The 57,061-nt window shown below is 51.9% G+C and carries 55 protein-coding genes, 1 tRNA gene and 1 riboswitch (2 of these 57 running past the window's edge); of the genes, 34 read left to right on the plus strand and 22 right to left on the minus strand.

Translation table 11 applies throughout. The annotated features are described in order from the left end of the window. On the minus strand, position 1 holds a 1-nt sliver of the coding sequence (locus DCC85_RS02325) for a PspC domain-containing protein (protein ID WP_108464129.1). The gene continues 224 nt to the left of window position 1, outside the view; only 1 of the gene's 225 nt is visible here; the start codon is cut by the window's left edge — 1 of its three bases falls inside, at position 1; its stop codon lies off the left edge, out of view. 269 nt (positions 2-270) lie between these two features. Between DCC85_RS02325 and DCC85_RS02335 the strand changes: the two genes are divergently transcribed. Continuing rightward, positions 271-816 (plus strand): flavodoxin family protein, encoded by a 546-nt coding sequence (locus tag DCC85_RS02335; RefSeq protein ID WP_108464131.1) that lies wholly within the window; start codon positions 271-273, stop codon positions 814-816. Between the two features lie 146 nt (positions 817-962). Beyond that, on the plus strand, positions 963-1,700 hold the full coding sequence (locus tag DCC85_RS02340; protein WP_108464132.1) for a glycerophosphodiester phosphodiesterase: 738 nt from the start codon (positions 963-965) through the stop codon (positions 1,698-1,700). Between the two features lie 81 nt (positions 1,701-1,781). Here the strand turns inward: DCC85_RS02340 and DCC85_RS02345 are convergent, their stop codons facing one another. Together DCC85_RS02345 and DCC85_RS02350 are read right to left on the minus strand one after the other, a co-directional pair. After that, positions 1,782-2,483, minus strand: coding sequence for a YcnI family copper-binding membrane protein (locus tag DCC85_RS02345; RefSeq protein WP_108464133.1), 702 nt, complete (start codon positions 2,481-2,483; stop codon positions 1,782-1,784). Between the two features lie 48 nt (positions 2,484-2,531). Continuing rightward, positions 2,532-4,199, minus strand: coding sequence for a copper resistance CopC/CopD family protein (locus DCC85_RS02350; RefSeq protein ID WP_108464134.1), 1,668 nt, complete (start codon positions 4,197-4,199; stop codon positions 2,532-2,534). Between the two features lie 236 nt (positions 4,200-4,435). On the opposite strand from DCC85_RS02350, the gene DCC85_RS02355 reads away from it, so the two are divergent. From DCC85_RS02355 to DCC85_RS02395, 9 genes are all read left to right on the plus strand, one after another. Next, positions 4,436-4,777: a metal-sensitive transcriptional regulator gene (locus DCC85_RS02355; protein WP_108464135.1), complete on the plus strand. Its 342-nt coding sequence runs from the start codon at positions 4,436-4,438 to the stop codon at positions 4,775-4,777. Between the two features lie 40 nt (positions 4,778-4,817). Next, positions 4,818-5,018, plus strand: coding sequence for a copper ion binding protein (locus DCC85_RS02360; RefSeq protein WP_108464136.1), 201 nt, complete (start codon positions 4,818-4,820; stop codon positions 5,016-5,018). An 87-nt stretch (positions 5,019-5,105) separates the two neighbouring features. Then, the gene (locus DCC85_RS02365; protein ID WP_108464137.1) at positions 5,106-7,337 is read left to right on the plus strand and encodes a heavy metal translocating P-type ATPase; all 2,232 of its coding nucleotides are present in this window, start codon (positions 5,106-5,108) and stop codon (positions 7,335-7,337) included. A gap of 705 nt (positions 7,338-8,042) precedes the next feature. Continuing rightward, positions 8,043-8,939: a DUF2268 domain-containing putative Zn-dependent protease gene (locus DCC85_RS02370; RefSeq protein ID WP_108464138.1), complete on the plus strand. Its 897-nt coding sequence runs from the start codon at positions 8,043-8,045 to the stop codon at positions 8,937-8,939. Between the two features lie 131 nt (positions 8,940-9,070). Beyond that, entirely contained in the window at positions 9,071-9,685 is a 615-nt protein-coding gene (locus tag DCC85_RS02375; protein ID WP_108464139.1) for a LysE/ArgO family amino acid transporter, read from the plus strand. A gap of 191 nt (positions 9,686-9,876) precedes the next feature. Beyond that, positions 9,877-11,043: a YhgE/Pip domain-containing protein gene (locus DCC85_RS02380; protein ID WP_108464140.1), complete on the plus strand. Its 1,167-nt coding sequence runs from the start codon at positions 9,877-9,879 to the stop codon at positions 11,041-11,043. Between the two features lie 185 nt (positions 11,044-11,228). Continuing rightward, on the plus strand, positions 11,229-11,831 hold the full coding sequence (locus DCC85_RS02385) for a TetR family transcriptional regulator (RefSeq protein WP_234414307.1): 603 nt from the start codon (positions 11,229-11,231) through the stop codon (positions 11,829-11,831). Beyond that, positions 11,824-12,567, plus strand: a complete 744-nt coding sequence (gene nfsA / locus DCC85_RS02390; protein WP_108464141.1) for an oxygen-insensitive NADPH nitroreductase — start codon at positions 11,824-11,826, stop codon at positions 12,565-12,567. Before DCC85_RS02385 ends, nfsA begins: the two co-directional genes overlap by 8 nt. A gap of 188 nt (positions 12,568-12,755) precedes the next feature. Beyond that, positions 12,756-13,292, plus strand: coding sequence for a DUF2062 domain-containing protein (locus DCC85_RS02395; RefSeq protein ID WP_234414308.1), 537 nt, complete (start codon positions 12,756-12,758; stop codon positions 13,290-13,292). Positions 13,293-13,354: 62 nt separating this feature from the next. Here the strand turns inward: DCC85_RS02395 and DCC85_RS02400 are convergent, their stop codons facing one another. The 9 genes from DCC85_RS02400 to DCC85_RS02440 all read right to left on the minus strand — a co-directional run bounded on the left by DCC85_RS02400 (position 13,355) and on the right by DCC85_RS02440 (position 23,983). After that, positions 13,355-14,920, minus strand: coding sequence for a response regulator (locus tag DCC85_RS02400; protein WP_108464142.1), 1,566 nt, complete (start codon positions 14,918-14,920; stop codon positions 13,355-13,357). Then, positions 14,913-16,814, minus strand: a complete 1,902-nt coding sequence (locus DCC85_RS02405; RefSeq protein ID WP_108464143.1) for a sensor histidine kinase — start codon at positions 16,812-16,814, stop codon at positions 14,913-14,915. Before DCC85_RS02405 ends, DCC85_RS02400 begins: the two co-directional genes overlap by 8 nt. A gap of 123 nt (positions 16,815-16,937) precedes the next feature. After that, positions 16,938-18,608, minus strand: coding sequence for an extracellular solute-binding protein (locus tag DCC85_RS02410; protein ID WP_234414309.1), 1,671 nt, complete (start codon positions 18,606-18,608; stop codon positions 16,938-16,940). Between the two features lie 96 nt (positions 18,609-18,704). Continuing rightward, positions 18,705-19,592 (minus strand): carbohydrate ABC transporter permease, encoded by an 888-nt coding sequence (locus DCC85_RS02415; protein ID WP_108464144.1) that lies wholly within the window; start codon positions 19,590-19,592, stop codon positions 18,705-18,707. 19 nt (positions 19,593-19,611) lie between these two features. Next, complete coding sequence (locus DCC85_RS02420) at positions 19,612-20,601, minus strand: ABC transporter permease (protein WP_442789512.1); 990 nt, start codon at positions 20,599-20,601, stop codon at positions 19,612-19,614. Positions 20,602-20,868: 267 nt separating this feature from the next. After that, the gene (locus tag DCC85_RS02425; RefSeq protein ID WP_442789531.1) at positions 20,869-21,738 is read right to left on the minus strand and encodes an ABC transporter ATP-binding protein; all 870 of its coding nucleotides are present in this window, start codon (positions 21,736-21,738) and stop codon (positions 20,869-20,871) included. 21 nt (positions 21,739-21,759) lie between these two features. After that, positions 21,760-22,524, minus strand: a complete 765-nt coding sequence (locus tag DCC85_RS02430) for an ABC transporter permease (RefSeq protein ID WP_442789513.1) — start codon at positions 22,522-22,524, stop codon at positions 21,760-21,762. Further along, on the minus strand, positions 22,521-22,814 hold the full coding sequence (locus DCC85_RS02435) for a thiamine-binding protein (protein WP_108464147.1): 294 nt from the start codon (positions 22,812-22,814) through the stop codon (positions 22,521-22,523). The genes DCC85_RS02430 and DCC85_RS02435 overlap by 4 nt, the downstream gene beginning before the upstream one ends. A gap of 122 nt (positions 22,815-22,936) precedes the next feature. After that, the gene (locus DCC85_RS02440) at positions 22,937-23,983 is read right to left on the minus strand and encodes an ABC transporter substrate-binding protein (protein ID WP_108464148.1); all 1,047 of its coding nucleotides are present in this window, start codon (positions 23,981-23,983) and stop codon (positions 22,937-22,939) included. Positions 23,984-24,091: 108 nt separating this feature from the next. After that, a riboswitch (TPP riboswitch) is annotated at positions 24,092-24,202 on the minus strand. Between the two features lie 151 nt (positions 24,203-24,353). On the opposite strand from DCC85_RS02440, the gene DCC85_RS02445 reads away from it, so the two are divergent. The 3 genes from DCC85_RS02445 to DCC85_RS02455 all read left to right on the plus strand — a co-directional run bounded on the left by DCC85_RS02445 (position 24,354) and on the right by DCC85_RS02455 (position 25,667). Beyond that, positions 24,354-24,767: a pyridoxamine 5'-phosphate oxidase family protein gene (locus tag DCC85_RS02445; protein ID WP_108464149.1), complete on the plus strand. Its 414-nt coding sequence runs from the start codon at positions 24,354-24,356 to the stop codon at positions 24,765-24,767. 389 nt (positions 24,768-25,156) lie between these two features. Further along, complete coding sequence (locus tag DCC85_RS02450) at positions 25,157-25,357, plus strand: cold-shock protein (protein WP_108464150.1); 201 nt, start codon at positions 25,157-25,159, stop codon at positions 25,355-25,357. Positions 25,358-25,433: 76 nt separating this feature from the next. Beyond that, complete coding sequence (locus DCC85_RS02455) at positions 25,434-25,667, plus strand: cold-shock protein (RefSeq protein ID WP_108464151.1); 234 nt, start codon at positions 25,434-25,436, stop codon at positions 25,665-25,667. Between the two features lie 102 nt (positions 25,668-25,769). Here the strand turns inward: DCC85_RS02455 and DCC85_RS02460 are convergent, their stop codons facing one another. Beyond that, entirely contained in the window at positions 25,770-26,462 is a 693-nt protein-coding gene (locus tag DCC85_RS02460; RefSeq protein ID WP_234414311.1) for a response regulator, read from the minus strand. Between the two features lie 15 nt (positions 26,463-26,477). Further along, the gene (locus DCC85_RS02465; protein WP_108464152.1) at positions 26,478-27,629 is read right to left on the minus strand and encodes a sensor histidine kinase; all 1,152 of its coding nucleotides are present in this window, start codon (positions 27,627-27,629) and stop codon (positions 26,478-26,480) included. A gap of 209 nt (positions 27,630-27,838) precedes the next feature. Here DCC85_RS02465 and DCC85_RS02470 point away from each other — a divergent pair, with 209 nt between their 5' ends. Genes DCC85_RS02470 through DCC85_RS02480 form a run of 3 tightly spaced genes read left to right on the plus strand, consistent with a single transcriptional unit; the run spans position 27,839 to position 31,105 of the window. After that, entirely contained in the window at positions 27,839-28,780 is a 942-nt protein-coding gene (locus DCC85_RS02470; RefSeq protein WP_108464153.1) for an ABC transporter ATP-binding protein, read from the plus strand. Continuing rightward, positions 28,780-29,961: an ABC transporter permease gene (locus DCC85_RS02475; protein WP_108464154.1), complete on the plus strand. Its 1,182-nt coding sequence runs from the start codon at positions 28,780-28,782 to the stop codon at positions 29,959-29,961. Before DCC85_RS02470 ends, DCC85_RS02475 begins: the two co-directional genes overlap by 1 nt. Continuing rightward, positions 29,954-31,105 carry an ABC transporter permease gene (locus DCC85_RS02480; protein WP_108464155.1) on the plus strand — a complete coding sequence of 384 codons (1,152 nt, stop codon included), beginning with the start codon at positions 29,954-29,956 and terminating at the stop codon, positions 31,103-31,105. Before DCC85_RS02475 ends, DCC85_RS02480 begins: the two co-directional genes overlap by 8 nt. A gap of 392 nt (positions 31,106-31,497) precedes the next feature. Here DCC85_RS02480 and DCC85_RS02485 read toward each other — a convergent pair whose 3' ends face one another. After that, entirely contained in the window at positions 31,498-31,998 is a 501-nt protein-coding gene (locus tag DCC85_RS02485) for a CcdC family protein (RefSeq protein ID WP_108464156.1), read from the minus strand. Positions 31,999-32,185: 187 nt separating this feature from the next. Here DCC85_RS02485 and DCC85_RS02490 point away from each other — a divergent pair, with 187 nt between their 5' ends. From DCC85_RS02490 to DCC85_RS02535, 9 genes are all read left to right on the plus strand, one after another. Continuing rightward, the gene (locus DCC85_RS02490; RefSeq protein WP_108464157.1) at positions 32,186-33,235 is read left to right on the plus strand and encodes a lactonase family protein; all 1,050 of its coding nucleotides are present in this window, start codon (positions 32,186-32,188) and stop codon (positions 33,233-33,235) included. Positions 33,236-33,563: 328 nt separating this feature from the next. After that, complete coding sequence (locus tag DCC85_RS02500; protein WP_108467675.1) at positions 33,564-34,556, plus strand: sulfate ABC transporter substrate-binding protein; 993 nt, start codon at positions 33,564-33,566, stop codon at positions 34,554-34,556. An 83-nt stretch (positions 34,557-34,639) separates the two neighbouring features. After that, entirely contained in the window at positions 34,640-35,371 is a 732-nt protein-coding gene (locus DCC85_RS22835) for a hypothetical protein (protein ID WP_159081756.1), read from the plus strand. A gap of 384 nt (positions 35,372-35,755) precedes the next feature. Beyond that, positions 35,756-36,469: a DUF421 domain-containing protein gene (locus tag DCC85_RS02510; protein WP_108464160.1), complete on the plus strand. Its 714-nt coding sequence runs from the start codon at positions 35,756-35,758 to the stop codon at positions 36,467-36,469. A gap of 248 nt (positions 36,470-36,717) precedes the next feature. After that, complete coding sequence (locus tag DCC85_RS02515; protein ID WP_108464161.1) at positions 36,718-37,560, plus strand: sulfite exporter TauE/SafE family protein; 843 nt, start codon at positions 36,718-36,720, stop codon at positions 37,558-37,560. A gap of 3 nt (positions 37,561-37,563) precedes the next feature. Beyond that, positions 37,564-37,941, plus strand: a complete 378-nt coding sequence (locus DCC85_RS02520) for a DUF1634 domain-containing protein (RefSeq protein ID WP_108464162.1) — start codon at positions 37,564-37,566, stop codon at positions 37,939-37,941. A 330-nt stretch (positions 37,942-38,271) separates the two neighbouring features. Continuing rightward, positions 38,272-38,910 carry an NAD(P)-dependent oxidoreductase gene (locus DCC85_RS02525; protein WP_108464163.1) on the plus strand — a complete coding sequence of 213 codons (639 nt, stop codon included), beginning with the start codon at positions 38,272-38,274 and terminating at the stop codon, positions 38,908-38,910. Between the two features lie 56 nt (positions 38,911-38,966). Then, the gene (locus DCC85_RS02530; RefSeq protein WP_108464164.1) at positions 38,967-40,634 is read left to right on the plus strand and encodes an NAD(P)H-hydrate dehydratase; all 1,668 of its coding nucleotides are present in this window, start codon (positions 38,967-38,969) and stop codon (positions 40,632-40,634) included. A gap of 376 nt (positions 40,635-41,010) precedes the next feature. After that, complete coding sequence (locus DCC85_RS02535; protein WP_108464165.1) at positions 41,011-42,723, plus strand: proline--tRNA ligase; 1,713 nt, start codon at positions 41,011-41,013, stop codon at positions 42,721-42,723. A gap of 147 nt (positions 42,724-42,870) precedes the next feature. Here the strand turns inward: DCC85_RS02535 and DCC85_RS02540 are convergent, their stop codons facing one another. Together DCC85_RS02540 and adhP are read right to left on the minus strand one after the other, a co-directional pair. Continuing rightward, on the minus strand, positions 42,871-43,770 hold the full coding sequence (locus DCC85_RS02540; RefSeq protein ID WP_108464166.1) for a glucose 1-dehydrogenase: 900 nt from the start codon (positions 43,768-43,770) through the stop codon (positions 42,871-42,873). Between the two features lie 184 nt (positions 43,771-43,954). Beyond that, positions 43,955-44,974 carry an alcohol dehydrogenase AdhP gene (adhP, locus tag DCC85_RS02545; RefSeq protein ID WP_108467676.1) on the minus strand — a complete coding sequence of 340 codons (1,020 nt, stop codon included), beginning with the start codon at positions 44,972-44,974 and terminating at the stop codon, positions 43,955-43,957. A gap of 351 nt (positions 44,975-45,325) precedes the next feature. Here adhP and DCC85_RS02550 point away from each other — a divergent pair, with 351 nt between their 5' ends. From DCC85_RS02550 to DCC85_RS02570, 5 genes are all read left to right on the plus strand, one after another. Beyond that, positions 45,326-46,165 (plus strand): stalk domain-containing protein, encoded by an 840-nt coding sequence (locus DCC85_RS02550; RefSeq protein ID WP_108464167.1) that lies wholly within the window; start codon positions 45,326-45,328, stop codon positions 46,163-46,165. A 334-nt stretch (positions 46,166-46,499) separates the two neighbouring features. Further along, positions 46,500-47,066 carry an NADPH-dependent FMN reductase gene (gene ssuE, locus DCC85_RS02555; RefSeq protein ID WP_108464168.1) on the plus strand — a complete coding sequence of 189 codons (567 nt, stop codon included), beginning with the start codon at positions 46,500-46,502 and terminating at the stop codon, positions 47,064-47,066. A 62-nt stretch (positions 47,067-47,128) separates the two neighbouring features. Then, positions 47,129-47,734, plus strand: a complete 606-nt coding sequence (locus DCC85_RS02560) for a P-loop nucleotide/nucleoside kinase family protein (RefSeq protein WP_108467677.1) — start codon at positions 47,129-47,131, stop codon at positions 47,732-47,734. Between the two features lie 184 nt (positions 47,735-47,918). Further along, complete coding sequence (locus DCC85_RS02565; protein ID WP_108464169.1) at positions 47,919-49,706, plus strand: S9 family peptidase; 1,788 nt, start codon at positions 47,919-47,921, stop codon at positions 49,704-49,706. Beyond that, complete coding sequence (locus DCC85_RS02570; protein WP_234414312.1) at positions 49,703-50,173, plus strand: NAD(P)-dependent oxidoreductase; 471 nt, start codon at positions 49,703-49,705, stop codon at positions 50,171-50,173. Before DCC85_RS02565 ends, DCC85_RS02570 begins: the two co-directional genes overlap by 4 nt. Positions 50,174-51,124: 951 nt before the next feature. Here the strand turns inward: DCC85_RS02570 and nrdG are convergent. Continuing rightward, positions 51,125-51,649 (minus strand): anaerobic ribonucleoside-triphosphate reductase activating protein, encoded by a 525-nt coding sequence (nrdG, locus tag DCC85_RS02580; protein WP_108464171.1) that lies wholly within the window; start codon positions 51,647-51,649, stop codon positions 51,125-51,127. After that, positions 51,646-53,619 carry an anaerobic ribonucleoside triphosphate reductase gene (locus DCC85_RS02585; protein WP_108464172.1) on the minus strand — a complete coding sequence of 658 codons (1,974 nt, stop codon included), beginning with the start codon at positions 53,617-53,619 and terminating at the stop codon, positions 51,646-51,648. The genes nrdG and DCC85_RS02585 overlap by 4 nt, the downstream gene beginning before the upstream one ends. A 449-nt stretch (positions 53,620-54,068) precedes the next feature. Between DCC85_RS02585 and DCC85_RS02590 the strand changes: the two genes are divergently transcribed. Together DCC85_RS02590 and DCC85_RS02595 are read left to right on the plus strand one after the other, a co-directional pair. Then, the gene (locus DCC85_RS02590; RefSeq protein ID WP_108467678.1) at positions 54,069-54,368 is read left to right on the plus strand and encodes an MTH1187 family thiamine-binding protein; all 300 of its coding nucleotides are present in this window, start codon (positions 54,069-54,071) and stop codon (positions 54,366-54,368) included. Positions 54,369-54,471: 103 nt separating this feature from the next. Then, positions 54,472-54,543 (plus strand) — tRNA-Thr (locus DCC85_RS02595). An 85-nt stretch (positions 54,544-54,628) separates the two neighbouring features. On the opposite strand, the gene DCC85_RS02600 is transcribed toward DCC85_RS02595, so the two are convergent. From DCC85_RS02600 to DCC85_RS02610, 3 genes are all read right to left on the minus strand, one after another. Then, entirely contained in the window at positions 54,629-54,913 is a 285-nt protein-coding gene (locus DCC85_RS02600; RefSeq protein ID WP_108464173.1) for a hypothetical protein, read from the minus strand. A 274-nt stretch (positions 54,914-55,187) separates the two neighbouring features. Beyond that, a complete protein-coding gene (locus tag DCC85_RS02605) occupies positions 55,188-55,424 on the minus strand; it encodes a hypothetical protein (RefSeq protein WP_108464174.1) in 237 nt (78 codons plus the stop codon). Between the two features lie 573 nt (positions 55,425-55,997). Beyond that, positions 55,998-56,231, minus strand: a complete 234-nt coding sequence (locus tag DCC85_RS02610; RefSeq protein ID WP_108464175.1) for an LSm family protein — start codon at positions 56,229-56,231, stop codon at positions 55,998-56,000. 235 nt (positions 56,232-56,466) lie between these two features. Here DCC85_RS02610 and DCC85_RS02615 point away from each other — a divergent pair, with 235 nt between their 5' ends. Continuing rightward, positions 56,467-57,061, plus strand: the 5' portion of a protein-coding gene (locus tag DCC85_RS02615; protein WP_108464176.1) for a carbohydrate ABC transporter permease. It continues 287 nt past the right edge of the window; only the first 595 of its 882 coding nucleotides appear in the window; its start codon is at positions 56,467-56,469; its stop codon lies beyond the right edge, outside the window.

The following is a 57,061-nucleotide window of genomic DNA, read 5'->3' on the forward strand; positions in this document are numbered from 1 at the left end:
TGAGGGAAACACTCGCTTTCGCATTTTTTATATATTCCGTAGTTGATGTCTTTATTGTAGAGGGATTTGCTGCTGGCCAAAACGGTCTAAGGGTGGTTTATCGACTGGACCTTGGTCGGGGGAAGGCTCTGGCCTTAGTGACGGGGGAATGCTGTCAAAGAAAGGAATACAAGCTCTGGAAAATGGCATAAATCGCCGAAACGTCGTATAACAATAGAGGGAATGAGGTAGGTTCATGAATAAGAGGAAGAGCAGAGGAGAGATGCGAGGATGAGTATTGCCGTCTTGAATGGAAGCGGGCGACCGGGAGGAAATACGGAGCTTTTGACGAATGTTGTACTGGATGGACTGCCCCACACGGAGCTGGTGCTGAGGGAGAAGCGGATTTTGCCGATCGTGGACCAGCGTCATACGGAAGGCGGATTTCAGCCGGTAGACGATGATTATGATAGCGTCGTTGAGGCGGTGCTGTCCCACGAGACCTTGATCTTTGTATCTCCGGTGTATTGGTACGGGGTGTCAGGCCTATTGAAAAATTTCATTGATCGCTGGTCACAGAGTCTCCGGGATCCTCGCTACAATTTCAAAGAAGTCATGTCAAAGAAGCAGGCTTTTGTCTTGGTAGCTGGCGGGGACAATCCGCGGATCAAGGCGCTGCCGCTGATTCAGCAGCTTCGGTATACGTTTGATTTTGTAGGTATGCCGCTCTCCGGATATATTATTGGTCAAGCCAGTAAGCCAGGGGAGATTCTGGAGGATAGCCGGGCAATCACGGAGGCCAAATGGCTGAACAGCCTTCTGAAGCAGCAGGCCTAAGCAGGAAAAACAGGTAGGCATGAGGGGCGGGCCGTAACCTTACAGGAGGAGGTCCGCTCTTTTTAATCCAAGATTCATATCCCGCTTACATTCAGCAGCTATAGTAGAAGAACACACTGAAGTAGTAGACAGGGGAGGACGAACAAATGAAGGAACTGATTAACTTTGCTCACCGGGGGGCTGCCGGGCATTGTCCGGAGAACACGATGGTATCCTTTAGACGCGCCTTGGAGCTGGGAGCTACGGGAATCGAGACCGATGTTCAGATGACTAAGGATGGAGAGCTTGTGCTGATTCATGATGAGTCGCTGAAGCGCACGACAGGCCGGGAAGCCTGGATCAACGATGTGACCCTGGAAGAGGTCAGAGAACTGGATGCCGGCGCGTGGTACGGCGCGGAGTTTGCTGGCGAGCGAATTCCCCGCCTCGATGAGCTGCTTGAGCTGCTAAAGGATCGCAGTACTATTCTGAACATTGAGCTGAAGAACGGAATGGTGCAGTATCCGGAGCTGGAAGCCAAGGTCATCCAAGCGGTGCGCCGGTATGAAATGAGCGAACGCGTAGTTATCTCCAGCTTCAATCATTATTCCTTGGCCGTCTGCAAGCAGATTGCGCCTGAGATTCGGACAGGCCTGCTGTACGGAGAGGGACTTTATGAGCCTTGGAAATATGCGCATACGGTGAATGCTGATGCACTGCATCCATGGTATGGTGCCGTCCTGCCAGAATGGGTGGCAGCTGCAGCTGAAGAGGGCATCGCATACCATCCCTTCACGGTCAATGAGCCGCAATTGATGCAGAAAATGATCGATGCAGGGGTAGCGGGAATTATTACGGATTATCCTGATCGACTAGCTGAATTACTTAGTCCGAAGCGTGTATAAGGAATAATATGAAAGGGGCAGCTCCCAAGGTCATCTCAGGATGACCGGGGGCTGCCCCTTGGCGTTATAAGGAATGAAGCTTTAAGCTTTGCGGCGGCGTGCAGCTAGAACCGCAAACCACAAGGCGGCTAAGGAGACGATCAGGGCCCCTGCAGACATGATCAGGTTCAGTGTGGAGGTCGTGCTGCTGCTGGAATCTGCTGCAGAAGCCTCCGCATGATCGGCAGTGCTGTTGGCGGATGAGTTCGCGCTGTGATCCCCGGAAGCTGTATCGTGAGCGCTGTCGGCGGAAGTGGCGTTTGCAGCTGCCTCGGGGGTAATCTTGGTGATGGAGTGCGGTGTGTCCGCTCCTTCTTCACCCGTCCATTCCACAATGGAGCCGTCGCTGTAATACTGGAAGGCATCCCAGGCGATATCTGAAGCCTGATCCGGATTTTTGGCTACAAAATTAAACTGCATAAATTGTCCCGCCTCAATGCCCTTGCCTGTTGCAGTCCAGGTAATCGTGGTCAACTTGCCGGCATTATTCGCGGTTGTATCAATCTTCCAGTCGGGTACGGGCTGGTATTGCTTAAGCTCGACTTGTTCAGGGATTTTGAGCGCAATCTTGACGGTAGGCAGGTCTTTCTCGGCCGGAATCTTGATCGTATAGGTTTCCCAAGCACCGGGGCTGGAGACAGCCGGCTTCACGGTGACATGTGCGCTGGCGATCCCCGTGAACAGCATTAGACCCGCTGCGGTTAAAGCTAAAGTGGAAGTGAGTTTTGCAACTAATTTTCTCATGATCAATAGGACTCCTTTATTCTTGGATTGTACTGCAAGTTATGGATTTTAAGGCATGCCGGCCTCAAAGCTAAGGCTGCCATCTATAGATTCTAAGGTGGAAAGCAGGATGTGGTAGTCTACCTGCCAGCTCCCCGAGGTGGTCAGCAGCAAGTCTGCAGAATACTGCGGACGATCTCCCGGCAAGTTGACGACAATGGGGTCCATCTTCTCTTTGGTTGAAGAGAACTTCAGCGTGATTTGCTGGATTCCCTTCAGCGTGCTGCCGTCCTTATCCGTCATCTTAACCTCCAGGCGATTGCTGCCGATGGCTGCTGGTGAGATGTTCAGTTCAAGCCTGGAGCCGCCTTGCAGGGCCTCGGTCAAGTGGACCGGACCTTTAGGCGCCTGAACAGGCGAGAGGTTCGTCAGCAGCGCAGCCAGCACCAGCACGACCAGGCCGGAGGCAAGCTCGGTCCATAGGGCGGCGCCAAGCTTCTGCTGTTTGGCTCCGCGCCGATAATTGAAGAAGGCGAGGGCCAGCATGAGAATCATCAGGCCCGCCTTCACCAGCAGCACCTGCCCGTAAGCTGTGTTGAACAGCGCCCCCACATCGGGCAGGTAAAGGACGGAGCCATACACGCCGCTGATTAGCAGAACGGCAACGCAGAGGGATGCCGTTAACGAGAAGCGGCGAACCGTAAAGGCAGCAAGCGAAGGCTGCCCGTCAAGCCGGGCCTGGCCAGCCGCGATGCCTGGCATCACAAGCGCCAGGGCAACCAGGCCCCCGGTCCACAGCGATGCGGCTGCCAGATGCACGAAGTCGGCGGCAATCGCTAAGGTCCGTGAAGAAGCGGCTGCCGGGTGGCCGATAAAGGCTTTGGCCAGGAGCATCAGACCGAGCGTCACGGCCGCCCAGCGGGCAAGGCTTCGCTTGCGGCGCTGATAGTCCTTGGACACGAGCCCGTAAGTCAAGGCGGCGAGGACAAGCAGCATCAGCGCCTGCGCCCACCAGACCGTTCCGAAGGAAGAGGTCTTTAGGGTCTGGCGGAACAGTTCACCCTGCCATACGGCGCCCCAGCCAAGTCCAGCTTCGAGCCGGATTTGCAGAGGCAGGCTGAGCAGAATTCCTAGACCCGCGAGGAGGAGAGCGGCGGTGAGCCAGATGCGGCTCCCGCGATTAGTGTAGCTCCCCTCACGGGCATGCTTGGGCAGAAGGAATAGGGAGAGCGACAGAACACCGGCATATAAGGCGTATCCTAAATATTGAAGCCAGCGGATCAGCGTCTGGTCCAGACCGGGTGATGTATTGTCCTGAGCACTTCCGGGCAGATCGGCACTTGCGCTGCTCGCTTGCCCAACAATAAAAGGAATGGTGCCGGATATCGGATGTCCATCTCCCGAAACGGCACGCCAGTGAATCGTATAGACCCCTTCAGGGAGGTCTGGCTTGAGCTTGTTAACCAGTTTGGCTGCATTGTTCGGATCTATGCCAGCCTGATCCAAATCCACTCGATCTCCGGAGGCGTTCGTAACCGAAAGGGTGAGGAAGGCGCCTCCGACGGGCTCGTTGAACAGAATGGATACCTGTTCGGGTGAATGAGGCATAACTTGACCGCTGGCAGGTTCGGCTTCAATAATATAGGCATGCGCGGATGCGAAGCCTGGAAATAGCAGGATGAGGCAGCCAAGAATCATGAGGCTGAGGGTCATTCTTTGTAATGTTTGAACCTTCATGGAGTCTTAGAACCCCCTTTTTATTTATTTTGCAATGACATATATCATCTTATCTCTGTTATTCCCACCTTGAGAATGACCATAACGGGCTATTAGCGGCGGATAAGCGCATAGGATTATGTCCATATTGTGAAAGGTCAAGAAAAATACAGTAATGCAGCTTTACATACCCCTAGGGGGTATGATAAGATCGAAACGTACTAACTAAGCAGGATTGGCATAAGGAGGAATCGCTGATGAAGGAAGAGAATCAAGCGGGCGAGAAGCAGGCTTCACAATGCTGCGATTCCCATCATGCGGATAGACAGAGCCATCATTCAGAGGCCTTTAAGGGCAAGCTCATTACCCGGCTTAACCGGATTGAGGGCCAGATTCGCGGCGTGAAGGGACTCATCGAGAAGGATACTTACTGCGATGATGTGCTGAATCAGATTGCGGCGATCCAATCCGCGCTCAATGGCGTTGGGAAGCTGCTGCTGGAAGGGCATATGAAGAGTTGCCTGATTGAGCGCATCCAAGCCGGAGAGATGGAAGTCGTCGATGAGCTGCTGGTCACTGTCAACAAATTAATGAAGTAGTTTCCATTTATACAATCACAAATTATAGGAGGTAGTTTACATGCAAAACGTGAAGCTGCAAGTGGAAGGTATGTCGTGCAATCATTGTGTCAAAGCGGTTGAAGGTGCGCTTGAGGAAGTTGGAGCAGCAGGCAAAGTGGATCTTGCCGCGAAGACTGTAGATGTTACTTATGATGAGAGCAAGTTGAACCTTGATGCGATCAAAGCTGCGATTGAAGATCAAGGGTATGACGTCGTCTAAGGCGGGCAGAGTTTTCTGCCGTTTGAAATATACCCCCTAGGGGTATTTTGGAGAGGCTAAGGCTTAACATTAGAGGAGGAACCTCATATGGAAAATGCAAAGGAAGCATTGGCCGGCCAGGAGCAGACTACCCTTCAGATTACGGGAATGACCTGTGCCGCTTGCGCTACAAGAATTGAGAAGGGTCTGAACCGGCTCCCGGGTGTGGAGCAGGCCAATGTGAACCTGGCGATGGAGACGGCTATGGTGAAGTATGAGCCGGATGCCGTCTCGCTCGAAGATATCATGAAGAAGGTCGATCAATTAGGATACAAGGCCGAGCCTAAGCAATCAGAGGAAGAGACTGAGAAGGCCAAGACCCGCGAGGTTCATCATCAACGGAACAAGCTGATTGTCTCGGCGGTTCTGTCACTTCCCCTGCTGTGGGCTATGGCAGGCCATTTCTCCTTCACCTCGTTCATCTGGACGCCGGAGCTGCTCATGAACCCGTGGTTCCAGCTGATTTTGGCAACGCCCGTACAGTTCATCATCGGCGGCGGGTTCTATGTGGGCGCTTATAAGGCATTAAGGAACAAAAGCGCCAATATGGATGTGCTTGTCGCGCTCGGAACCTCAGCGGCCTATTTCTACAGCCTGTATCAGACGATCCGCTGGGCAACCCTGCCGCATGCCCATACCTCTGAGCTGTACTATGAGACCAGCGCCATTCTCATTACCTTAATTCTGATGGGAAAATGGTTCGAAGCGCTCGCTAAGGGCCGCTCCTCTCAAGCGATCAAGACCTTGATGGGCCTGCAAGCGAAGAACGCGCTTGTTGTGCGGGATGGGGCCGAGACGCTGGTGCCCTTAGAAGAAGTCGTTCCCGGGGATATTGTCGTTGTCCGTCCCGGTGAGAAAATTCCGGTGGACGGGGAAGTGATCGAAGGGATGACTTCGATCGATGAGTCGATGCTGACCGGAGAGAGTATCCCCGTTGAGAAGAAGCCGGGGGATACGGTGATCGGTGCCACGGTGAACAAGCACGGGGCGCTGAAGATCCGGGCCACGAAGGTCGGACGCGAGACAGCCCTGGCTCAGATTATCCGTGTTGTGGAAGAAGCACAGGGCTCTAAGGCACCTATTCAGCGCGTTGCTGATGTGATCTCCGGCATCTTCGTGCCGATTGTCGTCGGCATCGCCGCTGTGACCTTCCTTGTATGGCTGCTGCTTGTAAATCCAGGCGATTTCTCAGGCGCGCTGGAGAAAGCCATCGCGGTCCTGGTTATTGCCTGCCCTTGCGCGCTCGGGCTGGCTACGCCAACCTCGATTATGGCTGGATCAGGCCGTGCGGCAGAATACGGCATCCTCTTCAAGGGCGGCGAGCATCTGGAAGCTGCACAGCGCATAGATACGGTCGTGCTGGATAAGACCGGCACGGTCACGCAAGGCAAGCCGGTGCTGACAGATGTGTTGCCTGCCGCTGGCATCCGCGAAGAGGATTTGCTTCGCTGGGTTGCAACCGCTGAAGCCCGCTCCGAGCATCCGCTGGCGGAAGCGATTGTGAGCGGGGCCCGCGAGCGGGGGCTGAGCCTTCCGGAAGCGAGCGCCTTCGAAGCGGTGCCGGGCCACGGCATCATGGCGGATGTGGATGGCCGCCGGCTGCTTGCTGGCACACGGCGGCTGATGCAGCGCGAAGGCGTGGCGGCTGACGCTGCCACCAAGGCCATGGCCGAGCTGGAGCAGGCCGGCAAGACGGCTCTGCTCATCGCAGTGGACGGCCAATATGCCGGCACGGTCGCCGTGATGGACACGGTTAAGGACACCTCCAAGGCCGCGGTGCAGCGGCTGAAGGAGCAGGGGATCCGTGTCATCATGATTACCGGCGACAACGAGCGTGCGGCCCGCGCCATTGCCGCCGAGGTCGGCATTGATGAAGTGCTGGCCGAGGTGCTGCCGGAGGGCAAGGCCGCTGAGGTCAAGCGGCTGCAGCAGCAGGGCCGCCGGGTCGCTATGGTCGGCGACGGCATTAACGATGCCCCGGCCTTGGCAACGGCGGACACGGGCATTGCCATCGGCACGGGGACCGATGTGGCCATGGAGGCCGCCGATGTGACCCTGATGCGGGGCGACCTGACCGGCGTGGCGGACGCCATTCTTATGAGCCGCCGCACCATGGGCAACATTAAGCAGAACCTGTTCTGGGCGCTAGCCTACAACACGGTGGGCATCCCGATTGCCGCGGCTGGCTTCCTCGCTCCGTGGCTGGCAGGGGCTGCCATGGCGCTTAGCTCGGTGTCGGTCGTGCTGAATGCGCTGCGGCTGCAGCGGGTGAAGCTATAAGGTTCGATGCTGTAATAGCTAACCCTGGTAGGAGTTAACGCTGATAAAAACTAAAGCAGTAGCACTCGGAACTGTTAAACCCGAAGTTGCAACACATGAAGTTGTAATGCCCGAAGCTATAATCATCGAAGTGTAACACTTCGGAGCTGTTATACCCGAAGTTGTAGCACCCGAAGTTGGAGCACTTGAAGTTGTTACACCCGAAGTTGTAGCACTTGAAGTTGTTACACCCGAAGTTGTAGCACCTGAAGTTGTAATGTATGAAGCTGTTACACCCGTAGCTGTAGCACAGGAAGTTGCAACACAGGGAGCTGTGACACCCGAAGTGAGGTTGGTAAATTCGCAGTATCCCTTCCTCTTCAAGAGAGCTTCTTCCTTCTAGAATCGCACCTCTTAGAGTAAACGTTAAAACGGCTTCTGCTGAAGCTTGGCGGCGTGCTCTGGAGGTGTTTTTTATGAGGAGGGGAGCTGTGACCATAAAAAACCTCATTCAACGGACCATGGAGTATGCCTGGCTTGACCCTCACGCTGCGTGATGCTTTACAGTCTATATAGATTGAACTGGAGCTTTACATTGAACCTTCTATATAACGGTAACGGTCCAATAGGGCTCTATGACATTCATTTCTTTAGTTCATTCCATATAGTTCAGACTGGAATTATAGAATTCGACTGACGGATTCAGGAAGGAGGATCATAAGAGCGTTGAAGGTTATCGTAGAAAGGACATTTGACCAGTATGAGGCGTTATTTTCCATAGAAGAGGGGAGAGAGGATTACTTTCGTTATCACATGATGAAGCCGTTCGAGCCGATGTGGAATACGATCCAGGTTCCGCTCAAGGCTAAGCAGCCGGGCGGCTACGACGTGGTGATGGCGGCGAAGATGCTGGGCTATCTTGACTTAGGTGAGGCAGAGCTTGGCAGAAAGGGCCTGGCGCAGCTGCGGGAGGCTCGGGCTATGGAAATCGCACAGAGGACGCTGGATACGTGCATTCAGACGATGAAGCAGTGGGAACTGAGTATCCGTGCGGACGAGCTAAGGCTTGGAATTTACCTGGCTGATCCGGTTAAGCTTGAAATGCAGCAAGGATACTGCGGCTTTGGCGGCATTCCGGGCTTTATCCAATTGATGATCTATCCAAGCCCTTACAATCTGCCGCGGATTCCGGCCTTGATTGCTCATGAATTTCATCATAATCTCCGTTTCTCCTATTACGACTGGGATCATGGCAACGTGACGGTCGGTGACTATCTGATTATTGAAGGGCTGGCCGAATCCTTTGCCAAAGAGCTGTACGGGGAAGAGCTGCTGGGTCCGTGGGTAACTTCCATGGATGAGGAGGAGCTGGAATACTCGATTCAGGTGATCCAAGAGGCGCTGCCGGTTAAGGGATTCGCTGAGGTCAGCAGCTACATGTTTGGAGATAAGATCGCTATAGATCAGGGATACTCGCCTGTAGGTCTGTCGCCGTTCGCCGGTTATTCGGTAGGTTATCAGGCGGTGCAGTCTTTTCTGAGGAGGGAACAGGTCACCCTTAAGGAGGCTACTCTATTAAGTACCGCTGATATTGTTGAGCATTGCGGTTTGTTCTTCAAATAACCAGTTCATAGTTCATAGGAGTGCGTGAAATTGGTTGGGCCAAGGAGCCAGGCTTTGGATGGCGCGAAAGCAATCGACATGCGCTAGAATAGATCCCACAAGCGAAGAATGGATGGGAGAACAGAAATGACATGTGGGAAGCTGCTTTACACGGATTCATATTAGCCTGGGGATTGATTCTGCCATTAGGGGTGCAAAATGTGTTTGTCTTCAACCAGGGAGCGGCACAGCCGAAGCTTGCGCGCGCGCTTCCTGCGGTGGTTACTGCAGCCATTTGTGATACCCTGCTGATTCTGCTGGCCGTGCTGGGCGTATCGCTGATTGTACTGTCTCTGGCTTGGCTGAAAACTATACTGTATGCAGTGGGCACCTTGTTCCTTGCGTACATGGGCTGGTCGATCTGGAGAAGTGAGCCGCCAGCACCGGGCAATGCTTCGGCGGGAGTAGGTGTGCGCAAACAGATCATGTTCGCATTATCTGTATCCCTGTTGAATCCGCATGCGATCCTGGACACCATTGGCGTCATTGGCACCAGCTCGCTGAGCTATGAGGGTTATGCCAAGGCCGGATTTGCGGCAGCTGCGATTGCCGTGTCCTGGATTTGGTTTGCTGGACTCGCGGTTGCGGGCAGGGGTATGGGGCGTCTGGACAGCTCGGGCAGGCTGCTGCTTCTGATGAACAAGCTGTCTGCCGTGGTAGTCTGGGTGATGGCTGTATATATGGTGAAGATGCTGGTATTCCCTTAAGAAGTTAGACAGCAAGGGATAGGGATGGCGGCACTCGAAAGGGGCTCATCGGATCGATGAGCTTCTTTTTTGTGATTATTTTAAATTTTAGGGATTGACGGACGGGTCGTTATCCTGTATATTTTAAACAAACGTTTGATTTAAACGATCGTTTAATAAACAAAAATAGAGATATGGAGTGGAGATTTATTATGTTTTCAGCCCTTAAAGCCTTGCTTCGCAAGCCGCCAACCATTATAGGAATCAGCGTGGCGCTTGCCTTCCAGCTCATCTTCAGCCTGGTATGGATGACTGCCTATGACGGAATGAATGAGCGAACAGACAAATTGACCGTAGCTATAGTAAATGAAGATGGAGAGGCCGGCAAGGCCATCGGTGAGCAGCTGGCTGGCAAGCTGCCTTTCCATCTTGAGAATATGTCGGCAGAAGAGGCTAAGGATGGCCTGACAAAGCGCGATGTGCAGATGGTTGTGACTATCCCGGCAACCTTCTCGGAGCAGCTTCAGACGGCGGGTGGCAAGCCTGAGCTTAGCTTTACGATTAATGAATCCAATCCGGCAACGATCAAGAGCATTATGCAAAGTGCGGCCAATTCGATTGGGAGCGCCTTGAACCAGAACGTCACCCTGCAGGGCACCGAGGCTGTGCTTCAGCAGCTGAAGCTGCCGGAGCAGCAGGCCCATAAGGTGGCTGAGTCGCTAAGCGGACGCGTGGCGATCAAGACCGAGCTGCTTAATCCGGTAGATGGCATGAACAACCAGATGGTTCCGATGATGCTGGTGCTTGCCTCCTTTGTAGGCTCCATGATTATGGCCATGAATGTACAGCAGGGATTCGGCATGCTGGGAGCCGCCTTCAGTAAATGGCAGAAGTTCGGTGCGCGCATAATTCTGAATGCAGCAACTGCGGTAGTGGTGTCCTTGGTTGGGTCCTCCATGGTCATGGCGCTCGGTGGTCAAGCTGCTCATGGCATGCTGGAGCTGTGGATGTTCCAGGCCCTGTTCCTGGTCTCCTTCATGTTCTTAGCCCAGATGTTCATCATGCTGGTCGGTCCGGCCGGGATGTTCCTGAATATGTTCATGATGTCTATTCAGCTGGTAACCTCCGGAGCGATGGCTCCGCGTCAGATGCTTAATTCTTTCTACGGGTTCCTTGGTGAGATCCTGCCAGCCTCCTATGCGGTGGACGGGCTGATGAACCTGCAGTTTGGCGGTCCTGCCGTAGGCCGTCAAGCAGCGATGCTGGCCTTAATTACAGCAATCTGTCTGCTGGTATGTCTTGTTATAACGGCTTTGCGTCGTTCGAAGCCCGCTTTACAGGCAGCTTCAGTACCGGAGCCGGAACCGGAAGCCGCTTAGGGCGAATAAGGGATAGCGGCCTACTGCAGCTGTATGCTGTAGTGTATATGAAGGATGAGCAATGTATCCGAAATAAAGCCGCCTTTATCTTATGATGGGATAGAGGTGGCTTTTGCCGTACTTTTCTTGCGGATGCGGTTATAAAGTCTCATAATGAGAATAGTATCACCTGAAGGGGACTTTGAATGATGAAGCAAATTTCGGAGAAAGACATCAAGACACGAATTCTGCTTTCGGCTAAGAAGCTGTTCGCGAAGCAGGGGTTTGACGCCACCACGGTGCGTCAAATTTGCGAGGATGCTGGGGCCAATGTAGCGCTTGTCTCTTACCATTTCGGAGGGAAGGAGAAGGTGTTCGAAGCAATCTTTGAACAATTCTTCCCGGGGAATGCGATGGATCAATATGCGGATGAGTTGATGGAACCGATCACTGGCATACGCTTTCTTGTAAGAGAGATCATTATCTTTACCTCGAATGACAGAGAGCTTAGCGACATGGTGCAGCGGGAATTGACGCTTGAGTCGCCGCGCAGCAGCATCGTGCTGAAGTTCATTGATCCGGTCTGGGAGCAGGTTAGATTCTTGCTGGAGCAGGGGAAGCGGGAAGGGAAATTTCATTATGAATCGCTGAATCACACGCTGCTTATGGTGATTGGGGTATGCCTGGCCCACAAGCGGATTCATAATTTTGATAGGTTATTTACCGAAGAGGGCTATGATGAAGAGCGGATTCCTGAACAGGCCATTGAATTTATCTTAAAAGCATTAGGAGTGAAAGAATATGAATGACACGATTTCCTTGATCATGAATCACCGTTCGATACGTAAATATAAGGAGACGCCCGTTAGCCAGGAGCTGCTGGAGCGCATTGTGGCTGCCGGACAAATGGCATCCAGCTCAAGCCATGTCCAGGCCTACAGCGTAGTTGCGGTAACGGACCCTGCAAAGAAGGAGAAGCTGGCCGAGCTTTGCGGCGGGCAGGCTTATGTGCGTGATTGCCCTACCTTCCTCGTGTGGTGCGCTGATTTGCATCGTCTGAAGAAGGCAGCCGAGCAGCACATGCCCGAGCTTGAGACATACGAGGATACTACAGAGAGCTTCATTATTGCTACGGTGGATACAGCTCTTGCAGCCCAGAATGCAGCTGTAGCCGCAGAATCGCTGGGTCTGGGCATCGTCTATATTGGAGGTATCCGCAACCGGATCGCCGAGGTATCCGAGCTGCTTGGACTGCCAGAACTGGTCTATCCGGTCTTCGGCATGTGCCTGGGATATCCGGATCAAGAGCCGGGCCTCCGTCCGCGCCTGCCGCTGAAGGCGGTGCTTCATATGGAAGGGTACGATGCTGACGAGGCGGATCGGGAGCTGGAAGCTTATGATGAGACCATGGTCCGTTATATTACCGAGCGGACGAGTGGTGAGCGAACTGCACCTTGGACCCAGCTGATGGCGGACAAGCTGAGTAAGCCGGCTCGGCTTCATATGCGGGAGTTCTTGAAGCAGAAGGGATTTGAACTGAAGTAAGGAGAGAAGCATCGGTTATTCCGTTAAAGCGGGAGCATGTTCAATGAAGACCTGCTTTTCGGAGGTTTCAATTTCCTTGGGGATATCCCTTTAGGGGCAGCAGCTAAATCCTCCGTCTTATCCTTCGGTCATCAGGGTATGCTATAATGGACAGACAGCGTTGTTGATTTGGAGAAAGGGAGCTTAGCGTGAAGAATAAGAAAAATTTGATAAATAGAATTTACCGTGCCTTTAAGCTCAACATCTTCCGTCTGTTTCGCACCCCGGGCGGGGTAAAGAAGATGTCGCTAGGCTTCTCGCTCGGATTCGGCATGGAGATGATCGTGATCTCCAGCGCCTGCCTGGTGTATTTGATTTTTTATCCGGTAGTGAAGCTGGCGGGAGGCTCTGTGCCTGCTGCGGTTATCGGCAATGTCATTGGCAAACTGACCTTCCTGCCGATTATCCTGATGCCTTTTGCCAAGAAGCTGGGCGAGTGGGTTTATCCATCCAGTTCCAGCGCACAACGAATACAGGAAGTATCTCTGCTTGATATTTTCAAGGGTGATTTTTCGGCAGTCGGTTCCATTTTGCATGGAGGACTGCATATATTGATCGGAATGAGTATTTTCGGTGCGGTGCTTGGTGTTATATCGTATTATGTTATCCAGTTCTTCTACCACAGAACGGCCAAGCGGCGGCAGGCCAAGCGCAGAAGAAAATACGTTTTATCCGAAACAGCCTAAAGAAGAGAAGAAGCCCCCGGATCCGTTTGCAACAAGCGGATTCGGAGGCTTTTATTTTTATGTCAGGGATGCATCTGCTGTCTAACCGCATACTTGCTGCGGTATTCTTCTGCCGAAATTCCCTCAAGCTCACGAAATACCCTATGGAATTGTTTGACCTGCTCAAAGCCGACCCTTGCGCTGATTTCATAAACCTTGAGCCGGCTGTTCTCCAATAGCCGCTTGGCCTCCGCAATTCGAACCTTTTTCAGGTACATGACAAAACTTTCTCCTGTGTATTCTTTGAAGGCTTGGCTGAAATAAGTGTAATTCAGAGAGATGTGGTTCGAGACAATCGCCATGTTCAGATTTTTGTTGAAGTGCTCGTGAATGAACTTCACGGCCTTTTCCATCTCAGGCTGTGGCTGATCCTCACGGTGCACCGATCTCATTTGCTGGATATACTCGCTCAGCCGCAGCATCAGCCGCAAGGTCTGCTGATAATACTCATAGAGCGTGCGGAACCGGTAGAGGTTCTCTGATTGCTTATACTGCTTGAGCACGTCTTCTGCGGCATTTCCGAATTCAAGAAAGGCTTGATCGAAGACGATCCGGTTCACCTGGGTGCTGATCTCCTCAAGATAAGCGATATCATAATCCGGCTTGCGCCCCGTATACAGGAGCTCATGCCAGAGTGATGAGATTTCATGATCACGGCCGGTTCCGAGCATATTGAACAGCCTACGGATTGCTTCAAGAGGGATACTGTAAGCCCGCGTATGGTTCTTAATATGATCATAGTAAAATAAGGCCGGACATGCTGGCTCCTGCAGCAGACTATACTTGATCGCTGCTTTTGCTTGTTTATAGCCTTCTTTAAAGGCTTGAATGCGGAAAATCTGCTCGCTGACGCCAATAATGAAGTCAGGGTACACCGCAGCCTCAAGGGCTGACTTTAGGCGCAGCGCTTCCTGATGTCCTTGGACAGGGAAGGTCAGGTGCCCGTCAGCGTCCACAACATAAGCGGGCTGCTCGGAGTCCCTAAGCTGTGCCAGAATCTCAAGGGCCTGGTGCTCCTTGATTCGCTCTCCAGGCAGCTTGAGGATACAGACCGCATATCCGGAAGAGTGAGGGGGAAGCCCAAGCTCCTGTTGCAGCTTCGCTGCGGCTAGTTCGTCCAGCTCTTCTTCTCCCAGAAGGCGAAGGAGCTGGAGACAGCGCATCTGCTGGCGATCTTCACGAATATGCGCAAGCTTATCCTGAACCTGCTGGTCGCGCTGCAGCTCAGCTTCACTTCGCTCCATCGCCCGGAAGAGCTCTTCACGCACGATGGGCTTCAGCAGATATTCCTTGATCTGATAAGGAATAGCCGCCTTAGCATAAGCAAAGTCATCATACCCGCTCAGGATGATGATCGCGGCTGTGCTGCCGCATTCCCGGATGGAGCGGATCAGGGCTAATCCATCCATACCGGGCATCCTGATATCTGTAATGATCATGTCAGGCTGTTCGCGTCTCACTAGGCTTAAGGCTTCTTCCCCGTTAGAAGCATGGAGGAAGCTGTATTGCCTTGGGAATTGTCGGCTAAGGATCGACGCCAGGCCAAGCCGGATATTCTTCTCATCATCTACGATTAACAGTTTACGCATGCGGAGCTCCTCCCTTAAGCATTCGATAAGGAACCGTAACGATCACTCGGGTCCATGAGCCTTCTTCACTTTCCAGCCGCAGCCCGCAGCCATAGCCATAAGTCATCTCGATCCGCTGATGTACGTTAGACAGGCCGATACCATGCCCGCTGCCTGTCATCGTCTCTCCGGCAGGGGGCGGGCCGGGTGGATGGGTGGCTTGCCGCTGCCGGATAGCCAGGTTGAGCTGGTCCAGCCGCTGCGGAGCTATGCCCGCTCCGTTATCGGTCAATGTCAGGATCAGGACGTCCCCCTCGACATGAGCCAGCGCTGTAATTCGCAGACTGGCTCTGCCGGGGCCTGTGCGGCGCCCATGCTTCATCGCGTTCTCCACAATCGGCTGAAGCGTCATCTTCAGCAGCTCCTGGTCGGCATAAGGAGTAAGGGCTGACGTATCCAGCTCCGTCTGATCGTCAAACCGCAAATTCATCAAGGCAACAAAATGATGCAGATGATCGAGTTCATCGCCAAGCTTCGTGAATTCGCTCGTCCACCTCAAGTTATAGCGCATCATGACGCCGAGCGAGGTCAGCGCATCGGAGATGCCGTGCTGCTGTTCAATTTCAGCCAGCATCTTAATATTCTCCAGCGTATTGTAGAGAAAATGGGAGTCGATCTGGTTCTTCAAGGTGCGAAGCTCGGCCTCCTTGGAGGCCGCTCGCTTATCGACGCCTTCGGCAATCAGGTCATTGATCTTGCTGAGCATTTTCCGAAAGTGATGGGCCAGCTCTCCTACCTCGTCCTGACCATATACGGCAATGTTGAAATGGAATTCGCCCTTTCTTACCTTCTTCATGGATTCACTGAGCAGTCGAAGCTTCTTCAGTATAAGGGACGTAAGTGAATAGGTGGATATAGATAGCAGGGCGAACAGAATCACGTTGACGAGCAGAATCCAGTTCCGTATCCAGTTAATATCCCGGAAGGCCTGCTCTAGAGAAGTCAGTTGGAGGCTGTAGACTCCGAGCCGTTCAATCGGCTGAAAAACCGCAAGATATGAAGCCCCATGATCGGAGAACTGGAAGCTTCCAGAACCCTTCGTGAGCTGAGCTTTAAGCTTGGATGTCAGCACTTCAAGCTGTAAACCTAGAGCCTGCCAAAAGGCTGTGTTGGCGTTATAGAAGAGCCTTCCTTCCTGGTCCATCACAAGCATCTGCGATTGCCGGTCCCCGGATTGCTGGAACGTATTGGGGAAGAAGCGGGCGAGCGGCATATCCACCTGGAGAATTCCGGCGTGCTGGTCTTTAGGATATTCAATTTCCCGCAGCAGGGACAGCTTAGGGACGGCATCAAGCTTTTTGGAGGCATTCTCCTGAAGAGGATCGATATCTGACAGCTCAAAGCTCCACATCTCCTGTCGGTTTAACCGCAGGGCCCCCTCATACCAGGGCTTGGATTGGATTCGGCTTTCCCGCAGGAAAATCGGCCAGATCTCAGGGGTTTTATTGCCGTTCATATAAACCCGGATATGCTCCAGATTTGGATTGTTAAATTGAATCTGTTGGATAGCGCTGTATACCGAATCCTTAAATTCAATTAAATCGGCTGTGCTTGTTTCCGATGATCGGTCTAGGTAGTACAGCATCTCTTTATTGGAGAGCGTCAGCTGGGCCGAGCGTTCCATTGTTTCGATATTCAGCTTGACGCTGATGGCCTCGATTTCCAGCCCCTTCTGGCCCTTTTTGACCAGGTCCTCAATGTAAGAGTTCTTCAGTTCTCTGAAAATCCATAACGAGACGAGGAAGGTAGGGATCAGAATAATGATGATATAGGAGAGGAAGAGACGTCGCTGGATGGACAGTCTTTCCAGCCATCCGAGCAGCCGTCTCCACCAGGAGGATGGCCGGTTAAACATAAGGATCACTTCCTAGGTTAGAAGGTGCTAAGTCTCTTTATTAAAATTATAAAGCTCAAAAAACCCAAAGGGAAATGGGTTTTTTGAGCTTGCCATCCTTCAAAGGGACCGATGTGCATAAGGTTATTTTGCAACACCCTCTAGTTTGGCTCTATTCTTTTCCAGCTTCTTCTGTTGGAATTCTTGGACAAGCTTGTAGCCATTCTTGTCGCGCTTCTCCAGGAATTCGGCAAAGGCTTGATCGAAATCGGCATCTGATTTGCTTAAGAGCAGTTTCGGAAGCGTCTTGCTCCATAGCTGGTCATTCTTCGTCTTGGCGATACCCTCCTTGGAGTTGCCTGTCGGGTTGATATCTTCGAACTCCGAGAAGCTGTGCGTTTTGCCCTTAGTCCAGTCCTCCGGTTGTTTGAAAGGCGCAATACTAGGCGGGGCCCAGGTTAGACTTAAGTTTGTGTCCTGCATCATCCAGAACGTATAGGAAGCTCCGTATTTCTTGTCGAAGGACGAACGGTCGCTGTTGAGCAGCTTGAGCACCTCGGGTTTAAACTGATCCTTGCCATCAATGGTGTCATAGGTTACGCCCTTCTCGCCGAGGTACAGATCCTTATTGCCTTCCTCGCTGATCAGATAGCTTAGGAACTGGATGGCCCGCTTCTTGTCCTTGGCTTTCTTCGAGATGAGGGTCACGGTCCAACCGGAAATGCCCGGGCCGGCAAGCGTAGGCGGCTCCAGCTTGGAATTCGCCGGTCCGTCGACTGCGATGTAGACCGAATTTGGATCATTGGCGTACAGGGCATTCTGTTGTGGAGCCATATCGCTGCGCTGGTACAGCATAGCGAAATAGCGGCCTTGTGAAATCTTCTCCTCCATTTGCGGGCGTTTGTCGATGAAGATGTCCTTCGAGAGCAGCCCCTCCTCATTCGCTTGACGAAGCGTCTTCAGCCATTTGACATATTCGGGATCGGTAGAGCGGTCATACAGCTTGCCGTCCTTCTCGTAAGGAATGGCAAGGAAGTTCTGCAGGTAGCCTTCCAGAGAGTAGTTGCCCGTATCTGTGAATTCATGAAGACCGAGTGGGATGAGCGGCTGACCATTTACGTCCGGAAACTTCTCCTTGGCTGCTTTCAGAGCGGCCAGGAAGCCTTCAGGCGTCCGCATATCCGGCTTACCCAGCGCTTCATACATATCCTTGCGAACCATGAAGGTCTGGTTGGAAGTATACTTACTTGAGTATTTCTTGAAATCCTTCGGTGAAGCGGAGGAGTTCGGATAAGCATACACGTTGCCGTCCTCTTGAGTATACCAAGCTAGTTTTGCGGGGTCTGCAACCTTATAGAAATAAGGATCATATTCATCCGCCAGCTTGTTCAGCGGTTCGACGAGTCCGCCTTCGATCATGGATTTCACACCGTCCGCATTAAAGGCGAGCGTAATGAAATCCGGCAGGCTACCTGAAGCAATCATCGTATTCAGCTTCTCGTTCTCATTGCCTGCAGGGACGATGAAGTTAACGCTCACCCCCGTTTTCTTGGTAATGTACTTAGAGGTGGCGTCGCCTCCCCATTTGTTGGCGAACCAGGAGAAATTCATATACCAGTCGAAGGTGATGGGAGAAATATCATTCTTCCAGTTTGGCTGATCGCTAGAGAGCGGAGCAGCCGGGCTGCTGCTGGTATCCCCGGATTGCGGCTCTTGGCCATTGCTGTTCTTCGATCCGGAACAGGCCGTTAAGCTGAGCAGCAGGGTGAGGGTAAGTGACCAGATAAGCATATGACGAGCTTTTTTCTTTATCATTGTCTTCGCCCCTTTAATTTGGTAATAACTTATGAAGAACCTCTGGTCTGCCGGGTTGGCAGCGGCAAGAGGATGAAGCCGCAATAGTCAAGGATATCAGCCCTTGATGGACCCGATCAGCATGCCCTTCACAAAGTATTTTTGCAGGAAGGGATAAACCAGCACGATCGGCAGGGTCGTGACGACCATCGTGGCCAGCTTGATGGATTGAGACGTTACATTCTTGTTGATGCCTCCCGGCATACTGGCAGCCATCTGGTTGGAGCTGGACTCGGCGACCACCCTGTAGAGATAAGTCTGAATAGGTTGAAGATCCATTTCATTGATAAATATCATTCCGGTAAAATAGTCGTTCCACTGGTACACCCCGTGGAACAAGGCGATAGTAGCTACAACTGGCATAGAGACTGGAATGATGATGCGCAGGAAGATACCCAGATCGTTTGCGCCATCTATTTCCGCGGCCTCCTCCAGTCCGGAGGGAATCTCGCGAAAGAATGAAACGAAGATAATCAGGTCGAAAAAGCTGAACATGGCGGGAATGATGTACACCAGGAAGTTGTCCAGTAGATGGAGGTCGCGAATGACCAGGAAATAAGGGATCAAACCGCCGCCAAAGAACATGGTGATGGTTCCGATGAACATGTAGATCTTCCTGCCGATCAGCTGTTTCCTTGAAAAAGCGTAAGCCACCATTGCCGTGAAAAAGACATGAATCAGTGTGCCAAGGACGGTCTTGGCAACCGTAACCCCCATGGCGGTCATGATGCCGCTGCTCTCAAATACGGCTCTATAGCTGTCAAGGCTAAGGATTCTTGGCCACCAGTAGATTCCTCCGCGCATGGCGTCCTGGCCATCATTAAGCGAATTGACCAGTACATACCAGATCGGATAAAGGGTGGCGAAGCAGACGAGCAGCATGAGCACTACATTGAAGGCGTCAAACACCGATTCCCCTGTCGTTTTACGATTGCGATTCAACATCGGGTTAACCACCTTTGGCTTAGAATAGGGAAGTATTGTTCAAGCGCTTCGTCACGCTGTTGGCAAACAGCAGCAGAATAAGCGCAATGATCGACTTAATCAGCCCCACCGCGGTGGAATAAGAATAACGGCTGCTTAAGAGACCGGTTTGATAGACATAGATATCGATGACATTGCTGGCGCTCTCATTGAGGGAGTTGCGTAGCACCAGAATTTGGTCAAAGTTAGAGTTCAGAATACCGCTGACCGCCAAAATAAACAGAATGGCTATCGTGCCTCTAATGCAGGGGAGCGTAATGTAACGCATTTTTTGAAACCGTCCGGCTCCGTCAATGGTTGCTGCCTCGTAAAGATCCGGGGAGACGCCTGCCATAGCTGCCAGGTAGATGATCGCCGACCAGCCCAGCTCCTTCCAGATGTCCGAGGTCACTACAATGGACCAGAAATAACTTGGCTCGGCCAGAAAGCTGATGGGCTCCTTAATGAGATGGAGGCTGAGCAGGACATTGTTAATAAGTCCGGTCTCGGCCAGCCAGGTCGTCAAAATGCCGCCAAGGATAACCCAAGATAGGAAGTGGGGGAGGTAAGAAATGGTCTGAACCGCCTTCTTAAACCTCATTGCACGAAGCTCATTCAGGAACAGCGCGAACAGGATCGGCAGCGGGAACCCGATGACAAGCTTGATCAAGCTGATGCCAAGGGTGTTGCGAATCACGTTGCCCAGCTCCTCATCCTCGAAGAAGGCCCGGAAGTGCTCTAGCCCAACCCAGGGGGCATCGGCGATAGAGTGGGTGATCGTATATTCCTTGAACGCGATAATAATGCCGTACATGGGAACATAGCAGAAGACTGCCATCCAGACGATGCCGAGCAGTGCCATTACCTGAAGGTATCGCTGTTTGCGGAGCTTCATCAGCCATGATCGGCGTCTCTCTTCCCGGCCCGGAGGAGGGCGTAAGGGAAGGTCATGCGGGGACTGTGTTTGGACATTCATAAGACTAGCCTCCATGTTATTAATGTAAGCGCTTCAATAACCGTTTCTATCTTATCCCAGCAGATGGCCTCTTTGAAAGGGCGCAAATTTTATTTAAGGTTGCAAAATTTCAGGACAGCCCAAAATAACCCCTGCCGGTGAGTAACGGCAGGGGTTAGGGAGGAGTCATCGGCACGGCTTTGATCTTGGCTTTGGTATGCCTGGTATGCTTGTTACGCCTGGCGTGTCTGGTGTGATTGCAAGTCTGGTGCGTTTGGTATGTTTGGTGTATCTTGAGTCCAGCTACTTGGAACGAGCGCTGCCGGGCGGCTGCATCCTGCGCTGCTCTTCCCGCAGAAGGCCGGTCATCTCCCGGCGGAGGCGTAGGAATTCAGCATCTTCGGTGATTTCCTCGCGGCGGGGCCTTGGGAAAGGCACCTGAATGGTGCGCAGGATAGAGGCGGGACGCCCGGAGAGCAGAATGATCCGGTCAGAGAGCAGCAGTGCTTCCTCAATGCTGTGCGTGATGAACAGCACCGTCCGGCGGTGCTTCTCCCACAGGTCCAGCAGCCAGTGCTGCATGTCGCCTCGGGTCAGCGCATCCAGTGCGCTGAACGGTTCATCGAGGCACATGACCTCCTGCGGGCTGAGCAGCCCGCGCAGGAAGGCAGCCCGCTGCTGCATTCCGCCGGACAGCATGTGCGGGTAGGCGTCCGCGAAGCTGCCCAGGCCCGCCTTGTCCAGCCATTCGCGCGCCTCTTCGCGCGCCGCCTTGGCTGGCGTCCCGGCGATCTCCTGGGCAAGGATGACGTTGTCCAGCGTCGTCCGCCAAGGGAAGAGCGCCGGCTGCTGGGGCACATAGGCGATATGGCCGCGCTGTCCGGTAATGTCGCGGCCCTCAAGCAGCACGCTTCCGCCTTCATCCGGCTTGGTCAGCCCGCCGATGATATGGAACAGCGTGCTCTTGCCGCAGCCGGAAGGGCCAACGATCGAGACGAATTCGCCGGAAGCAACGTTGAAGGAGAGGTTGTCTAATACTTCAACCTTGTGGCGCCCATTCGAATAGCTCTTGCGCAGCTCCCGAATTTCCAGTACCGGCTGCTGCGAAGCAGAGCGGTTGTCTGACAGGCTGTCCTTAGGCTTGTTCAAGTTAAAGTTCAAGTTCATATTCATATTCATATGAGGGAAGCCTCCTTATTTCCGTTCCGGCTTATAGCGGCTCAGCCAGCGCTCCAGCAGGGCGATCAAGACGAACATCGCCAGGCTGATGACGACAATGATGAGAATGGCAATGAATACACGGTCAGTCCGAAATGAGGACTTCTGCATTTTCATGTAATAGCCGATGCCCTTCTCAGCGCCCAGCCATTCCGCAATAACTGCGCCCATGACACTGTATGTCGCAGAGATCTTTATGCCCGACAGCATGGAAGGAATGGCATAAGGAAATTCCAGCTTGCGGAAGATTTGTCCCTTCTCAGCGCCAGCCATCTCCATATAGTTGCGCATCAAGGGATCCGTTCTGTTCAGGCCGTCCATCGTCGCTACCGCAACGGGGAAGAAGCACACCAGCGTAATCAGTATAATTTTAGGAAGAATGCCGAAGCCGAACCAGATCATCAGCAGAGGGCCGAGCGCAATTGTAGGCACGTTCTGGCTCAAGATAAGCAGCGGATAGAGGGCTGATTTGACAAGAGGAAGCCGGTGCAGCAGGAAGGCAACTATCAGTCCGGTTAGAACGCCAACAGCAAACCCGATCAGCGTCAGCTGCAGAGTGGCCTTCGTATGATCCCACAGTCCGGCCGCTCCGGCCGCAGCTTCCCGCCCGATATCCGCAGGGCTTGGCAGGATCCATTTGTCTACGTGAAAGACATCGACCGCCAGCTCCCAAGCGGCCAAAAACAAGAGGACCGCCACGAGGGGCGGCCACACGCTTGTCCATATTTGACTCTTCTTCACGGGCGATATTTCTCCGTCAGCTTATCCATGCTTGCGCCGTCCGGCGTGTACAGGATCTTGATCTGGGAGATAATGCTGTGACTTCCGAATTCGACAACAGCCTCGTTCATTTGGCGGACGATGTCCAGGAGCTCGGTCAGCTCGCCCTCCATAGTGGTCTCCAGCGCATTGACCTGGTGCTTGACGCCGGAGGCCTGAATCACCTCGATGGCCCGGTCAACGTAAGGAATGACGTCCTCGCCGCCCGGCGTCTTAGGAATAATCTGAATACTAAGCAGTGTGTTAGCCATGGTAACAACCTCGCTTTTCACATAATAATAGCTTTATTTATAGAATGAGCTAAAGATATGAATGTTATAGGGCCGTATTAGGCCGTTATATATAGAAAGATCAATGTAAATCTTAGTTCAATCTATTTAGCTGGCAGAAAATCGTTGGTGTAGGCTTTGGCAGCATCAAGCGGCTTGTCTAGCAGCTTTCGTTCATACATCCAGTCGGCATAGCCCTTCCATACGGATTCCTTCTGCTCTCCCCAGCGCGGAGCGTCGTCCTGATAGCGGGGGCTCAGCCATTTCTGGCTGGCGGTGACCAGCTTCTCATCCAGGTCAGGTACGGCCTTAACCAGAATCTTAGCTGCCTCGTCGGGATGGTCGATCGCATATTGGTAGCCCTTGGCAGTGGCTCGCATGAACGCCTTCACCAGCTCCGGGTCCTCCTGGATGGTCTTCTCGTTGGTGGCGATGACCGGAGTATAGTAGTCCAACTGCTTGGAATAATCTTTAACATAGAGCATGTTCAGTGGCTCGCCGCGCAGCTGGGCTTCAATGCCTGTCCAGGCGTAGTAAATCCAAGCGAAGTCGATATCCCGCTTGACCGCAGTGAAATAATCCGCATCCCCGATGTTGATTTTCTTCACCTTGCTTACATCTGCTCCCTGCAGGTCCATGATGGATTTCATGACGGCTTCTTCAACAGGGGAACCCCAGCCGCCGTAGCTCTTGCCTTCAAAATCTTTAGGCGATTTGATGTTCCGGTCAACCGGAGCGGCAAAGCCGGAGGTATTATGCTGAATGACAGCAGCGATCGAGACTAGAGGCACACCTTGGGTTCGCGCTTGGGTCACGCCTTCCTGGTAGCTGATGCCGAATGGAACTGTGCCGGAAGCGATCATGGTGTCAGCACCGGCATCGCTTGGCTGAATAATGTCTACCTTCAGTCCTTCTTCCGCATAGTAGCCTTGATCCTGGGCCACATAAATCCCGGTATGGTTCGTATTTGGCGTCCAGTCCAGTACGAATTTGACCTCACGTAGGCTTTGGGATTTGTCCCCTTGTGCGGTCGTGCTGCTCTCTGAGTTCTTGTTGCCAGTCGCTGCGTTGTTCGAGCCGCAGCCTGCTGCGGCAAACAGCAGCACCGCACTGCATAACAGCAGCAGAGATACTTTACTTCTTCTCTTCATGATACGGTCTCTCTCCTTAATTACAATAATTCCCGCTGGGTAATGACCGCATAAAAAAAGACGCCCCCGACGGGACGCCTCGCGCACTCGATGAACATGTAAATAGACATTCATACGAATCTAACTTTCCTACGCTGGCATTATCCAGATCAGGTATAAGGGTCAGTGTCTAAGGACACACTCTCAGCCGGCCAAGTTCCAGCTCCCCTGTATGAAATTTGCGGGTATTGCTATTGCCATTATAGCCTCCGGCTGACGAAGATGTCCAGCAGGAAGTATGAGGATCCTTTGGCTGCTTGAGGATTCATATTTTGGAATAAGGGTACACTACTATTGAAAATGACTTTACAGAAAAAGGAGTGCAAGCCCCATGGCTAACACGCTGGAGAGCAAGATCGGCCGCGCTTTAGAGGAGAATAAGTTCGCTGCGTTTGCTACGGTGGAAGGCGGCAAACCAAAGGTACGATATATGGCGCTGTATCATGACGGCCTGGAGATTTATATGGCTACCGATAAAAAGACGCATAAGGTACAAGAGTTGGAACAGAACTCTAACGTCTTCCTGCTGCTTGGATACGAGAAGGGGGGAACCGGGGATGTTCTAGAAATTGAAGGCACCGCCAAGATTAGTGACAACGAAGAATTGAAGAAGAGCGTGTGGCGGGACGAATTCAGCCGCTGGCTGGATGGCCCCAATGATCCCGATTATGTGGTTCTCAAGATTACCCCTAGCCGGATTGAAGTGCTGAATGAAGGCGGAGAGAATGAGGTTTGGACAGCTTAAAACATCTACGAGGTAGCCTGGAGAATGGCATCCGGGCTACCTCTGATTGGTGAAACCCTGAACCTTTATGATTACCGGAGCCCTTGACGAGGGCTTGGCGGGACATAAGACATACGGGAAGCCGGGCACCTAAAAGGCCTTTCCGCCCAATTTGATCTGCTGCATTTGCTTTTTCCTGGAAAGCGGTTTATAATAAGAATAACTGATCGATCGTAAGCGATATTCACGTATTGAAAAGAGTGTCACTTTGAATTCGAGGATGGAACTTTTTTCAATGTGTGAATTTTTTATTGAGCTAGATGTACGGTGCCCGCTTTGCTGAAGCGGTCTGAGTGTCTGCGATAAATTGAAAAGGAACATGTTAATTTATTTTAGGGAGGCAACCCCACATGGAAACAGGAACAGTTAAATGGTTTAACGCAGAGAAAGGCTTTGGCTTCATCGAAGTTGAAGGCGGAGCAGACGTATTCGTGCATTTCAGCGCAATCACTGGCGAAGGCTTCAAGACTTTGGACGAAGGCCAACGCGTTCAATTTAACATTGTTGAAGGCAACCGTGGACCACAAGCTGACAACGTTGTAAAACTGTAATAACCACTGGTGGATCCTGCCCTTAACTTGATTGTTAAGGGCAGTTTTCTTTTTATTCTGATCTAGGAGGGAAACCATGAACTACCGTAAAAAAACGTCTGAAGAAGTACCCGAGGAGCTTACGCCCATTTGGTCCTGCACAAGTGAAAGCTGCAATGGCTGGATGAGGGATAACTTTGCGTTTGACTACAGTCCGGTCTGTCCGCTCTGCTCTTCAGCAATGGAGAAAGGGAGCAAAATGCTTCCCCTTCTGGTCAATAACAATACGGATATGAAGTCGCTCAAGAAGGGCGTATCCATTCAGCCTTAAGGCCGGTGCGTAAACCGTATAATGAACAAAGAACCGCCGATTTTCCCAGCTTTGCCTAGGGGAAGCGGCGGTTCTTTGTTTTTGTCGTCAATAAGTCTTGATCTATAGGGCGTTTCCTTGCTGCTTATGATGTTCTTTCCAGTATAAAATGGCGATCTGTGTCCGATCCCGGACTTCCAGCTTACTTAGAATTTCGGTGATATAGTTCTTCACCGTGCCCTCGCTCAAGAACAGCTTGCCGGCAATTTCTTTGTTGGAGAGCCCGTCTGCAATCAGAGCTACAATTTGCTGTTCGCTCTCCGTAAGCCCTGCTTGAGCGAAGCGGCTCTCATAAGGCTTGGGAGGAGGCGCCGCTTCCGCAGGACGAAGCATGCTGGCGAGCTTGCGGCCGATATCGGGGTGAATCAGCATATTGCCGGCGTGCACGCTCTTGATCCCTTGCATAATCCGGTCCGGGGGGATGTTCTTCAGCAGATAGCCGCTGGCCCCGTTTTGCAAAGCCTCAATAATGAAATCATCGTCATCAAAGGTCGTGAGGATCAGCACCTGCATGTCAGGAAAGGCTTCCTTGATCCTGCGTGTGCCTTCCACACCGTCACATACCGGCATGCGTATATCCATCAGCACCACGTCAGGCCGCTGGCCTGCTTCCAGCTGCTGAATTAGCTCGGCGCCATTGGCGGCGGTTCCGGTAATTTCAATCTCTCCGCCTAGGCCTAGCAGCAGCTGAAGACTCTCGCGGATAAAGGGGTCATCATCCACGATGTGCACCTTGATTTTGCTTGTCATTGTCATATTCCCACACTTTCCTTACGTCATCTCATTGTTGCGCCGGACGGGCAGTCCTGTAATGACTGCAAAATGAGGTGCCAACTCCGTCTCCAGTCTTCCGCCGATCAGCTGTACGCGCTCTTTCATCCCTGCGAGCCCCATTCCCTTCTCAAATAATGAGGACTCGGAAGGGAGCCGTCCGTCGTTGCTTACCTTCATGGTGACTTCCTTATCGCCATAGGTCAGCTCAATGGAAATGGAACCGGGCTGTCCATGCTTAAGGGCATTTGTCACGGCTTCCCGGGCATTTTTGTAGAACACAATTTCCATACTGGGATAGAGCGCATAGGGTTCTCCAAGGATCTTCAGGCTTGTATGGATTCCGGTCTCGCGGCCAACCTCCTCCAGCAAGTGCTCAAGAGAGTAGCCCTTGGAGGAAGCATTCGCAGGCTTCAACCGCCGGACAGTGGAGCGCATCTCTTCGAGACTGGCTGAGACCTGATCCCGAATCTGTTCCAGCATGGACAGCCCTTTGGATGGGTCAGCCGGCACGGTATGCAGCGCAGCCTCCAGCATTATCTTGACGCGGATCAGCCGATGGCCGAGCTCATCATGCAGCTGCCTGGAGATCCGGTTGCGTTCTTCGAGCTGGGCGGCATTCTCTACCTGCTGTGCAAATTCACGCAGGCGCCCGCGAGCCTCTTCAAGCTCGTAATGCTTCCAGCGGATCTCGTCATACAGCTGGATGGTCTCCAGCTGGGTGCCAGCACTGTGCTGAAACAGGCTGATTAAGGCTGCGCACAGCGCGAACATGAGGTTCGCAGAGATTTGCCCGGACAACGCATCATACTCTGGGAGCAGATTTAATAGCCCTGCGTGGCCTCCGAGCAGGAGCAGCCGCAGTACAGGACGGGGCAAGCGCAGATACATCAGCATCGGAGAAAAGCTTAAGAAGAACAGCATCGGATGATAGATTTCGCAGATCCACAGCGCGTACACAATCTCAAGCGCATAAAAGAGAAACAGCAGTGCTTCCTTTCGGATGAACCTATCGGCTAGAACAGCAAGATTCAGCAGGATAAGAAGGTGCATCGCATATTTGTCCATGCTTGCGTGACTCAGGTTGTATACCGCTAGTCCTGCAGGAACAATAATGAGCGTATACCTTAGAGCAAGCAGTATCCGGTTCATGGTGTATCCCAACCTTCGAAGACCGGCACCGTGCCTAAGAGATCAGGAGCCGATCCTAATATTGGCTTTCATTATAGCACAGCCCTCGGTCTGCTTAAGAGGTGACTTTAGTCATTCGTTAAAGGTGACCTTATATACCTTCGGCAGATGTCCCGGCTCGTTACAATAGAAATATAGAAAATGAAATGAATGAGCGGGGGGAAATAACCATGGCATTTGTTGAGATTGAAGATGTGGTCAAACGATATGACGGAAAGCTGTCCGTGGATCATTTGAACTTGGAAATTAAGGAAGGCGAAATATTCGGATTGCTAGGCCCTAATGGTGCCGGGAAAAGTACCACCATCAATATGATGGTCGGGCTGCTGCCTGTGGATCAAGGCTCCATCACGATTGACGGTATTTCTGTAGCGGCAAGGCCGCTAGAGGTAAAGCGGAAGATCGGCCTGGTTCCGCAGGATCTTGCGCTTTACGATACGATGACGGCCAGGGAGAATATTAGCTTCTTCGGAAAATTATACGGCCTGCGCGGTGCTCTGCTAAAGGAGCGGGTACAGGAGGCGCTGGAATTCGTAGGGCTTGAGGACCGGGCGAACGATCGGCCGCATACCTTCTCTGGAGGGATGAAGCGCCGGCTGAATATCGCCTGTGCCATCATGCATCATCCGAAGCTGATTATTATGGATGAACCGACCGTAGGCATCGATCCCCAGTCTCGGAATCACATTCTGGAATCGGTTCGCAAGCTTAATGATATGGGCTCTACCATCATTTACACGAGCCATTATATGGAGGAGGTTGCTACGCTCAGCGACCGGGTGGCCATTCTGGATAAAGGCCATGTTATCGCCTGCGGCACGCAGGAGGAGCTGCGGGAACGGGTATCTGGGGAGGAGAAGATTCGCATGAAGGCAGCAGGCTTGACGGATGCCCTGCTTGAGGAGCTCGAAGGGCATCCGCGCATTGTAAGGATCAGGGTAGTTGAAGAAGGCTTAGAGCTGTATACACCATCCTCTCAAAGTGATTTGCAGGACATACTCTATATTTGCGGCAAGCATGATGCGGTAATTCATTCGGTGGTGTGTGAACAGCCGACACTTGAGACGCTGTTCCTTAGTCTGACGGGTCGTACGCTGCGGGATGGTGAATAATGATGAAATTTTGGACGATTGCCTGGTTCGAACTGCTGAGGCTGATGAGAAACCGGACGGTACTCTTTATCCAATTTCTGCTTCCGATTGTGATTATATATATTCTTGGGAATGCACTTGCCGGAGACTTCTCCCAGCGGGCAATGGAGCGCCCGGAGACCGTGAAGGTGATGCTGGTCGGAGAAGAGGGGCAGCCAGAAGCATCCGAATCACCCGGCGGGCTCTCAGCGTTCCTATCTTCGTCTGCTGTCAGTAAGTGGATTCAGACGGAGCCGGGTAAAAGCCGCGATGAGGCGGTTCATGCTCTGCGAGAGGAACATGCGGATTATGCCGTAGTTATTCCGGCAGATTTTGAAGAACGTCTGATGCAAGGGCAGCCGGTGAGCTGGGAGCTGCTTCAAGGCAGCAGCAGCTCTAAAAATTTGGTGGCAAACCAAATCTTCAGCTCCTATCTTGACCAAGCCAACCGGATTCAGGCTAGCCTGAAGGTGCTAGGGTCTAAGGCAGCTTCTCAGCTTATGCAGTCTCAAGGCAATGCTGCGGAGGCTGCTGTATCTGCAGAGCTCAGCCGGGAAGGTAAGTCTTACACGGCCTTCCAATATTACTCGGCTTCAATGCTCATCATGTTCCTGCTGTATTCAGGACTTAGCGCAAGCATTAGTCTGAGCAGTGAACGGACGAGTCACACACTGTATAGGCTGGGCTCTATGCCGGTTTCTCCCGGTACCGTGTTCGGAGGTAAAATTCTAGGCAATAGTCTGATGGGTTTCCTTCAGGCGCTGGTGATTGTAGGCTTCACCAAATGGGTCTATGGCGTAGACTGGGGGATGCAGCCGCTCTTGCTGGCTTTGCTCTGCTTCCTGGTCGTGCTCTGCTCGATGTTCCTGGCTGTGACTGTATCCTTGTTCGTGCACAAGCCTTCGTCTGCACGGGCTGTCATTCAGACGATCATTGTTGCAATGACTGCACTGAGCGGAGGCTTCACGCCGCTCCCTGTAGAGCTTATAAATCGAATCGGTGAATTTACGCCCAGTCATTGGGCGATGCAGGGAATTCTCCGCATGATGCTCTATGAGAACCAGGGCCAGATTATGTATCATGTGGCTGTGCTTGGCGGAATAGCAGCATTGCTGCTTATCATAGGCATGTCAGCATATCGAAAGGTGGGGTATCATGAATAGTCTGACGATTGCAAGGAATATGATCAAGCGGAAGATCGGGACGAGGAAGGGGCTGATGGGCTTCTTGATTCTTCCTTGTCTAGTGGTCTCGGCAGTCATCTTCCTTATGGGCGGGGATGGAGTGACCCGCAGTACGATTCTGTATGTGAATCATGATAACGATATAGCCGGACAGCACATGGAGCATGTCCTGGCAGGCAAGGCTGATTATCAGTTGAAGCAAGTGGATACAGAGGCGGAGCTAAGGGATGAAATTGTGCGTCAGAAGGGGGAAGCGGGCTTCGTTATTCCTAAGGGATTTACCAGTAGTCTGCTGAAGGGCGAAACTCCGCAGGTTCCGGTGTACAAAATTAAGGATAGTGAAGCGGATGCTGCACTTAGACTTGAGATCAACGGTATCGTAAGCGGGATTCAGCAAACCTCACGTTTGCTCTCTGGGGAGCAGACGGACCAGGCTAAGGAGAAGCTGAATGAAGTGCTGCAAGAGGTGGAGAAGGGGAACGTTCAGGCGGTAAAGACCGACCTGGGAATCCAGCCCAAGCCCGGGCTGTACAGTATCACCGGCTTTACCCTGCTGTTCCTGATGGGACTCATCAGCAGTACGGTTACACTAATCATTGAAGACCGAACAGAAGGAACAATGGCTAGAATGTTCACGGCACCGGTACGCTCCTGGGAGATCGCCCTCGGCAATTTCCTTGGCAGCTGCACAGTAGGAATTTTGCAAATTCTCATTATTCTTAGTCTGTCTAGGTACGTTCTAGGCTATGATTATCAGGTTCCGTTCCTCCCGCACTTCCTGGTTCTGGCGGCCTTTATGCTGGTTGCGATGGGAATCGCCAGCACGGTGGGCGGAATGGTGCGCAGTCCGCAAACCGCAGGAACGATAAATACGCTGATCCTGACGCCGACCTGTATGCTTGGCGGCTGCTTCTGGCCGCTGTCCATTATGCCGGACTTCATGCAGCGGATTGCAGATTTTATCCCGCAGAAGTGGGCGATCGAAGCGGTGGATAAAATGTCCGCTGGAGGCGGCTGGTCCAGCATCGGCTTCCCAATGCTCATTCTGGGATTGATGGCCGTACTGCTGCTTGCAGTCGGCTCGGTAGTACTGAGACCGAGCTCATCGCGTCCACCTGTGTAATATATTAAAAAGGTGTCCCGGCCGCTGGAACTTCCGGCAGCAAGGGTCACCTTTTTGTCTTCTATATAGACTGAACTTTTGGTTTATATTTGAATCGGTCATGGTGATATGATAAAAACTTTTTGTAAAAAGACGTTATGAACAACATCGCTCTTCATCGTTTGCCTAAAGGCTCACGAATTGTATGTTCAACAGACTTGCTTTTCTTCTATAGTTGGCATTCAAATCACGTCCTATATAGGATGAACTAAAGTTGCGCTTTGAACTTTCTATTATAACGTGCCTAATACGGCACTATTACGTTCATTTCTTAGTTCGTTCAATATATATGGTATTGTTCTTTTTTTATTATCCTTTTTTAGGGAACGCTGGTTAATTTAATTCATAGCTGCTTAAGAACGAGTTTCGGCATTGGTGCCGACAACCAGGTGGTATTCCTTAAGCATATACAGGCGCCAGCGAAGAATCATGCCGAACGCCAGCAGGAAGAAGAGTCCTCCTGTCTGGGGGATGCTGACATATTTCTGAATGAACTCATGAAGAATGAGCCGAATCGCGAGCAGGCCTAGCAGGATGAATGCAAAGCCTTGGGAACGCTGAACAAATACCTGTTCCCCCGAAATCTCGAATTTGGTGCTGCGAATAAGCGGGTAAGAGAAGATCAGCCAGCCCACCGCAAAGGCGATGATTCCCCACCAGAACGGGAAGTGAGTTGGAGGATAGACAAACATCAGAAGCCCAGTGGACATGCCGACCGGAGGCATTATTATTTTCTTGACGGTAACCGGACGATGACTTGCTTTGAGGCGAACAAAGATAACCAGCAAAGCTAACACTACGGTTCCGAGGGTAGCGAATATTTGCAAATAAGAAGGGTTAATAAATGACGGCATAAGGTACGCCCTTTCTCTTATGGATTAAGATGCCCATATTATAGCACATTGAATAGCGCGCAATTAAATAAGTCATAGATCCGCCTTATATTTAGAAAAATTAGACGCTGTTGTTTCAATGATTACCATTGCCTTTATAAAATAGATGTATGGAAGATTATGAGGATACCCGAAGGGGGATTAACTGATGGTGAATCGGCAGACAGAGGGCGAACAGTTATTTTACATAGGATCTTATACTGAAGCGGATGCACCGGGGATACACCTGGCATCCGTCAAGATTGACAGCGGTGAAATGACCATACTGCATAGCCTGAGCGGGCTAGATAACCCTTCATTCTTAACAGTTCATCCAGCGCTCCCGGTGCTTTATGCCGTAACAGAGACGGACGAAGGGGAAGCCGTCAGCTTCCGGATCGAGCTGGACGGCACACTCAAGGAGAGCAGCCGGGAACAGACGGGCGGGGCGCATCCCTGTCATGCTGCACTGGCTGGAGAGAAGCTGTTGGTGACGGTGAACTACTCCGGTGGTCAGATCAACAGCTTCCAGCTGGAACAGGACGGTGCAATCGCGAGGACGGCGTCTAGGGTTCAGCATTTAGGGAAAGGGCTGCGCGAAGACCGACAGGAGCAAGCACACCCGCATTCAGCTATTCCTGACCAGGCGGGGAACTTCGTGTACGTATCGGATTTAGGCCTGGACCGGATTGTCGTCTACCGGTTGCAGGAAGGGCGGCTGGTTACTCATCAGGAGGTAGAGCTGCCACCGGGGGCCGGCCCGCGTCACTTTGTCATTCATCCCTCCAAGCCTTGGGCTTATGGCGTCAATGAGCTGAACAACACCGTAACAGCGTATGCTTACCATGAGCGGGAAGGAAACTTGAGCATCCTTCAGCATATTTCTACGCTGCCGGAGAATTGGATGGCTGAGAACACTGCAGGCGATATTCATATTTCGTCTTGTGGACGTTTTCTTTATGCTTCCAACCGGGGCGCTGACACGATTGTCCGGTACTTGATCGACCCGGAGAGAGGACAGCTTTCCGAACCGCAGTGGACGGATACTGGCGGGAAGATCCCTCGTAATTTCATGATCCTGGAGGGACAGCTGCTGGTTGCCAGCCAGAATTCGGACGAGATCGCTGCGTTCCTGATCGACCAGACCGGCGGAACGCTGCGGGATACCGGACACCGGCTAAAGGTGTCTAAGCCTGTTTGTCTTGTGCCTTACAAATAAAGGATGATCTAAAAAAGCCTAGAGGCTAGAATAAAGTACACCCCTAGACATAGGAAGCCCCCTGTGGTTATTCTGATCCAATCTAGGGGTATATTTTTGCTCACAAGAAAATTGACATTTTATACTAGAAAACTTAAAATAATTCAAAAACTTCTAGGCGAAAAGCATTCATATTTGTTTATGATTCAACAAAAGCGAGAGACGGCGCATAAGATGATCGGCGGGGAGAATGAAAATTTCGGCGTAACAGTTCTTCATCCTTGAAGGAGGGGCTCCCGTGAAGAAATATAAACAAGGAATTCTTGCAGGTGTGGCTATAACGCTGGCCATGACGATGGCGGCTTGCAGTGCAGAAGATGGAGGAGCAGCCGCCAAGGGGAGGAGGGGAGAGACTAGTCTGCTAAACGTCTCTTATGACACTACCAGGGAGCTTTATGAGGAATATAATAGAGTCTTTGCGGTGTATTGGGAGAAGAAGACGGGACAGAAAGTCTCGATCACCCAGTCTCACGGAGGCTCGGGCAAGCAGAGCCGGAGTGTTGCGGATGGGCAGGAGGCGGATGTGGTGAGCCTTGCTCTTGATTATGATATTGATGCTCTGGCGAAACGAGGCCTCCTGCGTCCGGATTGGAGAGTGGGACATAAGCTGAATCGTCCCCCTTATACCTCTGTGATCGTGTTCCTGGTGCATAAGGGCAATCCGCTGGGCATCCGGGATTGGGGTGATCTGATCCCGACCGGAGCTAAGGTGATTACGCCCAACCCCCAGACGTCCGGAGGTGCGAGATGGAATTATATAGCGGCTTGGAGCTATGCTATGCACCATCATCAGAATGACCCAGTTAAAGCCAGAGCTTTCATGAAGAAGTTGTACCGCCAAGTGCCTGTGCTGGATACAGGTGCCCGTGGAGCTACGACAACCTTTGCGGAGCGAGGCATCGGAGATGTGCTGATCACCTGGGAGAGCGAAGCGCTGCTGTCTATCCAGGGAAAGGGCCGAGATAAATTTGAAATCGTATATCCATCCGAGAGCATTTCGGCAGAGCCGGCTGTGGCGGTAGTGGATGACATCGTGGACCGCAAGGGAACTCGGGAGGTGGCTGAAGCCTATCTGGACTATCTCTATTCGGAGGAGGGGCAGACGGCTATAGCCAAGCATTTTTTCAGACCGACGCTGGACAGCGTCAAAGAGCAGTATAAGAGCCAGTTCAGAGGGCTTAAACTTTATACGGTCGGTGATTATGGAGGCTGGGCCACGGTTGAAGATGAGCACTTTAGTGATGGAGGCGTGTTTGACCAGATTTATACTCCTGTAAATTAGAGTGCAGCTTTATTCATATATTCAAAGGGATAGAGTTCCTCATGATGAGGATCTAGTTAACAATTAAGCCCCGATTCGGGCGCATGAGTATGTATTCATGCGAATTCCCGAGGTCGGGGCTTATTGTTCTTGTTAGAGCCGTGCTTACGCGTTTCTTAAGAGTCCGCTCCAGATTCACGCCGGCTCTCGTTCGTGGAAGTGGCGGGCTCGTCCTCAAGCAGGTCATAGTGACCGGGAAATGGACGGGCCTTTCTGGGCTTCCCATCGGTCCAGCGGAAGCCCAGAGCATACAGCAGCAGCTGGACCGTGAGCACATAAGGCGCTGCTTCCAGGCCGATTCCGTGCAGCAGGAAGAGCAGCGCAATAACCAGTGCCAGCATTCGAGCAAGCAGGCTGCCGGCGGCGGAGCGGCGGCTGACGAGCAGGGCGGAGCCCAGCAGCAGCAGCGAGAATACGCCGGACAAGAACCTGGACGCGAGGCATGCGAGCGTCCAGACCTCTGCGCTGCCGTAAGGCCGCGGCAGCGTATCCAGCGCCTGCGCCAGCCAGGCGCACAGCGCCAAGGCCGCTGCCAGCATGGCTGCAGGCAGCGCCGGGCGAAGCTGGAGCCACAGCGTGTGGCCCCAGCCGGGCCGCTCGCGCCTAGCGACCAGCTTGTCGCGCTCGTCCAGCAGCCGCTCGGATTCGCGGCTGAGGGTGCGCGCCAGCCGTGCAAGGCGCGCCGGGTCCGGATCGTCCAGGTAGACGGTGATCTGCCCGCGCAGATCCGTCCCCAGTGCCGCAGCAATCCGCAGCGCCTCCAGGCGCTCTGTTAGGACAGCCTCTGCCCGGTCAGGCTGCTCCTGAGGCTCATGGGGCTCATGGGCTGCCCGAAGCTGCGCGGAGACCAGCGCTAAGCGTTCCAAGCTGTCATCCAGCAGGCTCATCCGCTGCAGCTCTGCCTGCAAGAAGATGCGGCGGGCGGTGATATAGAGCCAGAGAAACAAGATGACAGCAAGCGCTGCTAAGCCTGCCCGTACGGGATGAGCTTCAATCCATACCAGCCAATCGGATGGGGACACCAAGGTTCACTCCTCTTATCTTCATAATTCTTCCTCCACTATTGCATAAAGAGGAGGACAAATTCAAGGCCAGTGGGCCTTGAATTGGGTATATAGATAGCAACAGCTTGGTAAGAGACGAAGAAGGAGGCAGTTAATATGAGTCTTGGAGAAATTACGTTAAAGCTGGTGATTGGCTTTCTAGGCTTATGGGTTATGACACGTCTGCTCGGCAAGAAGGAGATCTCTCAGCTGACCCCGTTCGACTTTATTTCTTCCCTGATGCTCAGTGAACTTCTGGGAAACACCGTATACCAGAAGGATGTCTCCATCCTTGAGCTGTTGTTCGCCCTTGCACTATGGGCCGTACTTTCCTTTTTGTTCGAGAAGCTTACGCAGGTTGTGAAGCGGCCTAGGGGACTGCTTAACGGCAAACCCTCTATTATTATCCGCCATGGGCAGGTGGACATGAAGGAGCTCCGGCGCAATGGATTGGAATTTGACCAGTTGCGTATGCTCCTTCGGAAGCAAAGTATCTTTTATATGAAGGAAGTGGCCTATGCGATCTTTGAAGCGGATGGAACGCTCAGTGTGATGAAGAAGTCTGCTAAGGAGTCCGTGAAGCGGGAAGACTTCAATTTGCCGGATCAGGAGGTTCATCTGTCCTATGGTCTGGTGGAGGATGGGGTGATTCTTCGTCATAATCTGGAGCTGATCGGCAAAGATGAAGCCTGGCTGAGAGGGGAGCTAGAGAAGCAGGAGCGCTCCTTGGAACGGGTCGCGTTTGCGGAATGGAAGCTGGATGAAGGTTTGTTCGTGCTGGATCACAAAGACGGTTCGTTTGATCGCCCAGGCTCGGATATGGATGACTGAGTGAAAAAAGAATGGGTATATTAACCGACAAAATGAAACTGAATTATAATCATTTTGCTTAAAACGAAAGTTAATATTCACTTTTTTATTCGCAGTGATATAATGAGTTGATGCAGTTCCATATTGGCTGAAAAAGGAGGGCACATAAACCACCAGCAGGAACGAATAATAACTGGATATCGGCTCATCTTCTATAGAAGGGAAGCTGATAGTGGGCGCTGCAAGCCGCCCTACGAAGCATAAAGGGGATGCCGTTGTTGACGACAACTGTAATTGAGATTTTTCTTATTGCTATTTTGGCAGGAGTTATGGGATCCATTCTAGGCCTTGGTGGCGGAATTATTGTGACCCCAGCTCTGACTATGCTGTTCGGCATTGATATTAATCATGCGATTGGAGCGAGCATTATTTCGGTCATTGCTACTTCTAGCGGCTCTGCCGTAGCCTATCTTCGGGATCGGATCACAAATGTTCGGGTGGGGATGTTCCTGGAGGTAGCCACCACGGTGGGGGCCATTACAGGTGCCTTAATCGGCACCTTAATTGCACCGCAGCTGCTGTATATCATCTTTGCGCTGCTGCTGCTGTATTCAGCGTATGCGATGATTAAGAAGGCTAGCCAGGAGACGCCGCAGAATGTGCCGCTGCATCCTCTTGCAGCGAAGTTCAAGCTGCAGGGAGAGTACTACGATAAGGCGCTTAATCAGACCGTAGCCTATAATGTAGACCGGGTGCCGCAAGGGTTTGGGGTAATGTATGGCGCAGGTGTAATTTCGGGGCTGCTGGGAATCGGAAGCGGAAGCTTCAAGGTGATGGCGCTCGATGTGTTTATGAAGATGCCGCTCAAAGTATCCTCGGCTACCAGCAACTTCATGATGGGTGTCACGGCGGCAGCCAGCGCAGGCATTTATTTGCTGCGGGGAGACATTAATCCTGTAATCTCCGCGCCGGTTGCGCTGGGCGTACTGATCGGAGCCACAGTCGGATCGCGGGTTATGCAGCGAATGAAGAGCAAGACGATTCGCAAGCTGTTCATCCCGGTCATGATCTACGTTGCGTTGCAGATGATGTATGAAGGCTGGAGGGGTTAAGACATGAATCAGGTTCAAGGCAAGGAAAACAGCCGCATTGAATCAGTAGAGATCGCGATCTCCAAGCTGCTGCGTATTGGTGTAGTGCTGGCGGCGCTGGTGATTTTTGCTGGCTTGGTTCAACTGCTGATAACAGGAGACAGCGGATACCCGGAGGATACTTATCCGACTGGGTTCGGCGCAATTTGGAGCGGCCTGCTCGAATGGAAGTCTGTGGCCGTCATTGAGACAGGGCTGCTGCTGCTTATCCTGACACCGATTTTTCGCGTTGTTGTGTCCTTAGTGACCTTTTTACAGGAAAAGGACTATAAATTTGTTGCGATATCATCCATTGTACTCGTGATTCTTATCATCAGCTTTGTGATCGGCAAGGCGGGCTAAAGGGCAGGGCATATAGTCAAGCGGTCGTTTTTTTCGTTTGCTGCTGTTGCTGCCAACTGCCTACATTTCTGCTGCACAAGCAGGCGTTTTGGATGGTGCACAGACGGCTGTATAAAAAGTTTACATAGGTTGCAGACTGCCTACAAACAGCAGTTATGATTAGAGCCCAGCGTATACTTGGTTAAGTTAAAGCTGCACCTTTACTGACAATAGGTGTAGCTTATTTTGTCTAGGATAAGCGTTTGGAGCAGCGGCTGGGTAATACTTATAATAAGCGAAGACCATGCTAAACTTTAAATTAACTTAATGGATACAAAGGGGATACGCCAAATGAGAATCTTACTGTATGGAGCGACAGGAACGATCGGTAAGCGAATTTTGAATGAGGCGCTGCGGCGTGAGCATGAGGTCACCGTGGTGGTGCGCGATTCTTCGAGGCTTGGCATGGACGAGAGGCCGGATCGGCTTCACGTCATTACCGGTGATGTGATGATCCCCGATTCTGTAGCCGAAGCGGCAGAAGGCCAGGAAATTGTCATCAGTGCCATCGGGCCGAAGTTCGGAGAAGAGAACGATCTGCTGGAGGCCGCGCGTTCTTTGGTTGAGGGCGTTAAGCGCTCAGGAGCCAGACGGCTCATCGTTGTTGGCGGAGCGGGCAGCCTTGAGGTAGCTCCGGGAGTAAGGCTGATGGACACGCCGGAGTTCCCGGAGGAGATTCGCCCGCTGGCCCGTGCGCATGCTGAGGCTTACGAGGTATACGCAGACTCGGATATTGACTGGACCTACCTTAGTCCAGCAGCGGTTATTGAGCCGGGGGAGCGCACAGGACAGTTTCGCATTGGAATGAAGCAGCTGGTTACAGATGAGCTGGACAACAGCCGAATTTCAGCTGAGGATTACGCGGTTGCTCTGCTGGACGAGGTGGAGGACCCGCAGTTCATTCGGTCCCGATTCACTGTAGCTTATTAGTTCTTACTTAAATAGCTGCAGGAAGGTTTGAAGCAAGGAGAGGGGAAGCAGAGGATATGAGAATTGTCAATGCGGAGCAGATGAGACTTCTGGATCATGCAGCCATTCAGGGGATCGGTCTGCCAGCAGCTGTGCTGATGGAGAATGCCGGACGGGCCATTGCCGAGGAGGTTCTGCATCTGTGCAGGCTGTGCAGGTTTGATAAGGCAGAAGGGCATCCAGGGGGGCGAATCATTCAAAGACCGCCGCTGGCTGGCCTGGACTTGAGCGCCTCCTCGTCTTTCCCCGCAGAATTGTCTCGAAAAGGTGAATGCGAAGCGGTTAACGTCTGGAAGACGGAGCATTGGCTGATCCTAGTGGGCAAAGGCAATAACGGCGGGGATGGTATCGTCTGCGGCAGGCATCTGGCAGCCGCGGGCATCCGGGTTACGCTGCTCTATGCCGATCCTCCCGCACAGTTTACAGGTGAAGCAGGGCTGCAGCGGACCATCGCCGAGCAGCTGGCCATTCCACATAAGGTATACGAGCGGGGTACGCTCCGGTTTACGGAATATACTGGTGTAGTAGATGCTTTGCTCGGAACCGGAGCCAAAGGCGCTCCCCGCGGGATGTATGCTGCACTGATTCGAGAAGTCAATGACAGCGGCCTGCCAGTTGTATCGGCCGATATTCCCAGCGGCCTGAATGCCGACACAGGTGAAATGCATGATCCTTGCATCCAGGCGCATCGTACTGTATGCCTGGCTTTTCTTAAGACTGGTCTGACGCAATATCCCGGTGCTGGTGCTGCCGGGGAGATTGTAGTTCGCGACATCGGGATACCAGAGCATCTGGCCCGGCAGGCCGGACATCAGGACTTCCTGCTGACCGAGGAAGTGCTGGCTGCTGAGCTTGGCGTAAAGCTTGGGAAGCCGCGTCAGCCGGATGGACACAAGGGAACATACGGCCATGTGCTGCTGGCCGCAGGCAGCCTGCGCATGAGCGGCGCCGGCCTGCTCTCGGCCCGTGCCTCCTTACGTGCCGGCTGCGGCCTGGCCACCTGGGCGCTGCCCGCGGGTGTTCTGCCGTTGGTGATTGGCGCAGCGCCAGAGCTGATGCTGGCTCCGGTCGGCGAGCCTGGGTCCGACGCATACGATGCGACTGCCTCGGACGAGGTGCTGCGCCTGCTGGAAGCGCGCGATGTGCTCGCCGCCGGCCCCGGCTTAGGCCGGTTCGAAGGCGATGGCCGCTTTCTGCGCGCGCTATGGGAAGGCGCGAAGACGCCGCTCGTCCTGGACGCAGATGCGCTGAATATGCTCGCGGACGCAGGCGGCTTGTCCGCCTGGCCGCGCCGGGAAGCGGCGACGGTGCTCACGCCGCACCCCGGGGAAATGGCGCGGCTTGCGGGCGTCAGTACCGCTGAGGTTCAGCGGGACCGGATCGGCCTCGCCCGCCGCTTCGCTCTTGAGCACGGCGTGACGCTCGTGCTGAAGGGTGCCCGCACCGTAATAGCCGGTGCGGATGGCCGCACCTTCGTGAACATGACCGGCAATCCGGGCATGGCGACTGGCGGTGCGGGTGATGTGCTAACCGGCATCATCGCCGGCTTGCTGGCGCAGGGGCTGGATGCCGCTGCTGCCGCGGCCTATGGCGTGTATTTACACGGCCAGGCAGGGGATCGGGCCGCTGCTATGCGCACGGGCGCGGCCTCGCTGATCGCGGGTGATATCCTCGAAGCGCTTTAGAGGCTGCCCGGAGGCTTGACGGCAGGCCTCAGCTTGGGGTAAATTAACGTAGACAAGAGTTAATTTGTGATCATAATGAACAGCGATGACCAAGAATATAATGTTCGAATACGGCCGTGATCAGAGAGGAAGTCCTTAGGCTGAGAGACTTTCCGGTACGCTTGAATATTCCCGCCTTGAGAGCTGTGCCGGGGCCTTAATTATGGCCATATAAACCGGCTCCGCGTGCTCCCGCGTTACCAGAGCTTGGAGAGATGCTGCCCTTTAACATAGGGATGGCGTCTGAATTAGGGTGGTACCGCGAACGCATTCGTCCCTTACGGATGCGTTCTTTTTGTTTTTCAATTTAAGCTGATTAGACAGGAGAGATTAGGAAATGAGACAGGATAAATTGCTGATTCCAACGCTGCGTGAGGCACCAGCCGATGCGGAAGCCTTGAGTCATAAGCTGCTGCTTCGCGGCGGATATATCCGCCAGCTTGCTGCCGGGGTCTACACTTATTTGCCGCTGGGCTGGCGCGTACTGAAGAAGGTATCCGAAATCGTTCGTGAAGAGATGGATCGTGCGGGGGCTCAAGAGCTGCTGATGCCGGCTATGCAGCCTGCAGAGCTGTGGCGTGAATCGGGCCGCTATGATGTATATGGCCCTGAGCTGATTCGGCTGAAGGATCGTCATGACCGGGAGTTTGCCCTCGGACCTACACATGAAGAGGTCATTACAACCGTAGTGCGCAACGATGTGTATTCTTATCGTAAGCTGCCTATGACGCTGTATCAGATTCAGACCAAGTACCGTGACGAACGCCGTCCTCGCTTTGGGCTGCTACGCGGACGTGAATTTATGATGAAGGATGCTTATTCCTTTGATACGGACTGGGAGGGGCTGGATAAGAACTACTGGAATATGTACCATGCCTATGAGCGGATCTTCACTCGCTGTGGTCTGAATTTCCGCGCGGTTGAAGCGGATGCCGGTTCCATCGGGGGCGAAGGCGGTACTCATGAATTTATGGCCCTGGCTGAGATCGGGGAAGACACAATCGTCAGCAGTGTGAACGGTGACTATGCTGCGAACCTGGAGAAGGCGGTGGCTGGACCAAGAGTGCGTAAGGATACGGGCTTTGATCCTGGAACAGCTCCAGCGGTGGAAGAACTGCATACACCAGGCGCATCGACGATTCAACAATTGACTGACTCCCTGGGTATCCAGGCTGACCAGCTCGTTAAGACGATGCTGTATGTTGTAGATGGGAAGACGATTGCTGTGCTTGTTCGTGGCGATCATGAAGTGAATGAGGTTAAGCTGAAGAACCTGCTTGGAGCGGAGAATGTAAGACTGGCGGAGTACGCCGAAGCAGCTGCTGCCGGAGCAGTTACAGGTTTTGCCGGGCCTGTAGGTCTGAACATTCCGATCATTGTGGACGAGGACGTAGCCGTTCCGGCCGCGTGGATCGTCGGTGCGAATAAAGCGGACTACCACCTGAAGAATGTCGTTCTGGGCCGCGACTTCTCGGCTGAGCGGACAGGCGACGTAAGAAATGTAACGGAAGATGATGTTTGTCCGGTCACCGGTGGACCGCTTCAGTTCCACCGCGGCATCGAAGTCGGCCATGTGTTCAAGCTGGGTACGAAGTACAGCGAGAAGCTGGGCGCGAAGTTCCTTGATCCTTCAGGCAAGGAGCAGCCTATGATTATGGGCTGCTACGGCATCGGGGTATCGCGGATTCTGTCCGCGGTGACAGAGCAGCGCGGGGACGAAGCAGGAGGCATGGTCTGGCCGGCGGAAATTACGCCGTACCAAGTGCATCTGATTCTGATCTCTGTGAAGGACACCGCTCAGGTTGAGCTGGCGGAAGCGATCTATACCCGTCTGCAGGAAGCTGGCGTTGAGGTGCTGTTTGATGACCGCGATGAGCGTGCAGGCGTGAAGTTCAAAGATGCGGATCTGATCGGCGTGCCGCTGCGCGTGACGGTTGGCAAGCAGGCTGGCGAAGGTCTGGTAGAGTTCAAGAACCGCAGCACCGGAGAGAACGGTGTGCTGAACGTTGACCAAGTGGCGGAAGAAATTGCGAAGTTCTACACGAAGTAATGGGGTGGAGTGATGACGTGGCAGCTGGTTTGGCTGCCTGTCAGATTCTATAACGTGGAATATAGGAAGATGAACAAAGGCTATTCTTTCAAGAGGCCCTGCGGGGCCTTATGATGAATAGCCTTTGTTTGTTTTGTCTATTCGGCATTAGGTGGTAACCATGCTGCCCCCGTTGACATGGATAGTCTCTCCTGTCACGAAGGAGGAGTCACAGCTTGCCAGGTACACATAGGCCGGGGCCAGCTCATAGGGCTGAGCTGCTCTCCCCCATGGTGTATCCGTTCCGAATACTTTGACCTCTTCCGGACTGAAGCTGGATACGATCAGCGGTGTCCAGACCGGGCCCGGGGCCACGGCGTTAACTCGGATACAGCGCGGCGCCAGCTGAAGGGCCAGGGAGCGGGTAAAGCTTACGATGGCTCCCTTGGTGGAAGAATAGTCAACCAGCTCTTTATGGCCTTGATATGCGGTGATCGAGGCCGTATTGATGATCGAGGCACCTTCCCCAAGGTGGGGAAGAGCGGCCTGGGACAGGAAGAAGAAGGGGAAGATGTTGGTCTGAAAAGTCTGATACAGCTGCTCCTCGCTGATATCGACAATGCTCTTTTGCGGGTACTGCACCCCATGGTTGTTCACTAGGATATCCAGGCGTCCGAAGCAGTGAAGGGCGTCCCGAATGACAGAATTGCAGTTCTCCTTCAGCCGCAAATCCGTCTTGATTGCTATGCAGCGCTGTCCAAGCTGCTCAACTGCATTCTGCGTGACTTTGGCATCCGACACCTCGTACAGGTAAGCGATTACGATGTCAGCACCCTCTTTGGCAAAGGCAACGGCCACCGCCCGGCCGATGCCGCTGTCTCCGCCGGTGATCACGGCCACTTTACCCTTCAGCTTGCCGCTGCCGCAGTAAGCGGGATTGTCCCAGATAGGCCTAGGGACCATCTGGCTTTCCAGCCCCGGCTGGACTGGCTGGTGCTGCGGCGGAAAGGAGATAGGCTGTTCCTTGCAGACGGTCTCCTTGCTGTAATATGGAAAGACGGGATTCATAAGATGGCAGACTCCTCCTTTGCATACCTAGGTTCTATGCCTTATGTGTATGCAATGACCCACCAGGGAATGCTGCCTAGCCGAATAGCTGCACCCCCTAGCCTTGGGGCTTTGGATAAGAAGGAGAGGGGAAACCAGGTAATCTTAGACCGTCAGCATTCTGTTGGAAGTGGCCGACCTAGGCTTATTGCTTGCTGAAATCAAGTACAATCCGCCCGTTCACTTCACCGGATTCCAGTTCGGCAAAAATATCATTGATTTCATCCAAGCGGCGAGTCTGGGTAATGGCCTTCACCTTGCCGTCTGCTGCAAACTGCAGGGTCTCCTGCAGGTCCTTACGGCTGCCGACGATGGAGCCGACGATTTTGACACCGTTCAGCACGGTATCGAAGATCGGCACTTCCATCGTCTCCGGCGGGAGCCCAACGGCTACGCAGGAGCCGCCCCGGCGAACCGCCTGATAGGCCTGGCCGAAGGCAGCCTTGGATACCGCGGTGCAGATGGAAGCATGTGCCCCGCCAATTTTCTCTTGAATCCACTTGCCGGCGTCCGTCTCCTTAGGATTCACGGTAAGGTCAGCACCAAGCTTCCGCGCAAGCTCCAGCTTGTCCTCGAAGGTGTCAACCGCCACCACTTTGAGGCCCATGGCCTTGGCATATTGAACGGCCAGATGGCCTAGGCCGCCGATGCCAAAGATGGCTACCCAGTCGCCTGGCTTCGTATCGGATACCTTGAGCGCTTTGTAAGTCGTAACCCCGGCGCAGAACAGAGGGGCAGCCTCAATGAAGCTTAGAATGTCCGGGATCTTGACCACATAGTTCGCATCGGCCAGACAATAATCCGCATAGCTGCCATCCACGGAATACCCTGCATTATGCTGGTCCGGGCATAACGTCTCCCTTCCTGATAAGCAGTATTCGCAATGACCGCAGGCTGAATAAAGCCATGGGATTCCTACGGGGTCCCCTACCTTGAGATGGGTAACGCCTTCGCCCAGTTCTTCGATAACCCCAACCCCTTCGTGACCGGGCGTAAGAGGCAGCTTGGGCTTGACAGGCCAGTCACCGTGGACGGCATGAAGGTCGGTGTGACATACCCCGCAGGCCTCAATGCGGACTACAGCCTGGCCCAGGCCGGGGGTCGGCTTAGGGACATCTTCAATTTGTAGCTGCTTTTTGAACTCGTGAACAACCGCTGCTTTCATCATTGAAAACCTCTTTTCCTCTATAAATTAGGAGTAACATCTATATTATTACCACATATTTACTTACAATTTATGAATTTTTTGAGAATATTGAGGAAATAAGGGTTTGGTTTGTTGTAGACTTTCAGCAAGCGGTTAACTGATGGGGGGCCAGAACAAAGTTCTTAGAGCAACCCACAGGGGTGGCTAAGCATTAGACTTCCTCAGGAGAGGGCTGTTCGGTTCATGTCCGGTAACTCTGGTTAATGGAACAGGATCTCGAATGAAGCTTGGAGGCGTGATTTATTTTACAAGTTGGCAGAGCTGCGAACATGAAGTACAACCCACTTTTTCAAAGAAAGGGCGATCCCAATGAAGAAAGCTTGTATTAGTATGATTCTCGCATTCATTCTGGTCCTTACATCATCGTCTGCTCATGCGGCAGGCCATCAAGTTAAATTGGACGGTGTAGTCCTAGCCTCAGCTGAAGTGAAGAACAACCGTACGCTGGTGCCATTGCGTATGGTCAGTGAGAGTTTGGGCGCAAAAGTTGATTGGTCCAATAGGGGAGTAGTTCTTACTAAGAAGGATATAAAAGTGACTTTAAAACAAAATAGCAGCACTGCGGCAGTAAACGGCAAAAAGGTACAACTTGATGTAAAACCCTATGCCAAGAACAATCATGTTATGGTCCCCCTCAGATTTATTGCAGAAACGTTTGGTTGTAATGTCAGCTATAGCGGCTCTACGGTAACAATTAAGAGCGCGCCTCTGGTTATTGATCAGGTGAAGGTGAAGGCTTTGCAGCAGGAATATCATATGACCATCGGCGGCGTAGTCCAGCAGATCAGTGGGAATGCATATAACGAGGCCATTTATAATATCATTGCACAGAACAAAGGCAGTGAGGTGGATGAACCGGCTAGTTACTCTTGGATGGTGAACACTGACGTGCCTGGCTCCTATTATAAGAATAATCAATTTGACTTCCTTGACGAAAAGGGAAACAGCATAAAGCGTTATGATATCTATACTTTGATTCGCTCTTTACCCGCTGAACTTCTGGTAGGATACCCGGACGTATTGATATATGATGCTTCTGAGGGGAAATGGTATTTATTTAACAGTGCCGCAAGAGGTTCTATTGATCAGTTGATTGATAAGGCCGCACAGAACGGTTATTTGAAGGTGATCAGCGATACAGTCGCTTAGGATTAGTTCAATAGAGACAAGAGGGGAGCCGATCCACATTTAGGATAGGCTTTCTCTTCATTCTTATTGGCGTTCTATTGGTGATGAAAGAGAAGAAATAATATGAACACCCCCTTCACTTTATAAGCTGAAGGGGGGTGTTCTATAAGTCCGGTATTAAGACTGTTATGTTGGGGGGCGAATTATGGCTACCTTGACTGATGTTCAAACTCCATGTTCCTGCCTTACCATGCAGCTTCGACTTTGCCGTGAAATTAGGCTAAAATAAGAAAAACAAGAACATAAAAATTGAAGTAATTTCTTTCTTATTTAGAGGAAAGGGGATCGATGATCAATGGTTAAAGTTACGGTAATTAACGGTACGCCTAATCCTTCGTCACGCCTTCAGGCGGTGATTGAGCTGACAGAGGAGCTGCTTCGCTCACAGGGAGCTGAGGTTCATCATGTGAACGTAGGCGAGCTGCCGGCCGATGATCTGATACATACTCGATTTGAAAGTGAGGCCATTGTCAAAGCCAATGCCCTTGTTGCCCAAGCAGATGCAGTCATTGTGGCCAGTCCCGTGTATCAGGCTTCCTATACAGGGGTGCTGAAGACCTTCTTGGATCTTGTGCCGCAAAAGGGTCTGACGGGCAAGGTGATCCTTCCTCTGTTCATTGGGGGAAGCCTTGCGCATCTATTGACGATTGATTATGCTCTGAAGCCGGTTCTGTCTGCCCTTGGAGCCAGACACATTCTCGCTGGCGTGTATACGGTGGATGCTCAAGTAGCCCGTACAGAGCAGGGAGGCTTTGAGATTGCGGAGGAGCTGAAGACAAGGCTGGCAGAGAACGCCGCTGACCTGGTGCGCGAAGCCCAGCTGCGTCTGAAATTCTCTGAACCGCCGAAGGGGCTGTCCTAAAGACCTGCGTTAGGTGTAAAATAGACAGCATGGAATCACCCATATGGATGGAGGAATTTATTGTGCAAAAGCTGGTATTCTTTGTCGGCGTTGCCGGCACAGGCAAGACGACGGTTGCCCGGAAGCTGGCGGACCGGATTCAGGCGGCTTTCCTGGACCGTGATACCGTAGGCGGACGTTTTGTGGAGAGCATTCTGGAGATGAACGGTCTGGACAAGAATGATCGCGATTCCGAGTTTTATAAGAAGAACCTGCGTGACCTGGAATATGATACGACCCGGGATATCTGTATTGAGAACCTGGCTGCGGGCCAGAACGTCTTCATGATCTCGCCGTTTACGGCCGAGCTTAAGAACAAGGCTTGGTTGGATGAGACACTGGCAGCGGCTGGCCGCGATCAGAAGCAGGTGGACGTGAAGGTTATTGTGGTGGCCTTGCAGGACATGGACGTTCAGAAGGAACGGATTATCGAGCGTCAGACCGAACGGGATACCTGGAAGCTGAACCATTGGGACGACTTCAAGCAGCGGGTTGATTTTGTGCCGGAAGTGAATTGGAATATTCCTTCCTCCTCCGTGCGTGTATTTGATAACAGCGGCGAGCTGACGGATGAGAAGGTTGAGGGGCTGTATCAGTTCCTTATGGAAGAAGTGCAAGAAGCGCGTTAGAAGCGCATAGGAATAAGGCAGCGGGAGAGGGCGGCAGCATGCGAGAAACCTTCTCCCGCTTTCTGTATACAGGCTGACTGGGTCAGCCGTTACACTACACAAGATTATATTCTGCCTGAGACTTGGCAACACGCGGCCCAGCCGCTTTTTATATTGTTCATATCATGATCCAAGGAGGCCTTTTATGCTGAAATTTCCAAAACCGGATGTGGAGCAATTTTTCCAAACTTATGTTATTCGCGGATTTGCAGTGACCCCTGATGAGCAGCGCCTCATCTTCAACAGCAACCTGAATGGTGAGCCCAACCTGTGGGCGATGGATTTGCCGAATACGTATCCTTACCCGCTGACTTATATCGACCAGAGCTCAAGCTTTATCAAGCCAGACCCGAAGGGCCGCTTCATTCTAGCCGGGTTTGATAACAATGGGGATGAGAACTACCATTTGTATGCCCTGCCGGTTCAAGGCGGAGTTCCTCTGAAGGTTGTGCCGGGCGAGGCGGAGGATAAATTCGATTTTTGCCACCTGTCTAAAGATGGGGAGCGCCTTTATTATATGACTTCGATCGACAATCCGAACTTCCTGAATGCGCATTGCCGGAACCTGGTCACAGGGGAAGACAAGCTGCTGCTTAAGGGTGAAGAGACAACGACATTTCTATCCGCAGTAAGCCCGGAAGAGGACCGTTTCGTGTATGCCAAGATGTATGCCAATACTCATCAGCTGGCCTACTTGCATACTGGGGATGAGGTTATTGCCTTGTCGCCGGATGCGGAGCAGGTACAGCTGAGTCATGAGTTTATTTTTACAGATAACGACACCGTGGTGTACATCACCAATTACGACAGTGAATACGCCTATGTGATGCAGTATTCGCTGGCCGCGCGTGAATTCAAAGCTCTATGTCAGGTGCCGGGTGAGGATGTTGGGCTGATAAAGTATCACAAAGAATCCGGAACTCTCTATATTTGGACAGATAAAGGAATTGAGAATAAAATGTATGCCTTCCGTCCTGACGGAGAAGGGCTTCAGGAGATGGAGCTGCCTACGGATATTGTAGGGCAGGCTGTCGTTGCCGAGTCCGGCAACATTTATATTCTGGCCAGAGGGGCGGTAGATCCGTTTAATATTTACCGTTTTACAGACGGAGCATGGGAAGCGCTGACCAAGAATCAAGTCATCGGTCTGTCTCCCGAGCAGCTCGTATACCCGGATGTGGTACGTTATCCTTCCTTCGATGGACTGGAGATTGAAGCCTTGCTCTTTAAGGCAAAAGAGGAGAATGCGAACGGTTATACGATCTTTTGGCCGCATGGCGGGCCGCAGGCTGCAGAGGGCAAGTTCTTCCGCTCCATGTTCCAGTTCATGCTGGCCCATGGATATAACATCTTCGCTCCAAACTTCCGGGGTAGCACCGGCTACGGAGCTGAGTTCGTGAAGATGATTGAAGGGGACTGGGGCGAGGGGCCGCGTCTGGACTGCGTTGCCGGGATGGATTGGCTGTTCGATCAGGGCATCTCCAGCCGTGATAAGCTGTTCATCGTGGGCGGAAGCTATGGCGGCTATATGACGCTGCTGCTGGCTGGCCGTCACCCTGAATATTTCCGGGCAGCGGTGGATATTTTCGGCCCAAGCAATCTGTTCACCTTCATCGAGTCCGTGCCAGAGGACTGGAAGCCGATTATGGATCAGTGGCTGGGCAATCCGGAGCGTGACCGCGAGCGCTTGACCAAGGACTCGCCGATTACGTATTTGGATCAGATGGTGAAGCCGATGCTGGTGATTCAAGGAGCGAACGACCCACGGGTCGTCAAGGCAGAGTCCGATCAGATCGTAGCCGCTTTGCAGGAGCGGAGCGTAGAGGTGGAGTACATCGTTCTGGATGATGAGGGGCACGGCTTCTCCAAGCGGAAGAACGAAATCCATGTATACCGGAGCATGCTGGAGTTCCTGAACAAGCATCAGGCATGAGGGCAGGCTTCAGAAAGATTGCGCTCATCGGCGGGAGCGGCAAGGTAGGGCGCTATATTCCGGAATATGCGGCGGCCCAAGGGCTTCAGGTGCGTATGCTGATCAGAAATCCGGCCAAAGTCAGCTATGCGGATTCGCGTATTGAACTGATTCAGGGGGATGCGCAGAATCGGGAGTCGCTGCTGGAGACACTTCAAGGCTGTGATGTGGTGGTTAACACCTTGGGGCAGCCGGAAAGGGAGCCGAATCCGATTTACAGCAAAGTGACTGCAGAGCTTGTCTCGGTTATGCAAGAGCTGGACATACAGAGGTATATGGGTGTAACGGGAGGCTCTCTAACGCTAGAGGGAGACCGCAAAAGCTTGCTAGACCGCATAGGGGCAAGGATGTTCCGTCTCTTGTATCCCGTTATGATGGAGGATAAGGCACGGGAGGTAAGGGTTCTGCAAGCGAGTTCGCTCGATTAGACCTTATTCAGACTACCTTTCGTTCAGGAGAAGCCGCCCCTAGGGCGGGTGCGCGTAAGCTTGCATGATCTCCCAGGCAGAACGATCACCAACTATGATATTGCGGAGTATATTCTCAGACATTTAGATCAGGAGCGGTTTCGGAGAAAGCTACCTTTTATCTCTAATTAAACATGGAAATCGGCAGAGCGTGAGTGAGGCTCTGCTGTTTTTTTTATCAGTAAATAAAAAATGACAATATTAAGTTCAAAGATAGGAGCAGCACTGAAATGATGGATATCCTGAGCTGGTTTACTTCTCGGGTCAACTTTCATTCTACGCTTGCCCGGAAGGTTAGAAATGTAACAATCATAAGTATCCAAGCGCGTCCAAGCAGCAGGGGCCCAGCATGATATAGGGTTCCAATGTAAATCACGGCTAAGGTCATAACGACAAATATAATGCTCACCCACAAATAGAGGGGGGAGTTCTTCATGGCTAGGATCTTCTTCTCCCGATGTTCCTTGCTGACTATTAGGATGCTTAAAAACTTATGTAAGAATAAGAGACCACCCCCTATAAAAACTAAATGCACGGTATGTTCATCCCCCTTCAGGCGGTATGTCTATCCTCTCCCATTGGTAATTGCGATATATTCCTTTTGTTTGAACAAAACTCCTTTTATGTAGTGAATGATTATCGTAATAAATGATTTATCTCGTAAATATATAGAATGAACTAAAGAAATGAACGGTATAGGACCGTATTAGGCCGTGATAACAGAAAATTCAATGTAAAACTTTAGTTCATTCTATATAGAATAATAAAAGCCTTAAAATCAACATGTCATTGGCTAATAACAATATGTGCTGTATATGAAAGGAGTTCATCGCAAAAAACCTCCATTCCTTAGGTCTTAGCCGAAGGAATAGAGGCTTGAAATTCAGGTGTAAGCTTCATGAGCGGGAAGCATCAAGAATGGAACGAGTATTTCTCGGTCCATAGCACGGGCTTGCCTGCTGCTAGGCTGGTATCAATATCAATAATCCGCTGATTGCTGCTGCCGCAGTAGCGCAGGGAAGGGTCGCGCAGTGCTTCCTCGAAGCGGCCGTCTACTAGAACATTGCAGCGGCGCATCAGTTCAAACTCTGGTGATGCTGTATCCCGGATCAGCTCCTCATAAGTGTAGCCGGTGTAGATCCATATGGAGACAGGCCCGGCCTTGTCCAGCAGGCGATCGACAAAGGCGCTTACTTCCGGTGCAGAGAAGAAGGGATCTCCGCCGAGGATGCTCAGTCCGCTAAGCAGCGGATTCGCGGCAATGTCGGCAATGATCTCATCCTGCCTTTGCAGTGTGAACGGTTCGCCATAATTGAAGTTCCAGGTCGCCGGGCTGAAGCAGCCCTTGCAGCGGTGCCTGCAGCCACTGATGAATATGGCGGCCCTCAGGCCTTCGCCTTCATTGATAGATTCCGGGTAATAGCCGCAGATATTCATTGAGTATGCTTCACCCGGTCGCGCACCTCGGCTTGCTTGGCACTGTTGAAGCGGGTCTGGAAATCCCCGGTCAAATAACCGGTTACCCGGCGCAAGCGGCGAATGTGCACGTCTTTCTCATGGGCGCCGCAGGAAGGGCAGGTCGCCCCGATAATGCCTTCATGGCCGCAGGCCGAGCAGCGGTCAATCGGGTGATTGATGCTGAAGTAGCTGACCTGTTGTGAGAGGGCATACTGCACTATGTTTAAAAATGCCGCAGGATTGCTGCGGGCATTGCCGTTCAGCTCGATATAAGAGATGGCCCCTGCATTGCACAGGTCATGGAAGCGGGCTTCGAGCTGGATTTTGCGGGCTGCTGTGATCGGGTAATACACGGGAATATGGAACGAGTTCGTATAGTACTCCCGGTCCGTCACTCCCTCAATCGATCCATAGGTTACCCGGTCACGCTTGGTGAACTTCCCGGACAAGCCTTCGGCCGGTGTAGCGAACAAGGTGATATTAAGATTAAGCTCCTCGCTCTTGCGGTCACAGTATTCGCGAAGATGAGCAATGACAGCAAAGGCTTTGTCATAGATGGCCGAATCTTCGCCGTGATGCTTGCCGTACATGGCCTTCATGCATTCGGCGAGCCCGATGAACCCGATGGACAAGCTTCCGTGCTTCAGCAGGTCTCCAACCTTATCTTCAGGCCCGAGCTGTTCACCGCCTTCCCAGACTCCTTCCCGCATCATGAAGTCGGATGCCTTGGCCTTCTGGGCAGCCTGAATCCGGAAGCGGTGAAGAAGTCCCTCCAGGGCAATCTCCAGATAATGACTCAGAGCGCGATAGAAGCCTTTCTCGTCCGCAGTCTTGCGGCGGCCTAAGGCGATGCCGTGCTCAAGACCCAGCTTGACCAAATTAAGCGTATTAAAGGACAAGTTTCCTTTGCCGGACAGATGATTCCGCCCGAATCGGTCGCTCAGCACGCGTGTCCGGCAGCCCATGGTAGCGAACTCGGTATCCGGGTCAGCCGGATTGTAGTACTGCAGGTTCAGCGGCGCATCCAGGTTCGCAAAGTTCGGATACAGACGGCGGGCCGAGCACTCCGCGGCCTTGAGGAACAAGTGGTAGTTCGGCTCACCTGGTGCCTGGTTGATACCCTGCTTGCATTTGAAAATCTGAATCGGGAAGATCGGCGTCTCTCCGCTGCCAAGTCCGCGCATCGTCGCGGTCAGCAGGGAGTCGATAACCAGTTGCCCTTCAGGCGAGGTGCATGTGCCGTAATTAATGCTGGTGAACGGAATTTGCCCCCCGGCCCGGCTGGACATCGTATTCAGGTTGTGGATCAGACTCTCGGCTCCCTGCAAGGTCTCGATTTCCGTCTCCTTAAGAGCATATCGGAAGGTCTTCGGATAGCGTTCCTTGAGGTCGGTACGGCTCATGGAGATGTCGCCGAGATCTGTTTGTGGATGCTCTTCGAAATAATCCAGTCCTTTACGGAAGTACTTCGCGAAGGATTTGGCTACATATGGGGCGAGGTCATGGTCCAGCTTGTTGGAGGAAACCCCGCCATATTGGGAATTTTGCTGGGACTGAAAAATGATTGCAACCAGAGCCATCGCCGTCATGATGGAATTCGGCGGGCGGACACTGCCGTTACCGGTATTGAAGCCCTCCCGGAGCAGCTTGTCGAATGGGATAAAGATGCAGTTGGTTGTCCCAATTGCATATTGATCCAGGTCGTGAACGTACACGTAGTTGTCGTCGATCGCACTTACGACAGGCTGCGGCATAATAAAATGCTTTGCGTACCATTTCGCGTATTCGCTCCCGAATTTGCTCATCTTGCCAGAGAAGCTTTCCCCGTTCAAATTGGCATTTTCCCGCAAGAGTTCCAGGTCACGGCTGTCGATAATGTCTTCACCCAACTTCATGATCTCACCCAGCATTTGCTCCTCATTGTTGTAGGCATAATTTTTCAGCGCCATCGTCACATTCCCCTTTCCATATCTAGGCCAAACGGCCGCAAAAAATCATACATCCCTGGCAGGAATGTATAGGTATATTGCTGACAGAACCACGCTGCATTCCGTCGATTTTGTTATTCAAAGCCAAGCCGCTGCAAAAACCGTGAATAGTGTCTAATTACCATTTATTCACTATATGTCGGTCGTTGATTATGACACTACTACAATATATAGTGTTTTGTAAATGAGGAAAATCGTACAATCCCCCTTCTTGAGGAAGAGGAAAACCCGGGTCGCCTTGTCCTGCTTGTCCTGCGGGAAAATGTGAATTTTTGTGGCGAAAGCTGTCCTAAGGGTCGGTTTCAGTTGTGGCTTAGAGGAGGTGCACCAACCGTTCATTTTGGAAACGAGAGAAGAGGCTGGTACAATAGAAGGAGACTCTATATTTGGCTGGAAAGGGGAAGGGTAAGATGGCTATTGCAGAGGTAACAGTGATCCCGATAGGAACGGGATCTACAAGCTTAAGCTCCTATGTGGCACACATGCAGCGGGTCTTGTCAGGGCTTGAGGGAATCAGCTACGAGCTGACCTCGATGAGCACGATCATTGAGGGGCCACTGGACCGGATCTTCGCTGCCATTACGGCACTTCATGAAGCGCCGTTTCATGAAGGAGCTCAGCGGGTATCCACTTCGGTGAAGATAGATGACCGCAGGGATAAAGCGGGCTCGTCCGAGCAGAAGCTTCGGTCTGTTCGTGAGAAGCTGTGAGCAGCCTGTTAGTATGCGCTGGAAGAGAATCATGCGGTTATTTCGGGGTTGCATAATTTTAAAATCGGAGTATAATATTTTTTGTTTGACGCCGAAATAACCTGCTGGTGTAGCTCAGGGGTAGAGCAACGCACTCGTAATGCGTAGGCCGGGGGTTCAATTCCCTTCACCAGCATCCTTACCAAGCAAATAAGACGCGAGCTTCCGGACTTTATGGAATCGCGTCTTTTTATTTGGTTTCACTTATTATAGAGAGTAATTCACTTTAAAATAAAATCACCAGAACCCTTATACTTATTTAGCTTAGGGTTCCAGGTGAAGACCCCTTCGGCAGCATTCCATCCAACCTCGGGTTTGTAGTTTTTCCAATATTGATCTACTCTGCCTTTCTTGTCAATTTGAACATCGATATCTCCCGTTAGATCCAGAACCTTAGTTAGAGTCCCATTCTTAAGTCTGTAAGCATACAGCTGCGTATTTGATAGCAAGTAGGTTCCGATGAGAGCAACATGCTTTTCCTTGCTGGTCACCGAATATATCTTCATGCTTACTTCATCAAAATAATCACTATTGAGACCTGTATCAATAAGTACTACGTATCCTTTGGAATTAATCAGATAAAAGTTGCCTGATTCCGTCAGAATAAAGGATTCTTTCTTCTTGTCATCGTTAATGTCGTCTGTCTTAACAAGCTTAACAACTTCATTAGGGTATTTGGCTGCAAGGATATCTTGTGGTGACTTAGCTTTTCATAGGACACCTCCAATAAATTGATACAATGGTACCATTAATTGGGCCCAAATGAGAAGATGGACATGTCTATGACTTGGTTTGACGCCTATTCTTTATCTTCTTTTCAATATAATTGATTAAACTAAAAATCATCATAATCAAGGCTACTGAAACTACAAAGTTAATAACCAGTTTTAATATATTCTCAAATGAAAATATAGAATTTTGGGTGTTGTACCGAAAAACGGCTAATCTCTCGTAAGTTAAATTTCCGATTAAATTCCCAATGAAAAACGCAATAATGAGTTTCCAAATATTATTCATCGTTGTGGCCTCCATTGCATAATAGCAAAAGCCTATGGATCTATTGAAGTCATATAAGCTTCGAGGAATGGGATTCGAAGGACAGAAAGGGGAGCTTGCTACCTAACATGAATATAACCAAAGAAAGCTGCAGACAATCAACGAATGCCAACTGGAAGGTTAGATCTAGGATGAGCGCGATGATCTCGATTGCGAGTGAAATCGCGCTTTTTTGGGTATGCGGACACCGCGCTAAATGGGGTGAGAAGCCTCTTCCTGCTCCTATAAATTATGTATGGCATAGGTTAAGAAGGAATACATCCCCCAGAATAATAGCGCTATAGCAGCGATGACTCCGAACACAAACCATCCGACGAATTTTTTACCGTTCACAAGATACTCTCCTTTAGGACAAAGATCAGCATTACAGCTGTTCAGATACCACAATAACACAGATTTGCTGGAAAAATAAAATTCTAAGGGCGAGCCAGGCGGTGGCCCTCTCGCTAAAACTTTAATAAAGCACGGACTCTCTAGGCCGAGAATCCGTGCTTTATTAGAATGATTGCGGCCGCAGTCTTATACGGTTAAGCGTTAGATTAATGCGATAGCCAGCAGTGTGAACAAGCTTAATGTAAGAATAGCTCCAGATCCATAACCGTAAGGATAGAAGGCGGAAGTCTGAACCTGCTGTCTTCCTTCTTGTCTAAGGTAGACGTTCTGATGGTCGACATCCACAATGGTGCCTTCATATCTCTTCCCATCGACGGTCAAGATGCGAACCTTCCTGTTCTTGCATCTCAAGCAATTATAATATGCTTCTGGCAATAGTCTCACCCTCCTTTTAATATCTAATTTATGAGAAGGATGAGAGTTGGGAACGGCGGCTGTTCAAAGTAGACTCTTCACTCGAACTATAAGGGATTGTGCTGCGTTCCTGGGAAGTGCTTCCTGCCCAGATGGTCTGAACTAGAGAGCGGGCAAGATTCAAAGGTAAGCCGGAAAGGGTATAGAAAGGGGGAAATGATCACAAAAACGATTACATATAAAAGAGGTGGAACGGATGAACAAGAAAAGAGGCTCACAGCTTATTCAACAGCTTATTTTTGTAGGACCGACCGCTTTGTTTTTTGTGGTGATCGTAGCGGTTCCGTTCTTTTTGGGATTGTATTATTCTTTTACGAGCTGGAACGGGATTTCCAAGCATACAGAATGGACGGGGCTTCGCAATTATGTCCATATCTTTACTAAGGACCCTTCCTTTCTGAATTCATTTTGGTTTACTGCAAAATTCACCGTGCTCGGATTAGTCCTAACTAACCTGCTGGGCTTTGCTCTGGCGTACATTCTAACTCGCAAGCTCTTTACGAGAAATGCTATGCGCACCGTCTTCTTTATCCCGCACGTGATTGGAGGTCTGCTGCTGGGCTTTATTTGGCAGTTTATCTTTGTCAGGGGCTTTGCATCCATTGGACAGGCTACTGGCTGGTCCTTTTTTAATCTTTCTTGGCTGGGGACAGAGAGCACGGCATTCTGGTCGATTGTGATTGTATTTGTATGGCAGAATGCCGGGTATTTGATGGTGATCTACATCTCGGCGCTCAACAACGTTCCCAAGGGGCTGCTGGAGGCCGCAAAGGTGGATGGAGCAGGCAGAT

It is taken from the genome of Paenibacillus sp. CAA11, assembly GCF_003060825.1.
Lineage (GTDB): Bacteria > Bacillota > Bacilli > Paenibacillales > Paenibacillaceae > Fontibacillus.

Bases quoted from the DNA above. Each gene is read 5' to 3' on its own strand.
- DCC85_RS02485 (WP_108464156.1), bottom strand. From the start codon at position 31,998: ATGCCGTCATTTATTAACCCTTCTTATTTGCAAATATTCGCTACCCTC.
- DCC85_RS02455 (WP_108464151.1), top strand. From the start codon at position 25,434: ATGAACTACCGTAAAAAAACGTCTGAAGAAGTACCCGAGGAGCTTACG.
- DCC85_RS02520 (WP_108464162.1), top strand. From the start codon at position 37,564: ATGAATCAGGTTCAAGGCAAGGAAAACAGCCGCATTGAATCAGTAGAG.
- DCC85_RS02340 (WP_108464132.1), top strand. From the start codon at position 963: ATGAAGGAACTGATTAACTTTGCTCACCGGGGGGCTGCCGGGCATTGT.
- DCC85_RS02360 (WP_108464136.1), top strand. From the start codon at position 4,818: ATGCAAAACGTGAAGCTGCAAGTGGAAGGTATGTCGTGCAATCATTGT.
- DCC85_RS02585 (WP_108464172.1), bottom strand. From the start codon at position 53,619: ATGGCGCTGAAAAATTATGCCTACAACAATGAGGAGCAAATGCTGGGT.
- DCC85_RS02460 (WP_234414311.1), bottom strand. From the start codon at position 26,462: ATGACAATGACAAGCAAAATCAAGGTGCACATCGTGGATGATGACCCC.
- DCC85_RS02425 (WP_442789531.1), bottom strand. From the start codon at position 21,738: ATGAATATGAACTTGAACTTTAACTTGAACAAGCCTAAGGACAGCCTG.
- DCC85_RS02605 (WP_108464174.1), bottom strand. From the start codon at position 55,424: ATGAATAATATTTGGAAACTCATTATTGCGTTTTTCATTGGGAATTTA.
- nfsA (WP_108464141.1), top strand. From the start codon at position 11,824: ATGAATGACACGATTTCCTTGATCATGAATCACCGTTCGATACGTAAA.
- adhP (WP_108467676.1), bottom strand. From the start codon at position 44,974: ATGAAAGCAGCGGTTGTTCACGAGTTCAAAAAGCAGCTACAAATTGAA.
- DCC85_RS02415 (WP_108464144.1), bottom strand. From the start codon at position 19,592: ATGTTGAATCGCAATCGTAAAACGACAGGGGAATCGGTGTTTGACGCC.
- DCC85_RS02365 (WP_108464137.1), top strand. From the start codon at position 5,106: ATGGAAAATGCAAAGGAAGCATTGGCCGGCCAGGAGCAGACTACCCTT.
- DCC85_RS02445 (WP_108464149.1), top strand. From the start codon at position 24,354: ATGGCTAACACGCTGGAGAGCAAGATCGGCCGCGCTTTAGAGGAGAAT.
- DCC85_RS02355 (WP_108464135.1), top strand. From the start codon at position 4,436: ATGAAGGAAGAGAATCAAGCGGGCGAGAAGCAGGCTTCACAATGCTGC.
- DCC85_RS02410 (WP_234414309.1), bottom strand. From the start codon at position 18,608: ATGATAAAGAAAAAAGCTCGTCATATGCTTATCTGGTCACTTACCCTC.
- DCC85_RS02405 (WP_108464143.1), bottom strand. From the start codon at position 16,814: ATGTTTAACCGGCCATCCTCCTGGTGGAGACGGCTGCTCGGATGGCTG.
- DCC85_RS02570 (WP_234414312.1), top strand. From the start codon at position 49,703: ATGAGGGCAGGCTTCAGAAAGATTGCGCTCATCGGCGGGAGCGGCAAG.
- nrdG (WP_108464171.1), bottom strand. From the start codon at position 51,649: ATGAATATCTGCGGCTATTACCCGGAATCTATCAATGAAGGCGAAGGC.
- DCC85_RS02470 (WP_108464153.1), top strand. From the start codon at position 27,839: ATGGCATTTGTTGAGATTGAAGATGTGGTCAAACGATATGACGGAAAG.
- DCC85_RS02345 (WP_108464133.1), bottom strand. From the start codon at position 2,483: ATGAGAAAATTAGTTGCAAAACTCACTTCCACTTTAGCTTTAACCGCA.
- DCC85_RS02500 (WP_108467675.1), top strand. From the start codon at position 33,564: ATGACGATGGCGGCTTGCAGTGCAGAAGATGGAGGAGCAGCCGCCAAG.
- DCC85_RS02600 (WP_108464173.1), bottom strand. From the start codon at position 54,913: ATGAAGATATATTCGGTGACCAGCAAGGAAAAGCATGTTGCTCTCATC.
- DCC85_RS02525 (WP_108464163.1), top strand. From the start codon at position 38,272: ATGAGAATCTTACTGTATGGAGCGACAGGAACGATCGGTAAGCGAATT.
- DCC85_RS02515 (WP_108464161.1), top strand. From the start codon at position 36,718: ATGCCGTTGTTGACGACAACTGTAATTGAGATTTTTCTTATTGCTATT.
- DCC85_RS02465 (WP_108464152.1), bottom strand. From the start codon at position 27,629: ATGAACCGGATACTGCTTGCTCTAAGGTATACGCTCATTATTGTTCCT.
- DCC85_RS02590 (WP_108467678.1), top strand. From the start codon at position 54,069: ATGGCTATTGCAGAGGTAACAGTGATCCCGATAGGAACGGGATCTACA.
- DCC85_RS02435 (WP_108464147.1), bottom strand. From the start codon at position 22,814: ATGGCTAACACACTGCTTAGTATTCAGATTATTCCTAAGACGCCGGGC.
- DCC85_RS02350 (WP_108464134.1), bottom strand. From the start codon at position 4,199: ATGAAGGTTCAAACATTACAAAGAATGACCCTCAGCCTCATGATTCTT.
- DCC85_RS02480 (WP_108464155.1), top strand. From the start codon at position 29,954: ATGAATAGTCTGACGATTGCAAGGAATATGATCAAGCGGAAGATCGGG.
- ssuE (WP_108464168.1), top strand. From the start codon at position 46,500: ATGGTTAAAGTTACGGTAATTAACGGTACGCCTAATCCTTCGTCACGC.
- DCC85_RS02535 (WP_108464165.1), top strand. From the start codon at position 41,011: ATGAGACAGGATAAATTGCTGATTCCAACGCTGCGTGAGGCACCAGCC.
- DCC85_RS02540 (WP_108464166.1), bottom strand. From the start codon at position 43,770: ATGAATCCCGTCTTTCCATATTACAGCAAGGAGACCGTCTGCAAGGAA.
- DCC85_RS02510 (WP_108464160.1), top strand. From the start codon at position 35,756: ATGAGTCTTGGAGAAATTACGTTAAAGCTGGTGATTGGCTTTCTAGGC.
- DCC85_RS02375 (WP_108464139.1), top strand. From the start codon at position 9,071: ATGTGGGAAGCTGCTTTACACGGATTCATATTAGCCTGGGGATTGATT.
- DCC85_RS02380 (WP_108464140.1), top strand. From the start codon at position 9,877: ATGTTTTCAGCCCTTAAAGCCTTGCTTCGCAAGCCGCCAACCATTATA.
- DCC85_RS02550 (WP_108464167.1), top strand. From the start codon at position 45,326: ATGAAGAAAGCTTGTATTAGTATGATTCTCGCATTCATTCTGGTCCTT.
- DCC85_RS02440 (WP_108464148.1), bottom strand. From the start codon at position 23,983: ATGAAGAGAAGAAGTAAAGTATCTCTGCTGCTGTTATGCAGTGCGGTG.
- DCC85_RS02385 (WP_234414307.1), top strand. From the start codon at position 11,229: ATGATGAAGCAAATTTCGGAGAAAGACATCAAGACACGAATTCTGCTT.
- DCC85_RS02400 (WP_108464142.1), bottom strand. From the start codon at position 14,920: ATGCGTAAACTGTTAATCGTAGATGATGAGAAGAATATCCGGCTTGGC.
- DCC85_RS02490 (WP_108464157.1), top strand. From the start codon at position 32,186: ATGGTGAATCGGCAGACAGAGGGCGAACAGTTATTTTACATAGGATCT.
- DCC85_RS02475 (WP_108464154.1), top strand. From the start codon at position 28,780: ATGATGAAATTTTGGACGATTGCCTGGTTCGAACTGCTGAGGCTGATG.
- DCC85_RS02530 (WP_108464164.1), top strand. From the start codon at position 38,967: ATGAGAATTGTCAATGCGGAGCAGATGAGACTTCTGGATCATGCAGCC.
- DCC85_RS02565 (WP_108464169.1), top strand. From the start codon at position 47,919: ATGCTGAAATTTCCAAAACCGGATGTGGAGCAATTTTTCCAAACTTAT.
- DCC85_RS02450 (WP_108464150.1), top strand. From the start codon at position 25,157: ATGGAAACAGGAACAGTTAAATGGTTTAACGCAGAGAAAGGCTTTGGC.
- DCC85_RS22835 (WP_159081756.1), top strand. From the start codon at position 34,640: ATGAGTATGTATTCATGCGAATTCCCGAGGTCGGGGCTTATTGTTCTT.
- DCC85_RS02335 (WP_108464131.1), top strand. From the start codon at position 271: ATGAGTATTGCCGTCTTGAATGGAAGCGGGCGACCGGGAGGAAATACG.
- DCC85_RS02420 (WP_442789512.1), bottom strand. From the start codon at position 20,601: ATGGAGGCTAGTCTTATGAATGTCCAAACACAGTCCCCGCATGACCTT.